Origin of the sequence: Bacteroides ovatus, assembly GCF_001314995.1 — a bacterium.
GTDB lineage: Bacteria > Bacteroidota > Bacteroidia > Bacteroidales > Bacteroidaceae > Bacteroides > Bacteroides ovatus.
Genome location: NZ_CP012938.1, coordinates 6,397,957 through 6,455,627, shown reverse-complemented (window position 1 = coordinate 6,455,627; position 57,671 = coordinate 6,397,957). Strand labels below are relative to the sequence as shown.

The following is a 57,671-nucleotide window of genomic DNA, read 5'->3' as shown; positions in this document are numbered from 1 at the left end:
ATTATCGAAGATGATATTCTTGACGGAACGTTCTTTATCAAACCCTTTCAATAGAGATGGATTCTCCCCTACTCCATTATAAATGATATTCCGAAAAATAATATCTTCAATTCCCCGGCCGGGTTGCTTATCATACTTTGAATTAAAACGAACATTAATATGAAACAATCTTCCCTCCTGGATATTCTCTACACGGATATCCTCAAATAATACTTTGCGTACCAAGTTTTTATCACCGCAATCCACTGCCATACAGCCCTGATAAAGAAGATCATCTTCATCATGTTCCAGAATATCGACATTACGGACAGTTATATTCTCAAGAATCTCTCCAACCTTATCGTCCGGGTTACCGTGTCCTCCAATGTTGATCGGATGAGCAATATCCGCCCAAAGGATTGAATTCTGTAAAGTCACGTTACGACTTCCTCCGTAATAGTTCCAGCGATGGGCATAGATGGCAATACAATCATCACTGTTCCGCATAAAAACATTGTCTATTAATACGTCACTGCAACACATCAGATCTATGCCATCACTCCATCCTTTACAACTAAAAGACTTTAAATTACTGATGGTCAACCCTGTAGACTCACCACCAAATACTGTATAGTGATCTGGATTTATAACTGTAATACCGTCAATCCATATATTTTTAGAATGAGTAACTTCTATTCCACGGATCGGATGGTCGAGAATACCACGCCCGACAATGCGTACATTTTCAGCTTTGTCAATCAATAATTTAGCTTTTACAACAGCTCCGGGAGCTAAATAAACAGTAGTATTGGAAGGAATCTGTATCTGTGTATTCGGCAAATCTTTCGGACGATGGACACCCGGTCCGAAATACATTACTTTGTCACTGCTTTCAGTATAAGTTTCTGTTTCCAAAGGATTAGCAAACAAATGAAGATTATGCAAACGATCACCGTTAAACTCAATCGACAGGCATTGAGGTCTAGTGAGTGTAAAAAAGATAGCATTGTGGTTTACCGTATGTTGTATACCTATTGCTAACGGACGGATTTTCACATCCTGAATGGTGCCATTGTTCTTTTTCACCATCACTTCTACGGGACTGCCTATATCAAACTGTACCATTGAAGCAGATTGTACCCGATCCATATCTACTTGGACTTCATATTCGAATACATCTTTCCATTCACCACCTGCTTCACGTACTTTGACTGTATAATCATCATTATGTGGCATACCAGTGTTCAATCCTTCCGGATAGGTTACTAATTGGGCATTCCCGAATGTCGAAAATGCAATAGCTATTGCTAACAAACATTTTCTTTTACCTGATAAAACTCCTACTATATTCATATCACTAAACTATGTTATATTTTAATTATTCTGTTTATTGAAGTTCTTTCTAAAACTATACTTTCTATTCCACCCAGGTTGGCAAACTGGTAACAGAAACTATAGAAAAAATAACCAATGCAAAAAATCTCCTTTATTGTCTATTACGAACAATAAAGGAGATTTACCTAGAACATTCCAGTTTTTTCTGTCTTCTTATTTTTTACTTTTTACATACGGTTCTGCATATTGAGTCGGCAGTGCTCTCGATATGTCTTTGAAACATTTAGTAAAACTAGTATACAATACACCTTCCTATTCTTTATTATAGCTTTATTCGAACGGAACTGCCAAGTACTAGAATATGAATTGAAAACGTCCCTGTACTACACTAAAGTTTGTGCTTTCGATCTCTTTGATATGCGAGCCGGGGATGAAGTAGCTATAATTCAATTTGACAGCAATGTGTTTATTGATATAGTAATTCAATCCGAAGGAGAGGTCTTTCTGTGTTCCGCCTTTTATTCCGGCATCATTCAGAGAGAGATAATTGAAACGGGCACATAGTTCGAGTGCTTTTCCTTCCGGTCTTCCGGGACAGGCTACTTCTTCGTCATATAGATAATTCTGTCCTAACAATAGCCAGGAACATTGCAGATAAGCTCCTTGTGCCGTATAGTTCTCAAAACCCTTTTCCCGTTTTACATGGGCGCGGATGTATTCACCCTGAAGAAAGAATTTATGATAGTAAATTAGCAGTTCGGTTCCTATTTTAAATTGGGATGCTGCATGATCTACATCTGCTTGTATTAATGTACGATTATCAATCGTGCTCACGCCCGGAGATTTATAAGTAAACGTATTCCTGTTCTCATCTTCGGGAAGCGTGCCGTCCGGTGTACGATGGATAGCTGCTAATCCTATATGTATCAGTTTCGCTTGCTCATAAAGTGGACGGTAAACCAAACGTCCGTCAATGGCATATCCTTGCGATGCGTTTTTCAGGTTGCTCAAATCATTATCGGTAAAGAATCCGCCACACAGATAGTAATATTGGGTACGATAGGAATAGGCTACTCCCATACGTCGGCTATTTGTCAATGCCAGCACAGCTCCCGGAGATTGGTTGAAGCGAAGATCAAATGTACTACAAATCATATCGAGACTGAATGGCTCATAGAATTGTCCTATCTGAATGGAACTATTCTTATAGGAATAGGTGGCAAAAGCATCTTTGATGGCTACTTTGTTTCCGGCATATCCCATTTCCAGTTTCATTCCCCAGTTCTGATAGGTAGCTTTTACACCGATGCGAAGGTCATTAAATTCCGTGCCGTTGCCAAAGTTATTCGGATTCTTCAGATACACTCCTCCATCCATTAATAGACGCCCAGTGATTTTATATTGTATGCCATCGGGCAGATTCTGTGCCGTTATCCGGGAAGTCGTTAGTATTAGAGATAGAAGGAAGGAGAATTTCAAATATAGTCCTATTATTTTCATCGTCCACCTTTTATCAAATTTGTGAAAAAGTAGTTGGCTCCATACCTTCTCCCGTAAATTTTATCCCGTTGCTCATTTCGGCTTCTTTCGCTTTCTTCAGTTGTTTCTCTTTTTTATAGCGCTGTATCAGGTAAATCATGGAGCAGGTGAAAGCAACCGTACAGATCAGTCCTACGTAACCGGATAATATATTATAAAATTCCAACCAGTTTATGTCTGCATGGGCAAATTCTTTGAACATCAAGACAAGTACAGTTCCCGTATATCCGATAAAATCAATGGTCACAATGAAGAAACCGACATTTCCTTTTATCTTGAAACAAGCGATGAAGCGGTCGAAAAAAATGCTTTGAAAACAGAGGTAGGCAATATACAGACAGAGACTTTGGACAAACAGCCAGGTGATTGCATCCAATTGCAGAGAATCATAATTGAAAGATATAAAACTCATGGTGGCTGTCCCAAGTACGACCAATCCCAGCAGGGCAACCAAAACTTTTATGTTACTTTTCACAAAGACCATCGCTCCGAATAACGCCAGAATTATTAATGTAACGACTGTATCTACCTGCGCAAACATCCATGAGGACTGTCCGTTCATATCAATAATCTTCACCAGGAAATCTTCCTTAATATCTCTAAGCACTACCAACATTAGGTTAGCTACAAACAATAATACAAGAAATGGCATAAAGTCGATGAACAGTTCTTTCCGTTGCTTGCCATTCAGAGTTACACGACTACTTTTTTGTTCTATATCTTGTGCCGTAGGTTGTGGCAAACGGGTTAAGCTATATCCCCAAAGAGCCAATAAAGGAAGTGCAAAAGCACCGATAAGTGCCGGCATCCAAAATTCGCTGACGTTCAATGTATTCATAACGAACAATCCGATGGATTTTGCCGTTCCCGAACTGATAACAATACTGATTCCTAAAAGACTGGCCAAAATATCCGTAGTGCGGCGACCTTCGATAAAACTGAAAATAACTCCCCACATACAGCCCAATGACAATCCATTGAAGAACATGGCAAACATATTATAAGGAGTGGGAAGTGCTCCGAACGCAACCAATGACAATTCCGCTACGGCAATGGAAACGAGTATAAACTTCAGGCGATTCTCTCTCTTCAATTCGGAAATCAACTTGATACCTATAAACTTGGCTATCAGATAACCTGCTATCTGAATGATAGTAACCAGTACTTTATAATCAAAGCCGAATGCTTCTATCCCGTCAAAAGTAGCAGCTGTGAAAGGTTTGCGCAATGTATAAACCAGTGAGTAAGAAAGAAGGGCTGCTCCACCTGCCCATAGAATAAAGAGGAAATCGGCTAATCTTCTGTTTGAACTTAGTTTCGATATTGCTTCAGTAATCGTTTTCATACGTTTTCGTTTTAATTTCTGGAGCAAAAGTAGAGGAGAATAGCAAGGGAGAAAATGAATTCTAAAGATTCATTTTATTCATTATCAGGTAGAAATGGAAGTAATATTAATGTAACGTTTATGTAACCGTAATTTCTTGGAAATGGAATACAAAAAGGGTTGCACAATCACTAATCCGGTATTGCGCAACCCTTTTTATTCGATTTCTTATTTTTCTTCTTATTGGAAAGTAGGCATCTTGAATCTGTACAATAATCCACCTACCATGGAAGCTACGCGGTCAGGTCTTCCCTGTTCGGAGCCATCGTATGTATCGGTACGGATACCGACTTTAGGTTCGGCATACAGATACAAAGAAGAAGCCACTTTCAGCTTTACCTGCACACCAGCATCCAGTCCCGGCACTGCTCGGAACTTACCGTAACGGCGTACCAGTCCGGCAGTAACTCCCACAAAAGGAACAACATCTATCACATGATCGGGGCTGTATCCTTTTGCCAATGTGGCCAGACTCATCATATAATCCATACCCAAACCGGCATAATGAAGATTCATCTTCGACGACGTTTTGGCCTTGTACATAATTGTTCCATTTACCCGCCATGCAGATAACGGAGTGTACCATTTACCTATGCTTCCTTTTGCTTCTACACCTGCATTCTTCACCAAATCTTTGTTGGCTACGAGCAAGCTACCCAATCCAAGTGCACCGGAGATGAAGTAACGCTTGTCATCCTGACCAAACACGCTACGATTGGCTGCTTTTGAATAAGGAACAAAGCGATAGTGGAAACCTGCATTGACTCCTACCATTACGTCTTTCTGCATAAACCCCAGATTACCTTCAATGAATTTATCTCCATACAAGCGAATCTGCGGTTCAATGTACAAACCGAGAAAATCATTCACATGCCATAATCCCTGTATGCCTGCATTAATACCCGGTTGGAACTTATGGTCTGATTTGGAAGTATAAGCAAGGTTGACACCTACCGAACCTATTAAATCAAAGATACGATCGGGATTATATCCACTCATGGTAGACGTTATGTTCCACAAGTAATCAAGACCGCCACTGACGCTGACATGTCTAAGTTTGCCCGCTTTAACACTTCCCGGAACTACATAGTTCGTAAAGAATCCACCCGTACCCACCAGGCGCAAACCGGAATAAGGGCTCAACCACTTACCGATAGAGACAGAAGCCTGCGGACCTAAAGATCCAAGGTTTTCAAGATTCGTCTTATTCAGGAACATCTGCACACCGATTCCCGAAGTCATAAACAGATTGTCTGCGATGTGATTGCTTGAGAATCCGTTCTTCGGACGTGCCGCACGGTCAATCGTATGATAAGTCAAACCAAAATTCAACTCTCCGAGCTGATCCGTATTGCCACCTACTCCGCAACCTCCTGCATATTTCTTATTATACACATTGAAGCGAGGTTCTATAAATAAATCCACAGAACGGTTGATACGGAAACTTCCTTGCACACCGACTCCTATTCCCGGAGCATACTTGGCGGTTTTATCCACTCCTTTCGTACCTGCCAGGTTAACTCCGGCAATACCGATCAGACTAAATATTCTGTCTTCATCATATCCCCAAAGAACATTATTGATATTCAACAGATAGTCCGCATGCAGATCGACATGTTTAAAGTAGCCGCTTGCGCTGCCCGAAGGAGTATCCGAAAGTCCAACTGTTCCGGACAAACGCAGACCGGAAGAAGGACTGAACCATTTACCGATTCCGGCAGAGAACTGGGGACCTAATCCTTTAATCGTATTCTTGATTCCCGGAACTTTCAGTGTACTGATACCACCGGATAAAGAGATAAACATATGATTCAGGAAGGAACTTTTATCGAAATCATCGAAATGAATCTTAGTTCCCATCGGAGCAGCAGGCATATAGGTCAGACCTACCAGAACCGAACCAGCCATTTTATAGTTTCTCCAACTTTCCGTATACGCAAAACCGTCATTATACCATCCGATCCGCGGTTCTACAAACAAATCCAATGTAGAAGAAAGACGTACATTTCCCTGTAAACCGAGATGAGCGCCGTAATAAAGCTGACCGCCGCCTTTCAAATCCGGATACTTTTCGGAACGATCGCTATTGTCGCCCACCTTAGAATAACCGGCTTCTATACCTGCAATCCCTACTAACTCAAAACAACGGTTTGCATTGTATCCGTATGCCAGGGAGGACATATTCAACAGATAGTCCAGGCTGCCGCCACCCTTTTTTATTTTAGAATCGTAGATACTCGACGGCAGATAACCTAAATTCACCCCTATCCGAAGTCCATGGACCGGAGTAATCCACTTTCCCATAAAGAGATGGGCGGTCATTCCCATTCCATCCTGACTATCTCCACTTGTTAACAAGCTGTATGGCCCTATTCCGGCAGAGAAAAAGAGATGTTCATTGAATTTATTGCTCTCGAACTTTTCATTTGCAGGCCGTTTCTGTAACATATATTGCAATGCACCATAATCCTGTGCCTGTAAGGTAACAGCAAGCATCAGGAAGATTGCCACTGCTACATATTTATTGTTGATTCTGAAGATATTCATCGTTTACTCTTGTTGTATATATCATTATTTAATTTTCTGCTCTTCCGGCAGCAAGTCAATAATATCACCGTCCACCTTCGCTACTTCCAATAAGGAAGGATCAAGTTCAAGGGCCTTCTCAATGCTCATAATCGCATCACCTATTTTCTCCAGGCGGTTGGCGGCAATCGCTTTTATATAATATTCGCGGGCGGTCTCTACATCTATGGTAGAAATCTTATCCCATGCTTCCTGATTCTTCTTCATTGCCAGCAGCATCACCACCTCATTGAAAGGACTGGTAGCCGCCACCTTTTCGAAAGCATCATTATAATAACCGGCCAATGCCTGAACGATGGCCTGCAAATCTTCAGAAACCGCTTCTTCGGGAACCAATGTCAAGACTGAATCCGCTTTTGTATATTTCCCTTCGTGCAGCAAGGCAATAGCCTGATTGGACAATAACTCCGCCGGTGCCGATTTACTGACAAACGGTTCGAGAATACGTGAATCCGGAGTATCTTTCTGTATCGTTGCCACTGCCAGTTCATTGGCTGCATACGTAAAGTTATCATAAAGTTCAAGAGCTTCCCTGCAATACTTTTCCCTTTCGTCGGGAGTTTTTGCTGTCGTAATCATACGGTAATATTCGAAACGGGTCAGTTGCTTCGGATTCTTTCTGTAAAGTTCTCTAATCTCGTCGTCCGTCAAAGAACGGAAGATTGAATAACCATACGTATATTGCACCTTTCTCAATTTAGGCAGATAAGTAGCCGCAAGTTCTTTGTAGAAAGGTTTCGATTTCAAGACCCCATTCAACCGGTAAGGAGTAGCTGCATATTGTTTGATTAAGTCCTCTACTTCTTTAGCCAGTTCCGGCTTGGAGTTTTTTTTCAGCAATTCAGCTACCTCCTTCCAGGAGGCAACCGATGCATCCGATTTCACCTCCAACAGTTTACGTGTTTCCGGGTCCAGTTGTGCCAGTATACGTTCCAGGGCTTTATCCGTACGCAATTTTGCCAGACGAAGATTCGTCGCGTAAGAACCGTCCGGCGAAGCCACCCCCGTAATATGAAAACTCTTCAAAGAGGCATCCGGGTTCGTCTCAATACCACGCAATTCCTGATTCAATCGGTTCAGTTCCACCTGATTTTGTGGATTCTTATCATCCAGGTCGGCTTTACCTACCAGGAAGGTTAAGTTTACCTCACCTTTCGTATCCCGCAACTGCATCACGGGTTTCGGAAGGTATTTCTCGTCCGTCAGGCTGAAAGCGGAGAATTTATACTCCAAGAAACGAAGCGGGTTGACCGTTCCGCGTGCAATGGAGAAAGAGTCACGATAAATGATATTCCGGTAATTTTCCATCGCCAGATGCACATCTGCACGGTAGTCATGTTGCAGATATTCTATATAGATAGAATCATGGTAAGCAATAATATCCCCCTTGCGTGAAGAAGTAGTTTTCACACGGATGTAATCGTGCAAAGGATCTTTATCCATATCATAATCGTACATTCGATTTTGCGTTGTATTATAAGTATCCCCGTCGAATACAACAGGACGCATCAACAGACGCTTTTTCAGTGTCACATCATAAATGGAAGGCTGCAATACCAAGCGACGATGTGAGTTAAACATCTCCTTAGGCACCGGGACACGAGTTTTCAGATGGAAATAATTACCTTTGATTTCGATGTCCGTAGGTTCCGGAATCACTTTGTCCTTCACTTTGGAAGTAATCGTTACTTCGTCCAGTTCGATGACGGCATCTTTCAATACTACATTCAGAATCTGCTTTCCTGCCACCTTCACTGTTTTGTCTTCATAACCGACACATGTAAACTTCAACGAGCCGTTTTTCTCAACCAAGACACTGTAACGACCATCCTCGTCGGACATTTCTATACGTTCGTCATTGACCGGATTCAACACATTTACATTCGGAACACTTTTCCCCTGCGGGTTTGTGATATGCCCCTGCACGCGGATCCGTTGGGCGGATACATTCATACCGACGAACATCATCGCCACGAGAAGTATACCTGTTAATCTATCACGTTTCAAATTGATTTTCATTCTCTTTTCTGACTAGCTAATGTTCGTTATCGAATAATATAAACAAAGGATACCCCCAGTTTGACAGGTGCAATGGTGGTCTTACTATCGTTGACCGCACCCGGTTTCGGAGTACCCTTATCATACTTAAACTGACGGTAGCGCAACACACCCACTCCGGCAGTTGCTTCGATGTTCCAATGATCGCCCAGCACCCATGCGTATCCATAGGTCAAACCAGCGGCGTATGCATCGCCTTTGTGATGCACATCTTTTACCATCATATCAAAATTATTCACGAAAGCGGTGATTCCAAGAAAATGACTCACCATCGGACGATTTAGCCAGTAACGAACTTCAGGCTGAAAATGCGTGAAAGTCGTTTTAAAGTTGTCTGTACTGATTGGGTTCGCAGCAATCCCCATGTTTAAGGAGACATGACTACCCAATACAAATTCTGCTTCTACATTCGGACTGGCGGTCAGCCAACCCAATGCATTTGTCTTTACAGCCACCCGTTGTGCGTGCACATGTACACCACAACATAATAACAGAAATGATAACGCAGCTATTACCCTGCGACCATTTCTCATCACATATACCATCATTTATTTCCCACTAAATATTTCCCACTAAATATTTACCCACAAAAAAAGGGCTTACTGTCCATTTTATATACTACTTGGACAGAAAGCCACAAAATTAGAAAAAATATAGTATTAAAAACGTTTAAACACGCTTTTTTTGTTTTTTATTGCAACAATTTCCATCTTAGGCCATAATATACCATACTACGGATAAGATATACAATTTTTCTTTATTACCAATGAAACATCAGATACGCAACAATATATGCTCCGACGAAGCATCGGATTTTATCTTCTTATCGCCGATAACAACCGTACAGGGAGCAGAAGAAATAATATACCATTTCCCTTCTTTCTTTTCGAGCAATACATTAGCGGCATTGTCGGTCTGAATCATTACCCCGGGTGCAACCAATTGGGTTCCATTCCCTAAAAACAACGTCCGGTTTCCTGCATATTCATTGCTGATAACAGCATAATCCGCTTTCACTTTCATTCCTTGATAAGTAGCGGTTTGTGCAGCATCAGATAGAGAGAAGATATGATCTATACGTCCGTTTTTGCTTTTCACACAGATTCCGGCAAAATCTTCCAAACCTGCTCCTTCTGCATCAAAATAAGAAACAGACTGAATAGCAGACGGTTCCTTTTTCGTACTCGGTTCATATATCGAGACAAAAGGACGATTCCAAGCTTCTCCATGCTGACGGGCAACAAATGTCAGCGTCGGCTGCTCCTTTATATTATAGGGCATATTCGGTGTACGGCTTAGCCCTTCGGTCATTGGCGCCAAAGCCGTAAAGACTTCACGATCCGGTTCGCCTTTCATCCAAAGATTCATGTATATATCATCGCCGTCCTTATCTTTCATATCTATGGTGAAAGTTGCCTTGACATCCTTATTGGTCGCAGCCACTTTCTTATCATATAAATAGGAATAAGCGTAAAGATGTGCGCCTGCAAAGGCGAGTTCTTCCGTAGGCTGGAGATTCAGGTCGCTGCCATCTGCTGCCGTCAATGTCAAAGTCTGCCCAAGGTTGTGATAGAAGTAATCGTGCATCTTATCGCCTCCTTTCTCTTTCCGGCTGCGGAATACATCGACATAATACCCCGTCTCCGCCCCAGTAGTGACAATACTCATCATACGGGTCTGATCCGCCCTGCTTTCCGGTTCACGAAAATAAAGGTTACTGTAAGTAACGGACGTAAATGCTTTGCCCGGTTCCGCTGATGCCGGGAAACAGGAAAGCAAATCAAAAGAATGGTTACTTTTCATCACCGGATAGCTCGATATTCCATCCACACAAACTGTATTATGACTGGGGAATTGAGAATAATATTCCGCATAATCCAGTCCGCTATACAGGAAAAGCCCGATACCTGCATCCGGACCCAATACGTATCCTTTTCCGTAAAGTTCCATCGAAATGCCGTTAGCGTGCATGTGATTCCCTTCACTGCCATTCAACGAAATCATCAAACTGTTGCGCGGATGCATACCGTTACGCTGTACCAGCCATGACACATTGGGAGCATAAAACAAAGGAGAAACATAATCTTCTATCTTTCCCGGCTGCACTTTGGGATTTAGCGTCAGCGGTTTATCTTCAAAGAAAGAATTGACAGATACACGCACATTCTTCTTTTCTGTTTTATCATTTCCCAAATCCGGGTTCAGGCATTTCAATAAAGCCGTGAAATAGTTTTCCTGTTCTTTCTTCCCGTTCGCCTGTGCATTCTGTATCATACGGATAAAGAAATTCGTACTCAAATATCCCGGATGCGTATCTCCAAAGCCACAAATCATACGGTTGGGAAACAGATATTGGGGAGTGGTTGCTACCGCTTTCGACAATACAGGCATTGCTTTCACCAAATCATATTGCAGATTCGTATCAAACTGATTCACGAAATTGGCATAATCATTGATTACCACACTGCTATATCCCGGACATTCTGCCCAAATTCCCGTATTTATATCGAAACCATAATCTGCCAATCGCGTCAGACTCCACTGGCGGATGCTGGAACGGTTCATCACATAGTCGATATAATATTCACGTCCTTTTCCGTCGGCATATTCTTTATTGTCTTCCAATACCAATCCGACATTCATAATAAACCGTGCCTGTAGCAAATTCCAGTTGTTATGAGGTACACCGTTCGCTATGATATTATCCGCCCATTTCTTAAAAGCTCCGGCGTAGATTTCCATTTTATCCGGGTAATTGGCCTTTAGATAATTATATAGAAAATCGTATAAAGGGACAGCGATATGGAGTGCGTCTTCATGGATGACTTCGAAAGAAGTCAATCCTACCAATGTTTGCTGATGGCCGTGATTCAGGTCGATGGGCACGTTTCTATAATAAATACCTGTCATATATGTATCAAAGACCCCTGCGGCAAGTTTAGCGAATTTCTCTTCATCCGTCATCCAATAAAGGAAAGCGGCATCACGGGCAATTCCCAGGATTTCGCAGTTCAGGCTTTCAATATTCCGGCCTGTTTTGGATGGGTGTACACTCTCCATAGGACGGTCGGGAAGTGCATTATTGCAGAAAGTGACATTCCCGTCCTCATCATCATAAGGAACGACATCCGCCAATTTGGGACGACCGTGGGTAGCAGCTGTGCCACGGGTTCCTGTGTAACGCACAGTGGGATAAGGAGCCTTTTCACCTCCGGCATGATCGTAAGTCTCACCTTTCACATATACCTCGGTTGCATGAGATTTCCAATACATAGCCAGACGGGATAACAACCATGCGGGTTGAGCATCCGTCAGATTGGTATATACTTCGGTTCGTTCCTTCAATTTATTGAATACGTCTTTCGCCCATTTCTCTTTTTTAATCAGCTCCCACGTATCCTGCTTTCCATCCGGTGTAGTCAACACTCTCGGATGTTCTTGCGACATTTTCTCCGGCAACGGAATTTCCCGTCCGTTTTCCTGTCCGGATGCATTATTCAATAAGCAAAGAAGACATAGTCCCAGTAAAATTTGTCTCATACTTTAAATTTCTTTTTTAGGTTTACTACCCATTAAATACGAAGATAGAGAATTATTTACCTAATTACTTTCATTAAGACCTGTTTTATTTGCCCGAACACTGCTTTTATTCAAACAAAGAACTATATTTGCAAAAAAACCGACTAACAATTCTGATACTTATGAAAATTTTATCTATCCATGATTTGGCAACAATCAGGAAGAGAGCAGAGCACAATCTTTCATTGCGCGAAGAAAGTAATGAAAAGGTGACTGAAAAGTGTTACGGACTGGCATCCGGTGCGCAACATCTTCAGATTCTGATCTGCGGTGGTACAGGCTGTAAGGCATCTTCCAGCCAGGGTATTACAGACAATCTTCTAAAAGCCATCAAAAAGAGCGAAATCACCGATAAAGTAGAAGTCATCACCGTAGGCTGTTTCGGCTTCTGTGAAAAAGGTCCTATCGTGAAAATTATCCCCGATAATACCTTTTACACCCAAGTCACTCCCGAAGATGCGGAAGAAATCATCAACGAGCATATCATCGGAGGACGAAGAATCGAACGGTTGCTGTATGTAGATCCCAAAACGGAACATACCGTCAGCGACTCCAAGCACATGGATTTCTACCGGAAACAACTCCGCATCGCATTGCGTAACTGTGGTTTTATCGATCCCGAAAATATTGAAGAGTATATCGCCCGTGAAGGATACTTTGCATTGGCCGATTGCCTGCTTAACAAACAGCCGACGGACGTTATTGATATTATCAAACGTTCGGGACTTCGCGGACGTGGCGGTGGCGGTTTCCCGACGGGACTGAAATGGGAATTTGCCAACAAACAACAGTCGGATGTCAAATACGTGGTTTGTAACGCCGACGAAGGAGATCCCGGTGCATTCATGGACCGTTCCATAATGGAGGGCGACCCACATTCGATTGTAGAAGCGATGTGTGTCTGCGGTTATTCCATTGGTTCCACCAAAGGATTAGTATATATCCGTGCCGAATATCCGTTAGCTATCAACCGACTGAAAACAGCTATCAATCAGGCACGCGAATACGGATTACTGGGAGATCATATCTTAGGAACAGATTTCAGTTTCGACATAGAAATACGATACGGAGCCGGAGCTTTTGTCTGCGGAGAAGAAACTGCCCTTATTCATTCGATGGAAGGAAAACGGGGAGAGCCGACTCTGAAACCTCCCTTCCCTGCCGAATCCGGTTATCTGGGAAAACCAACCAATGTAAATAATGTGGAAACGCTTGCCAATATTCCCATTATTCTAACCAAAGGAGCCGACTGGTTTGCAACGATTGGCACAGAACGTTCCAAAGGAACCAAAGTGTTTGCTCTTGCCGGAAAGATTAATAATGTCGGACTGATCGAAGTGCCGATGGGAACTACTCTTCGGGAAGTAATCTACGAAATCGGAGGAGGCATCAAAGGCGGAAAGAAGTTCAAAGCTGTACAAACAGGAGGACCGTCAGGCGGCTGTCTGACAGAAAAACATCTGGACACTCCCATTGACTTTGACAACCTTCTCTCGGCCGGTTCCATGATGGGTTCAGGAGGGATGATTGTCATGGATGAGGACGACTGCATGGTATCCGTAGCCCGCTTTTATCTGGATTTTACAGTGGAAGAGTCCTGCGGGAAATGCACACCTTGCCGCATTGGAAACAAACGTCTGTTGGAACTACTGAACAAGATTACAGAAGGAAAAGGCACAGAAAAAGACCTGGACACACTTGCCACTTTGGGACAAGTCATCAAAGATACGGCCCTCTGCGGACTGGGACAAACCTCTCCGAATCCCGTTTTATCCACATTGGATAACTTCTACAATGAATATATGGAACACGTACGGGATAAGACTTGTCGTTCCAAGCAATGTAAATCACTATTAACATATACCATCAGTCCGGAACGTTGCATTGGTTGTCATCTATGCGCCAAAAACTGTCCGGCGGATGCTATCAGCGGACTGGTGCGTAAGCCACATGTCATTGCTCCCGATAAATGTATCAAATGCGGCATGTGTATGGCACGCTGCAAATTCAACGCTATTCTTGTCTGCTAAAATCTTATTTACTATGGAAGAAAAACAAATTACTCTCCAGATAGACGGTCATTTCATCACTGTGCCCGAGGGAAGCACTATTCTTGAAGCCGCTATCAAAATCGGTATCAATATACCTACGCTGTGTCATATCGACCTGAAAGGAACCTGTATAAAAAATAATCCGGCTTCCTGCCGTATTTGTGTGGTTGAAGTGATGGGACGGCGCAATCTGGCTCCTGCCTGCGCTACCCGTTGCACAGAAGGAATGGTAGTAAAAACCAGTACGCTACGTGTGATGAACGCACGCAAAGTGGTAGCCGAACTTATCCTGTCGGATCATCCCAACGACTGTCTCACCTGCCCCAAATGTGGCAATTGTGAACTTCAGACATTAGCGCTACGCTTTAATATCCGCGAAATGCCTTTCAATGGAGGCGAGCTCTCTCCCCGCAAGCGGGAAATCACTGCCTCCATCGTGCGCAACATGGATAAATGTATTTTCTGTCGCCGCTGTGAAAGTGTCTGTAACGATGTTCAGACAGTCGGTGCGCTCGGTGCCATCCGTCGCGGATTCAACACGACGATAGCCCCTGCCTTTGACCGGATGATGACGGAAAGCGAATGTACCTATTGCGGACAATGCGTAGCTGTCTGTCCGGTAGGTGCACTGACCGAACGCGATTATACGAACCACCTGCTCGACGACTTAGCTAACCCGGATAAAGTGGTGATTGTGCAAACAGCCCCTGCCGTACGTGCTGCCCTAGGCGAAGAATTCGGTTTTCCTCCCGGCACACTGGTAACCGGAAAAATGGTTTATGCACTGCGTGAACTGGGATTCGACTATGTATTCGATACTGACTTTGCCGCCGACCTCACCATCATGGAAGAAGGATCGGAAATACTAAACCGTCTGACGCGCTATCTCAACGGAGATAAATCCGTACGATTACCTATCCTGACTTCCTGCTGTCCGGCATGGGTCAACTTCTTCGAACATCATTTCCCGGACATGCTGGACATTCCGTCCACCGCCCGCTCCCCACAACAGATGTTCGGTTCCATTGCCAAATCCTATTGGGCGGAGAAAATGGGCATACCCAGAGAAAAACTGGTTGTCGTATCTATCATGCCTTGTCTGGCTAAAAAGTACGAATGTGCACGTGATGAATTCAAAGTGAACGGTATCCCCGATGTGGATTATTCTATCTCTACCCGTGAACTGGCACGACTAATTAAACGTGCCAATATCGGGTTCCCTCTCGTACTGGACAGCCCATTCGACAACCCGATGGGTGAATCGACAGGTGCCGGTGTCATTTTCGGAACAACAGGTGGTGTAATGGAAGCCGCCCTCCGTTCTGTCTATGAAATCTATACCGGAGAACCTTTGAAAAATGTAAATTTCGAACAGGTACGCGGACTAAATGGCGTCCGTCGTGCTACCATTAACCTAAACGGATTTGAATTAAAAGTAGGCATCGCACACGGACTAGGCAACGCTCGTCATCTACTGGAAGATATACGGAACGGACATAACGAATATCATGTAATCGAAATTATGGCTTGCCCCGGAGGCTGTATCGGTGGCGGCGGGCAGCCTTTGCATCACGGCAACTCGGAAATACTCTATGCACGCGCCAACGCACTTTACCGTGAAGACGCCAACAAACCTTTGCGCAAATCGCACGAGAATCCGTATATCAAGACATTATACGAGGATTATCTCGGCAAACCGCTAGGTGAGAAATCGGAAACTCTCCTGCATACGCATTATTTCAACAAAGCGATTGATTAACTTTTAAATGAAGAGTATTATGTCAGATATCAAACTAGCCTGTGACATGGCAGAGCAAATCAAAACGATCTGCGACAAGCATGGAAACAAACCGGGCGAACTTATCAATATTTTGCATGAGGCACAGCATTTGCAAGGGTATCTACCCGAGGAAACGCAACGGATTATCGCTTCCAAACTTGGAATTCCCGTATCGAAAGTGTATGGTGTCGTCACTTTCTATACTTTCTTTACCATGACTCCCAAAGGAAAACATCCCATCTCTGTTTGCATGGGTACAGCTTGTTATGTACGTGGTTCAGAAAAACTGCTGGAAGAGTTCAAACGTGTATTAGGTATCGAAGTCGGTGACACTACCCCGGACGGAAAGTTCTCATTAGACTGTCTGCGTTGTGTAGGCGCCTGCGGACTGGCTCCGGTAGTGATGATCGGCGAGAAGGTATATGGTCGATTACAACCGGTAGATGTAAAGAAGATTATTGAAGAATTGGAATAACCGAATTCCCGAAAACAATATAAAACAAACGGCTGCCTTGATAAGTCAAAACAGCCGTTCATTAATATTAAAATGTAAAAAAATGATGCGGAGAGAACGAGATTCGAACTCGTGATACCCTTTAGGGGTATACACGCTTTCCAGGCGTGCCTCTTCAACCACTCGAGCACCTCTCCTTACAATTACCAACTAGAGAAAAAACTCTCCATAAAAACAGAAAGCAGCAAAAAGCTGCTTTCTAGCGGAGAGACAGGGATTCGAACCCCGGGTACCTCGCAGTACAACGGTTTTCAAGACCGCCGCAATCGACCACTCTGCCACCTCTCCAAAACTTCTTTATCAGAAGTGCTTTTCGTTAAAAGCGGTGCAAAGGTACGAATATATTTTAAACATACAAGAGTTTTCACAAAAAAAAATCACGAACATCATTTCCAAAGAATAGCAATATCTAGGTATTTTATGTTGAAAAGCATAAAATAGAGCATATTTATGCTGATTATATGAAAAAACGTTGTAACTTTGTGCGCTCTAAAGAAAAGGATAACTACAACCTCTAATTTTATCATTTATGGAATTAAATAAGATCTTTAAAGACGGTCTTTGGAGCACTGAAATCAATGTCAGAGATTTCGTAAGTCATAACATCACTCCGTATTACGGAGATGCTTCTTTCCTCGAAGGACCTACCGAACGCACAAAAGCTGTATGGAACCGCTGCCTCGAAGCACTGGCAGAAGAAAGAGCCAATAACGGAGTACGCTCACTGGATAATGTCACCGTCTCAACCATCACTTCTCATAAAGCCGGATATATCGACAAAGAAAACGAACTGATCGTCGGTCTGCAAACAGACGAACTTCTGAAACGTGCAATCAAACCTTTCGGAGGTATCAACGTGGTGAGCAAAGCCTGCCACGAAAACGGCGTGGAAGTGGACGACCGTGTAAAAGATATATTCACTCACTACCGCAAGACACACAATGACGGAGTATTTGACGTATATACCGAAGAAATCCGTTCGTTCCGTTCTCTGGGATTCCTCACCGGACTTCCTGACAACTATGCCCGCGGACGTATCATCGGCGACTACCGCCGTATGGCTCTCTATGGTATCGACCGACTGATTGAGGCAAAAAAAGAAGACTTGCGTAACCTTACCGGTCCGATGACCGATGCCCGCATCCGCCTGCGCGAAGAAGTGGCAGAGCAAATCAAGGCATTGAAGGACATGAAGGTAATGGGCGAATACTACGGACTCGACTTGAGCCGTCCTGCCTACACCGCACAAGAAGCAGTACAATGGGTATACATGGCTTACCTCGCTGCCGTAAAAGAACAAGACGGTGCTGCTATGTCACTAGGTAACGTCTCTTCGTTCCTCGACATTTATATGGAATATGAATTGAGCAAAGGAACCATCACAGAATCTTTCGCACAGGAGCTGATCGACCAGTTTGTCATCAAACTGCGTATGGTGCGTCACCTGCGTATGCAATCTTACAACGACATCTTTGCCGGCGACCCGACATGGGTAACCGAATCCCTGGGTGGACGCCTCAACGACGGACGCACGAAGGTGACAAAGACTTCTTTCCGCTTCCTGCAAACACTCTACAACCTCGGCCCTTCACCGGAACCGAACCTGACTGTATTGTGGAGCCCGGAACTGCCGGAAGGATTCAAAGAATTCTGCGCAAAAGTATCTATCGACACTTCTTCCATCCAATATGAAAACGACGACCTGATGCGTGAAGTGCGCCAGTCTGACGATTACGGAATCGCATGCTGCGTATCTTATCAGGAAATCGGAAAACAAATCCAATTCTTCGGCGCACGTTGCAACCTGGCAAAAGCCCTGTTGCTTGCCATCAACGGCGGACGTTGCGAAAACACCGGTACGGTAATGGTGAAAAATATCCCCGTACTAACCAGCGACACACTGAACTTCGAAGAAGTAATGAGCAACTACAAGAAGGTATTGACGGAAATCGCCCGTGTTTACAACGAAGCGATGAACATCATCCATTATATGCATGATAAGTATTACTACGAAAAAGCCCAAATGGCTCTTGTAGATACCAACCCACGCATCAACCTTGCTTATGGTGTAGCCGGACTTTCTATCGCCCTCGATTCACTGTCGGCCATCAAATATGCCAAAGTGACCGCACGCCGCAATGACATCGGTCTGACAGAAGGTTTCGATATTCAAGGCGAATTCCCTTGCTTCGGTAATGACAACGACAAGGTAGACCACCTGGGTGTTGACCTGGTCTATTTCTTCAGCGAAGAATTGAAGAAACTTCCGGTTTACAAAAATGCCCGTCCTACTTTATCTTTGCTCACCATCACTTCCAACGTGATGTATGGCAAGAAGACAGGTGCTACTCCCGACGGACGCGCCAAAGGTGTCGCTTTTGCTCCGGGAGCCAACCCTATGCACGGACGTGACAAGAACGGTGCCATCGCCTCTTTGAGTTCCGTAGCGAAATTACGTTACCGCGACTCACAGGACGGTATCAGCAACACTTTCTCCATCGTCCCCAAATCACTGGGAGCTACTGAAGAGGATCGCGTAGAAAATCTGGTGACAATGATGGATGGCTATTTCACCAAAGGCGCTCACCACCTGAACGTGAACGTACTGAACCGTGAAATGCTTTACGATGCCATGGAACATCCGGAAAAATATCCGCAACTCACCATCCGTGTTTCCGGTTATGCCGTAAACTTCGTGAAGTTGAGCCGCGAACATCAATTGGAAGTAATCAGCCGTAGCTTCCACGAACGTATGTAATCAGATCTACTCAATATGACGATAAACGTACATTCATACGAAAGTATGGGAACATTCGACGGGCCGGGCTTACGGCTCGTCGTTTTTCTTCAAGGATGCAATTTCCGCTGCCTGTATTGTGCCAACCCCGACACGATAGCCGGAAAAGGAGGCACACCTACCCCACCGGAAGAAATCGTCCGCATGGCTATGAGCCAACGTCCTTTTTTCGGGAAACGCGGAGGAGTCACTTTCTCCGGAGGAGAACCTACGTTTCAGGCCAAAGCACTAGTCCCTTTAGTGCGTGAACTGAAAGAAAAGGGAATACATGTATGCATAGACAGCAACGGCGGTATCTGGAACGAAGAAGTTGAAGAACTTTTCAAACTGACGGATCTTGTATTGCTGGATATTAAAGAGTTCAATCCGGCACGCCATCAAGCACTGACCGGAAGAAGTAACGAGCAAACCATCCGCACGGCAGCATGGCTGGAAGAAAACGAGAAACCTTTCTGGCTGCGTTATGTATTAGTGCCCGGATACAGCGATTTCGAGGAAGACATCCGCCGTTTAGGAGAAGCTCTGGGAAAATATAAGATGGTGCAACGAGTGGAAATCCTGCCTTATCATACATTAGGCGTACATAAGTATGAAGCGATGGAGCAGGAATACAAGCTGAAAGACGTAAAAGAAAATACCCCCGAACAACTTGAAAAAGCTGCGGAGGTATTTAAAGAGTATTTCACTACTGTGGTGGTCAATTAACCACCACAGTAATAAATAGGATAAAAATCACCATGTCTCTGCTTTCACCTCGAAACAGGGACACTCTTTGATCCGCTCCCAAGGGTCAACAATTCCATTATAATTGGTGTCAGGACTCAAGTCCCGATGACCGACCACCTTTGCCTCCGAATAACGCTGCAACAACTCGTTTACCAGGCGATGCATCGCCTCTTTCTGGCGGGAAGTACGCGTATCTGCTGCCTTTCCGTTCTCATCCAGCCCGCCTTCATAGCACACCCCTAAACTAATCGCATTAAAACCGCGTGCATGAGCACCCACCGTATCTTCATCCCTCATCGGTTCTATCTGTCCCGACTTGCGGATATAATAATGATACCCCCAACACGAAAAGCCCCGAAAGCGATGGGCAGTGTCCACATCCTTCGCCGTGAAGTCGCGATCGACACGGGTAGCAGAGCAGTGAATCACAATCAGACTAATCTTTCTCATCGTCCTTCTCCCTTTCCGTCGTTTTCACATTACACACTTCCTTATGGGTAGCATTGAAGCGCACCTCTCTCACAATTCTGTTCCGCTTTCTTTTTCCGAAGAAAGGCACAAGGAACATGATTACATCCAAAATCTTAGTTACAATTTCTTTCATTTGATCTAATATTAAAGTTATCATGCTGCCGGATCCGGAGCTTCTCCGCTTCCACCACCGTCTGAACCACCACCGGAACCTTTGTCATCGTCTTCTCCTTCATTGCCGCTACCGCCCGTTTGGATCACCGCACGCGTCGTTACTTGTTGGTAGCTAAGAATCTTCGTGATGTCCGCCAACGTCTTTCCGGGACGGAAAATAATATGGGCAGCCGTAATCAGCGAACTTGAAAACTCCTTGACCGACACAGCTCCTTCACTGTTCAACCCGATCTGCAAACTGCCCAAATCACCCAACCGGACTATTCTTCCCGCTTTCAACGCACGCTTCGCCTCATAAAGAATACCCGAAATGGCGGCACGCACATCTGTCTCCGTACAGGTAGACCGACTGGTGATTCCTTCGCACAACTCTTCAAAATCCAACTCTCCCGAAGCCTGTGCCTGCGCGTAATACTTTGCCGACTCATCCTTTTTGGCAGGATTCTTGCGCGGCACTACTGAATAAGTTACTGTCATTGCCATAATAAAATAATTTTAAGATTTCACACATTTCGAACGCGTTCCTTATTTGTTAACGACATAAAGATAACACATTTTCCATCCTCCGGATTCCCCAACGAAGTTTCCTGATACTCTATGAATAATAATGACGTTATTCTTTTAATAAACCATTAATTTTCAGTAACTTTATAGCATAAACCAAACATCATTCATCATGTATTATCCGGACCAGCCATTTCTTATCCGCACTTATAAAAAGTCGGAACTAGCTCATCTTTACAACCCCAACGTATGCCTCAAAGTAGCCTTACAAATACTACGTCGTTGGATTGTCTACAACCTTCCGCTCCTGCAAGAACTCGAACAAGAAGGCTATCGTGCCCGCAACCGCCTTCTCTCTCCCCGGCAGGTGGCAACGATCATACGCTATTTGGGAGAACCCTAAGAACTTAATCAAAAAAACGAAAAGTTCCATTCTATTATTTTACAAACAAATTTCTTTGCAACCGCAAATTAAAAAGAACAAACCAACATGGATCATTTTACCATCTTTCAAGACTTTTACCGCGTTATAGCCGAAATGACAGAAGAAGAAATCGTATCGGCCATCAGCAACGGCACATACCGGGAAACGGTGGAGGACGTGCGCCGAATCTTCGCGGAACAAGGCGAGAAAGCAGCCAACGAAAAGAAAATAGAACTACCGGAAATCACCTTTTCAGCCAACTACCGGGGAGGACGTTCAAACGCAACTCTCGTCAAGTATCTGGGATACATCGTGGTAGACATCGACCATCAGACACAGGAAGCATTGGCACGCATCCTCGCACTGGCAAAAAAGTGTGCCCACACCCGCATCGCTTTCATCAGCCCCAAAGGAATGGGACTGAAAATCGTGGTACGTGTATGCCGGACAGACGGGACATTGCCCGAAACAATTCAGGAAATTGAAGATTTCCATCATGCTGCTTATCACAAAATCGCTTCCTTTTATGCCCAGCTCTGCGGAGTTGAGGTCGACACTTCCGGGCAGGATGTTAGCCGCACTTGCCTGTTCTCTTACGATCCGGATATTTATTTCAATCCCGATGCCACAGCTGTCATCGTGGAACAGCCACCGATGTTCTTCAAGTCTCAAAAGAAGAAAAGGGCATCCGGCAAAAAGAAAAAGACGACAGCACCAGACAACAATCCCCTCACCGAACAAGTGGCCCTCAACTACCATTCCTCGCACGCTTCCTTAATGGTGACTCTGAACTATTATCACAATAAATCCGAAAAGTACGTCACCGGCAACCGGAACAACTACCTGCATTGCTTGGCTTGTATGTACAATCGCTACGGCGTCCCCCAGGAAGAGGCGGCAGCTTTTATCAAGAGCCAGTTCACCGATCTTCCCGCGGATGAAATGGACGCACTGATCGGGAGTGCTTACGGACACAACGAGGAATTCGACACCCGCAAGCTGAATAGTACGCAGAAGCGAATGTTACAGATTGAGCAACATATCAAAGAAAATTACGATACACGCTACAACGAAGTGCTTCATATCATGGAATATCGCAGAAGGAAAACGGACACGGAGCAACCGGAACCTTTCCATATTCTCGACGAAATGATGGAAAACAGCATTTGGATGGAGATGAACGAACTGGGCTATTCGTGCACCGTCAAGACGATTCAGAATCTGATCTACTCCGACTTCAGCATCACCTACCATCCTATTCGCGAGTATTTAGACTCGCTGCCTGAATGGGACGGAACGGATTATATCGGTATCCTTGCCAACAGCGTGCATACTAGTCACCAGAAATTTTGGGTAGAATGTCTGGAACGTTATCTGGTGGGAATGTGCGCTGCCGCCACACAAGATGATGTGGTGAACCACACTGTTTTGTTGCTTTGCAGCGAAATACAGAACATCGGAAAGACTACGTTTATCAACAACCTGCTGCCGCCCGAATTGCGCGCCTATCTTTCTACCGGTCTTATCAACCCGAGCAACAAGGATGATCTGGCTAAAATAGCGCAGGCGATGCTTATCAATCTGGATGAGTTTGAAGGGATGAGCGGACGGGAACTGAATATCTTCAAGGATTTAGTCACCCGCAAAGTAATCAGCATCCGCCTGCCATACGCGCGGCGTTCGCAGAACTTTCCTCATACGGCTTCTTTTGCCGGCACATGCAATTACCAGGAAGTGCTTCACGACACCACAGGTAACCGCCGTTTTCTCTGCTTTCATGTCGACTCGATGGAGTTTATCAAAATAAACTACGCGCAGTTGTATGCACAAATCAAGTATCTGCTCAACAAGCCGGGGTATCAGTATTGGTTCACCCAATCGGAAAACTCACGGATTGAAGAGAACAACGAGGATTTCATTTTCCACTCACCGGAAGAAGAACTGGTGTTGACACATATCCGCAAACCGGAACGTTTCGAAAAGGTGCATTATCTGACGGTCACTGAAATTGCGGAATTGATTCGCGAACGAACGGGATATCAATATTCTCACGGAACCAAAGCCCAACTGGGAAAAGTGATGTCCAAACACGGCTTCGAATTTCATAAGGGAAAAAACGGGAGAAGATACGCTGTATTCATTATTGATGCGGAACAGGTGAAATCAAACAGGCTATATGAATAAGATTTCATCTCCTTCGCACGCAAAAAGGTGAGGGTTGGTGAGGGTACTTTTGCAACTTTTCATTTTTATATTTCTTATTTCTATTCTTCTATTTTCTTCTAAAAAAAAAAATACGAATGTTAGAAATTTACCCTCACCTACCCTCACCTTTTTCCTTTTTCTTCCTCTTTCTTCCTCAAAAAAACGGTGGGAAATTTGAAAAAGACAGTTATCTTTTTCAAATTTCCCACCATGTTTTTTTTAATCTGAATCGAAGTTATACTCCTAGCACAATACTAGCATCAATATTCAGCTTTTTACTTATTTCACGAGCCACTTTCAATGTCGGCTCACATTTTCCGGAAATGTAGTCACTAAGACGCGAAGGACTAACTCCTATCAGTTGTGACAGTGATTTCTGATTGAGCCCCATTTCGTACATACGAAGCTTCAGAACATCCACAAGCGAAGGTTCTCCCAAAGAAAAGTGTTCCTCTGAATAATCGGCAACAAGATTAGAAAGAAGTTCCAACTCGATGCTGTTAGGATCATTCAAAGGAGTATCATCCTTCACTAACGGAAGAAGATCCTCCACTCTCTTTACAGCCCATTCATACTGGTTTTGGTTTTCTATCTTTGTCATATTTTCAAATATTAGCACAATCTATTTTATCATATTCTTTATGAGTACCAATAAAGCGAATATATACAAACTTTACAGTGAACTTCACCACTACTACCAAGCGATAATTATTCCCTTTAACATTGAAAACATAATGCTGGTTACCTACACTGTCGGCACTATTAAAGGTCTTCTTTATATCAGCGAAACAAGCCCATTCACTTTTCTTTACTATAGTAACCCATTCTTGCAAAGCAACTTTTGAATCGGGATGCTCCTCTGCATATTCTCTTAACGCTTGTTCTGTAAATATTCTCATTAGTTACTCACTTATCATGCAACAAAAATAAGAATATAATTCCAATTTTCAAAATTATATTCCGATATTCGCAATTATGGATAAAAAAGATTCGCTTCTTATAAAGACATCGAAAATTCGATCCTACAACCTAACGCATTCATGATGCGATAGAAAGTAGAAACCTTAGGTTCTGTCTGACCACTTTCCACTCTTGAAATATAAGAACGATCGGAACCGATACGCCGGGCTAATTCTGCTTGAGTAATCTTAGCCTTTTTCCTTGCGTCTTCGATAATTTGCCCGGTGTAGAAAGCATACGCTTTTTCTTCTGCTTCCGCACGTTCGGGAGTACCTTCTGCTCCAAATTTCGCATCAAGAACAGCGTCATAATCTACTATTTGATGATTGTTTATCTGCATAATATTCCTCCTTTATTTTTAATGCTTTATCTATTTCACTACCCGGTGTTTTTTGCGACTTCTTTTGAAAGCCATTAAACAACACTACAATATTTCCATCATCAAAAATGAAAAATACCCGGTATATATTACCATTATATTCTGTACGAAGTTCAAAAACTCCGTCCTGAACAAATTTTACAAATTTAGTGGAGAGTCTTTCTTGTGTTTTCAACAAGAGTAGTCCATACTGGATTTTATCTTGTTCCTTTTCGGTTAAAGTCTCCATGAAAGCCTCAAAGTAACCTCCGTATGTACGGATCTTACGTTTCTTTTCCATACTGCAAATATACGAATTGTTGTTCAACTATACAACAATCGTCTTTTTATTTTATATTATTTTTCCTCAAATTCTCCAGCACGCTTTTTCTTCTCATAAGACACCAGCGTCTCTACACTAAGCGTTTTCCCATTCTTAGGGCTTATCACATCTACAACGCTTGCTAACGCACGAAAAGTCTGTTCGCAATTTGCTATTCCGTCATACGTCAACCTACCCTGATTGATGGCATCGAGCACAACAGAGACATATTGCTTCGGATTTCCCCGATACTCGATGATGACAGGCGGGAGATGCGACATCTCTCGAGTCAGTTGACCGACGATTCTTTTTTTTGGTCGAGCAGATCCATTAATTTTTCACTATGCACATTGATTTGTGCGGTTACTTCACGAAGTTCATCTTTCAATGAACACAATAATTCATCATTCAATGAATTTTCCATAAAACTTTCTATTTAATTGATTATAAAAAAGCCATTCCAGAAAGATAAGCAATCATTACTTACTTCCCGGAATGGTGTCTAATACCTCGAAAACAAAGACTTATATTCTAACCTAATGTACTCACTTTAATCCACTTCTTTTGATTTTGCATTCCATACCAGCAAAGCAAACAACACCGAAAGCAAAGCAGCACCAATCCAAAACCAATTGATATAAGTAAAGTCATAAACATCAACGCCATTCTGAACCGTTTTTTGCCCTTCTATCAGAATACCGCTCATCACGTCCTGCAATCCGGCACCGATATAACTGGCAATACCGACTACTCCCAATGCAGCACCCGAAGCATTACGGGGAGCAATATCCACTGCCATCAAACCACCCAGAAAACAGATCAAAACTCCGATACCTAAACCGAAAAGAACCATTGCCAACACGTCTATCCAAAAATGAGCTCCCGGAACTAAGAGAAACAAACAAAGAGCAAACACATTCATCAATCCGAAAATTAACGCAGGAACATTGCGACGTCCACCAAATAACTTATCAGAAATAACACCTGAAAACATAGTACCAATTATACCACAGACCGGACAAATAGAAATGATAAAACTGGCATCCAAGGTGGAGTAACCCTTTTGAGCTTCCAAATAAAAAACGCCCCAACTATTGATAGCATAACGACTGATATACATAAAAGCACTCGAAAGAGCCAGTATCCAAATGGCAGGCATCAGCAATACCTGACGCTGTGCTTTATTAAAATCAGCCGTTTCTGTCTCACTCATTTCCTTTTTCTGTTTGGGAACATTCACCGAAGGGAACCCCATGCTTTCGGGAGTATCATGGAAGAACTTCCAGACTATCAACGCTCCTATCAATCCCACTATACCGGCTCCGAAGAAACCATACCGCCAGCCCAACACACTGACAATTGAGGCTATTATCAGAAAAGTCAACGCTTCGCCGATATTATGGCTCGCAGACCAAAAGCCATAGTATGAACCGCGCTCTTTGTCCGTGAACCAACGAGAAAGCCCTACTACACAAGAGGCTGCTCCCATAGATTGAAACCAGCCGCTAATCCCCCAAAGGATAGCGAACAGGATAAAAGAATTAGTAAAACCGAGACAGAGGTTAACCAAAGCAGTTATCAATAAACCGGTAGTCATAAAACGGTTGATATTACTACGGTCGGCAAGGAAACCGTTCGTGAATTTTCCGATGGCATAGGTGAAAAACAATACGGAACCTATGATGCCTAACTCTGTTTCCGAAAAAATGCCTTCATCTACAATAGGTTTCTTTACGACATTCAGGCTAAGACGGCACACATAATACATACCGTAACCAAAAGTCGCAGAAAGGAAAGTAGACCATTTCAGAAACTTCAGACGGCGAGCATCGGATGAAGACAAAGCTTCTCCGTTACAAGGTCTCGGCGAAGAGACCTTGTAAAAATTGATTAGTTGTTTCAACATGAAGAAAGTGCGTTTAGTCGTGAAGTTTCTTTTCGCGTAGATACTCTAATAATAGAGCTGGGCGGTCTGTTTGAATTAGCTTGGCTCCCTGGCCAATTATCCACCCCCAACTTTCATCCGGCTGATGAAGTTCTACTGCACGGTCGTCGTCATGCCCGCCACATAGTTCGGGCCAAAGCGAATTTATAAAAAGATTAGAGCCTGTATTACGTACTTTCTTTATCAAATTAAGAATCTCCGGACTGTCACTATCAAACACTAATTCATAAGCAGCAGGTTTCATATGTGTCTGATAACTATCAATGACAGCTTCCGCCCCGTCTTTATGAAGTTGTACAATAGGCATGAAGATTACCTTATCCAATACATCACCGTTTTCAGCCTTGACTTGTTCATAAGGAAGTCCGGCTTTAATAATACATTGCTGAACAGTTCCTGTTTCTTTCAAAACAGCATATACATCTTTGAAGTAATCATAGCCTTTATCAATATTAACAAGGATCTTACCTTTACATAATGACATTACTTCTTCCAATGTCGGTATCAAATGAGCTGTTTTATGCCCTGTACCACTTTTCAAACGGAACTGACGTAATTCTTCCAATGTATAGTCTGCCGGATAACCTTTTCCTGTTGTAGTACGATCAATTTTCTTGTCATGCATCAAAATCAGATGTCCATCCTTGGTTTTCTTCAGATCGATTTCAATTACATCTACCCCCATATCAATACAATTCTGGATAGCCTGCAGGGAGTTCTCCGGAGCATTACGCCAGTCAGCTCGATGAGAAACAACTAAAACTGAATTACTTGCAGGCTTCTGTAGATTCGCAATTATTTTATCCGAATGATTCTGTGCCTCTAACCCTCCTATTATCAGAAGGGTTAAAGCTATTAATATATTTATCTTTCTAAGCATATCTTTTTATTTTTGTAAAGCATTTCTTTTTGCATTCTGTCCGCGCTGTGCCCATGGTGAATTTGCAGGCCCTTCAATACCACAATCAATAGCTATCAATTTGCAGGCACCATTATCCTCATACGTGACATACACAATACCATAGTCAGCAATGACTGGTGACGACCAAATTTTAGAACCTAATTGTCTCTTATATTTCTCCGTACCATCAGCATTCAATATTATATAGTTACCGCCATCATCACATATGTGAATATTTCCGTCACTGTCTATAGCCGGTGTTGTTCCTATTTCAGCGACAGAGGAATAACTCCATTTTTTTGCTCCTCCTTTAGTCAGGGCAACAACTTGGGCATTCGGATTCTTTGTACCCACATAGATGGTTCCGTCAGCACCGATAGCCGGTCCTCCCTGGTCAATCTTGCCCATAGTACCACTCGCCGGATATCTCCATAGCTCATTACCCTGGTTATCATAAGCAGCAACCACTCCCTCTGAAAATGCCACATATACATTTCCTTGCGCATCAATAGCGGGATATACAGCAGCAGCCGTATTTCCTTTCCCTAGATTAGGAGACAAGTTCACACCATCTTGCGTAGTACGGGCAAATCCGTTCGCTCCCGACAAGGCTGAATGGATAACTCCATTCTGTCCAACCGATATACCACCATTAGCACCACCATTGGGAGATTTGCGTCTCCAAAGTTGTCTGCCGGAACTACGGTCAACCATATGTACAGAACCATCCGTCCCTCTATTTCCAATCAAGATATTACCATCACGAGACAAAGCAGGAGAGATATAGGGAATATTAGTACCAATACCTAGTTCGTATCTCCACTTCTGTGTCCCATCCGGATGAATAGCATACAGACTGCTGCTTATGTTTTTGTCTGTTGTACTCGCACCCATATAAATAGTTCCGTCCGCACCTACCATAGGAGACGAACCTTGATCTCCAGCTCCTCCGTCCTTACTTAAATCAAACATCCATTTTTGCTCTCCAGACGGCGAATAAGCAAAAAGGTGGAGTGCATTGGATGACACATATACATCCCCGTTGTCACCTACAGCAGGGGATATGGATCGTAAAGAAGAAGATGTCTCAAACGTCTTGTCCCAAAGAATCGTCACTCCGGATATGGAGGTGTCACGAACGTACAGAGTAGCTTGTTTTGTATTAGTAGCTCCACGATCATCAGTAGTTGTCAGCTTTACTGTTACAAATCCAGTTGTCGTGAAAGTTATTTCCGGGTCTTTTTCTTGAGAGGTCTGTCCATTGCCAAAGTCCCACTCGTAAGCAACTACTTCTCCATCCTCATCCACAGACTTATCGGTAAATTGAACTTTCTCATTCACTTTACAAATGGCAGGGCTATAGCTGAAGTCTGTAACCGGAGGCATATTCGTCGGACGAATCACAACAGTATGGGATGCAGTTGCATATCCTCCGAATTCATCTGTCACGGTTAATTTAATAACATAGGCTCCAGCTTTCTTATACAAAACGGACGCATCTTTAGTAGTAGCCCTATTCCCTTCCCCCTCAAATCCAAAATGCCAGAAGTACTCTACTATCTCTCCTTCCGTCTTTACTGATTCATCAGTCAGATAAACGATATCACCGACCGTATATTCTTCTTTATCTATAGAAAAAGAAGCCTCCGGGGAGGTTGTCTGCCGCACTTCATCGCCGTCCTTACATGCAAATAGACAAACGACTGTCACTATCAGGAATATATATTTCTTCATAATCATTCTATTCATTATTTAAGATTAAAACCAATTATCTTTTACCTCTCTGTTTCAGATAGGTATCCAGCAACTGGGGATGGTCTGTCTGTATCAGATTAATCCCCTTCGACAAAATCAAGTCCACTCCTGTATAGTTTCCTTGTGTCATCTGTGTATCATAGGTATAACCATTCATATCTAACATATTAGTCGAGACAAACAGCCCTTTTGAAGATATGGCTGTCGAGAGCCCGCCATTTAATGTTTTCGACAAAGATATCTGGGCAAACATCACTCCTGGTTGCTGTGAAAGGAAATCTGCATGCTCCTCGTTTTCACACTGCGGATAAGGTATAGGAGCCGGCGAATAATCCAAAATATTCTGCAAGACATCCCGATTATTAGATGTATAAAAGAACACACGGTCTAACATCCCACAGCTTTTCACAACATCATACAGTTCTTTAGGAGACACTTTATTCAAGAAGTCCAAATCAAAAAAGATCTTTCCCCGCCCTGCAACCAATGCGTCATACAAAGAGGGGACCGTGTGATTGGTTACTGTGCCGTCTGCCAGCTTCAGACGATAAGACTGGAGCTGCTCATAAGTCAAATCTTTCACTTTCCCCTTCCCTGTAGTTGTCCTGTCTATGGTTTCATCATGCATCAACACAATTACTCCATCCTTTGTCATGCGAGGATCTACTTCTACAATATCTACAGCTCCCCCTAATTCTATACAACTTTCAATTCCAGCTATCGAATTTTCGGGAATATTCGGGTTGGAAGAATTGCCACGATGCCCCATTATCCAAACTTTTGCAGGGTCAAAGTGTTGCAAAGCATAACGTAAACTCTTGCCGGATACTTGTAATTTCTGCAGAGCCGCCGCTACATTGCCAGTCTTATCTGTCACCCTAACCGAAATATTATAACTTCCTTCTTTCGTAAACGTATATTCCAATTCAGGTTCTTCACCCAATGTCTGCCCTTCCATCGTCCAAACCACAGATTGGATGTCTTGCCCATCATTAAGAGCTACCTTCAGAACAACTTTCTCTTCTAATGCCGGATAGGCATTACTTGCCATAACTCTAGCAGTAATCGTTCCACTCCCCTGTTCTTCAATCGTACTATCATCCCCACAAGCAAATAAAACGACTGCTAATACTGATATATAAATGATATTTGAGATTTTTCTTATCATACTATTTTATTTTTAGTTATATCCTTCATTTTGATACATTCTTGTCGGATCCAGTTTATGTTCATCATACGGGATAGGCAACAAAAAATCTTTCGCAGAGAAATTTGGATTCTTCGCTTTCATGTGCTCCAACAGTTCCTGACGAGAATAAAGACGTAACAAATCATACCAATACTGTCCTTCAAAAGCAAACTCGACTCTTCTCTCACGAAGGATCGCATCGCGCAAACTACTGCCGGAATAATCATCCAGACCAGCACGTTCGCGTACCATGTTCAAATAGCTTACCGCATCATTCTCGCTCAAATGCATTTTCACTTCTGCCAACATTAATGCGACATCGGCATAACGAAGCACAATCCAGTTATTCGCCCCATAGCCATTTATGTCATCGAGATCTGTGTACTTCTTCACATAATTAACGTTCTGTGACGTACCGCACGAGATAGCCTTACGCGTATCTCCCGATTCATAGGCACTCATCATATCAGACGTCGGTATATTATTCCCCGTCCCCGTTTTCTGCGAAGTAAGCCCCGTCTGGGAAGTGGGTTGAAATATATAGGCGTAATTTGAGGCTAAACTGGAGTTGCCTCCTTTATACATCACCTGAAAAATATTCTCTTGACAGAATGTTTGAGCTTCCTTATCAAAAACATCAGCATAAGGGATATCTTTCAGGCTTGTAAAAGGTTTCATGTTCCATGCTGCAACTAAATTTGTTTTCGCAGATTGCAGATTTGAAGTTCTTTCCGACTGAAAATCAGAATCAGCAGCCATTGTCAAGTAAACTTTGCCCAATAAAGCATACGCAGCAGCTTTTGAAGCACGGCCTACCCCATTACCCGTTTGAATATCCGGCAATTCACTATTAATAACCTGTGTCAAATCGGAAATAATCAAATTATAGACTTCGCTCTTTGGCTGGCGGGCAGTATATTTCTGAATTTCATCTTTCGTCTTTAGTTCTTTGGTTACGATAGGGACATCTCCAAACTGCATTACAAGATGAAAATAAGTCAATCCACGCAAGAAATACATTTCCGCCTTTTTCTGGTTTTTCACAACTTCATCCTTAAAAGGAATATCATCTATCTGATCCAATATTATATTAGCTCTTGTCACGCATTTATACAAATCTGCCCAATGAGTTTTCACTTGTGCATTATCTGTTGTCAATGTATAGTTATAAAATTGATAATTAACCCCATTTCCTGCTCCCGGATCCTGCAACGTGGTGTTTTCCGAACGAACATCTGTGTACAAATACATATTCTTATAATACCCGTTTCCTCTCAAAGCTGCATACGCACCATTCGCAGCCATTGCAATATCATCTTCGGTCTGATAGAAAGTACTGGCCGGAATCTTATTTGGATTGGTTTCTTCCAGAAAACTCGTACAACTACTGCAAAACAATAGCGAACTTACTGCGATAAATACTATGTATTTTTTCATAATCTGATTCTTTATTTATTTAAAAAGTTATTTTTGCTCCTATACTATAAGTACGTGCCAAAGGATAAACTCCCCAATCAAAACCGGGTAACAGGTTATTACCTTTATAATCCACTTCAGGATTATATCCTTCATAATCGGTCAATGTGAATAAATTGTCAACACTGACATATAGCCTCAACGCCTGAACGCTCACTTTCTGCATCCACTTCACCGGAAAATTATACCCCAATGTGATATTTGCACAACGGAAATAGGAAGCATCATCCACCATATAAGAACTAAGCCGCTGACTGGTATTAGGAGTGGAACTACGCGCTGCACGAAACACTCCGCCGGAACCCGGATTTTCGTCAGAATGCCAACGGTTCAAAACAGATGCCAACTGATTGCCGGAGCCTTCCATATTGTACAGATAATATTTCTGGAAGTTTATTACTTCAGCTCCTTGAGAACCGGTAAATGTCGCTCTCAAATCAAAGTTCTTATAAGAGAAATCGGTACTGATACCGTATGTAAAATCCGGGTAAGCATTGCCTAGAATTTCACGGTCGTTTTCTGTAATCAAACCATTCTTATCAACATCCCGCCATTTCACATCTCCCGGATGTATGTTATTATAATTAGGAACTGCCGGTCCTATCAACTGATATCCGTCAGGAAATTTGCCATTAACCAGATTGCTTTTATCAATCATTATATTGGTGTAATCCTTCTCGGAAATAATACCATCAGCAATGTAGCCATAGAAAGAGCCGATAGGAAGCCCGGAACGGGTCACATGGCTTACCACATTGCGCTCACTAACTAAATACAAATCATTAATACCACCCAAATCGACAACTTTATTTCGATTTACTGATATATTAGCACTTACATTCCATTTAAAATCTCCTGTCAAAATACGCCCGTCTATTTGGAAATCAACTCCGCTATTACGTACTTTTGCATTTTTCAAGTTTGTTTTTACACTGGAAGAGCCCGATATGGATGATATAGGCTGGTCGTACAACAAATCATACGAAAGACTATTATAATAGTTACCTATCAAGTTGACACGACCATTGAATAATCCCAAATCAAACCCTACATTGTATTGGGATGTTTTTTCCCATCCGATAGCCGCATCTTTGAAAGTTCCTTGCCAATAGGCTGTTTCGACAGTATTACCATATACGTAACCACCTTGAGACATAGTAGCTGTATGCTCGTAGTTACCAATATTGTTGTTTCCACTCAATCCCCAACTGGCACGAAGTTTTAAGGATGAATTATTACCTAACAAATCCTGATAAAACTTTTCATTCGATATAGTCCAACCTAAAGAAATAGAAGGAAACCAACCCCAACGGTTTTCTTTTCCAAAACGTGAAGATCCGTCAGTTCTTACTGTACCCGTCACTACATAGCGATTATCGAATGAATAGTTTACACGTGCCAGATAAGACATCATTGTCCATGCAGCCTTTCGGGTATCGCTGCTATACAAGCCTATATCGGAAGCATTCGGACCATGCGCTGTCACTTCATGAATACGGTCGTCGGGAAAACCTGTTGCTTCAACGGCTACGCGGTCATAAGTTTTTTTCTGTAAGGTGTAGCCCACTAAAGCATTCAGGCGATGTTTCCCGAATTCACCATTATAATTTAACGTAAACTCTCCCAAACGGTCAATATCACGATTTGTTATGTCACGAGCTTTCACACGTGCCTGAACAGCATCCGAATTGGGCATATCACCATCTTGTCCTACAGTACGCGGACGATAGTAATTATAACGGGAAGTATAATATTGAGTTCCCAAATTGGCTTTAAACTGAAGCTGTTTCAATATATCATAAGTGATATTAGCATTGAAATTCATTCGGCTTGACTTGTTGCGGATATCAATTTCATGAGCAAGTGCCACGGGATTCTCGACCATCTGATAGCCATCAGCTTTCATCGCAATCTGATTTCCGACTGCATAAGTTCCATCCGAATTATATACAGGGAATTGAGGAAACATTAATAGAGCACTTTGTACGACACCATCATTTATATAACGACCGTCTGCTTGAACCTGTCGTTCCGAAACATCAACAAAAGAAAAGTTTACTCCAACTTTCAAGCGTTTCGTGACTTCTGCATCTACATTGGCACGAACATTCAAACGCTTATGTCCGGAAGGAGCTATAATTCCATCCTGATCCAGATAACCCAAACTAAAACGATATTTCAAGAAATCCTGTCCTCCTGTAACAGATAGATTATGACGATGCATCGGAGCATTCCCATAGATGGCGTCCTGCCAATCTGTATTGTAAGTAGGATCGACCGGTTTTCCGGTTGTGAAATCAAAAAACAAATCAGAAATGCCCACTTCATTCAAGTTAAAACCTTTTGAAGCTCTTATTGCATTATCATCCAATGGGTTCCATGATTTTCCAGCAGCTTCTGCTTTATCACGATAAGAATTATTACGGGCTTCAATTACCAAATCCCTGTATTGATAGGCATCCAGCAACTTAATCTTACGCTCTACTTGTTGCATACTAAACTGATAGTCATAATCAATACGGGCTTTTCCCGAATTACCCCTCTTTGTGGTGATAAGTACCACGCCACTAGCACCTCGAGAACCATAAATGGCTGCCGAAGCTGCGTCTTTCAATACATCAATAGTTTCAATATCCTCGGGATTGATATATACATCTTCTGAAGCCGGATATCCATCAATCACATAGAGAGGTGTTGTACTAGCTGAAAGAGAGTTCGTTCCACGAACTTTAATCTTCACTCCTTCTCCCGGCGCACCACTTGTCTGCATCACCTGTACACCAGCGACTTTACCGACTAAAGCTTGTCCGGCGGTTGCTGCTGAAAGAGATAATTCACTAGCCTTAACACTTGCCAAAGAACCTGTGAAATCACTCTTACGCATAGGAGTATAGCCAACGACTACGACTTCTTCAATCATCTTACTATCTTCCTGCAGAACAACTTTCGCCATATTTTTATCGGTAGCACGAAGTTGAACGGGTTTATATCCGATGTAGGAAACTGTTAGTTGAGATGTTTCGGAGACATCATTGATGGAAAAATTACCATCTAAATCAGTTATTGTTCCATTAGATGTACCCTTGACCACAACACTAGCACCGATAATAGGCTCTCCATTCGAATCAACTACGGTTCCTGAAACCTTTATATTACGCTGCTTTTCTTGTGGTTTACGAATCAATACAATGACATTCTCTTGCTCTTTCTTGTAGGTTAACTCCATTTTACCCAAAAGTTGTTGCATGGTTTGTTCAATCGTTGCATCTTTCACATTTAACGAAACTTTTTGGTTTAACTCCGGAAGGCTCTCATTGTAGAAGAATTTGTAATTGCTTACTTGCTCGATTTTCTTTAAAGAGGCTCTCAAAGAGATGTCTTTCACATTCACCGTTATTTGAGAATAAGCGGTAAAAGAGACGCTTAAAAACAATAGCAGACAAATAGCCCGCAGTGTTTTCCAGTTCTTACTTCTCCCCACGTTTGTTTGAGGGAGTTTTTCAAAGGTTGTTTTGTGCTTCATATATCAAAACTTTTAAGTTGTTTGATAGGTATACAGACTGCTATACTCGCTCGTCCAACCGTCTATCAGACTTTAACTCTCGTTAACTTATTCAATTCAGAGAACAAAAAAAACCATTCCTAAGTAGAGGGCTTCGGAATGGTTCTATTCTATATTGTACTCAATAAGTAATTAAACTACTTTGTATTCACCGATATTACGTTCTTCAGCATTAAAGGAGACACCGACTTTAACCAGTTCACGCCCGTCTGTTCGATAAGGTAACAGATATCCTTTTTCATCTATTTGTTTCAGAGCTTCGTCTACTGTTCCTTCCAGCTTAAACTCAAAAACATAAATACGGTCTTTTGTTTTCACCACTGCATCGGCACGGCCTTTTGCACTGCGTACTTCCGCATCTACATATTGTCCCATCAACTTAAAGACAAGATAGAAAATAACCTGATAATGACGTTCAGTCTTTGTATTCAATTCGTAGGGAATGTCGGCAAAGAATGATTTCATACGTTCCATAAAGGAATGAACGTCGCCCAACTGAAGTTCACGGACAAACTTAACTGCATTAAAATCCGTTTCATCAGAAGAGATGGGGGTATAATAGGGTATCAGGAATTTAAGGAAACCATATTTCACCTCGTCATTCGGGAAGCCTAATGTATATAGGTTCAATGATTTATCGAAATTTTTAATTGTCAGATAACCACTTTGGTAGATCATCGGAAGGGGATTCTTTGTCTCCGCACGGTATTCTGCAAATCCGGAACTTCCTACTTCCAAGCCATCTATCAGCAAACGTAAATCATAATCACTTTGTTTCAGCAGTTCTACAAGATAGGTAGGAGTACCAGTCTGAAACCAGTAATTATCAAACATTAATCCATCAAAGACATTGAGCACACTGAAGGGATTGAATAGTCCTTCTTCGCTATATGTAAAGTGATAGCCATCGTACATTGCTGTCATTTTATCGACTGTATCTTCAAAGGACATCTCCTGCACTTCTGCCAAGTGCTCCAACTCGGGAGTAAATGTAGATACTAACTCCTTCTTAGTAATACCACAAATATTGGCATAAGGAATTTTCATACTAATATCATTCAACTGATTCAAATCACTGAATACACTTACTTGGGCAAATTTTGTGACTCCTGTCAAGAATATAAACCGAAGATAGCGATCGGAACTTTTTAGTACTCCATAAAAAGCCTTCAGAATACGACGGTATTCATCCAACAAGTTTTCATCTAAAAGGGCTTGCAGCAAAGGCTTATCATACTCATCTACTAATACCACAACTCCTTTTCCAGTTTTCAAATAGGCTTGCTCGATGATGTAACTAAAGCGTTCTTCAGGACTACGGTCTTTCTTCTCATCACCATAGACGGCTTCCCATTTCTCCAAATACTGATTTAGCATGGCAACCAAATCTGCTGCCGTCTCATATCTCTTCGCATTCAAATCAAGATGCAGAACCGGATATTGCTCCCACTTTGTCTCTAACTTTTCAATTGCCAAACCCTCAAAAAGGTCTTTACGCCCCTGAAAGTAGGCTTCAAAAGTAGAAACTAGCAGACTTTTGCCAAAACGACGGGGACGACTAAGAAAATAAGGCTTTCCCGTATTTATTATTTGCCATAAAATAGACGTCTTGTCCACATAAAGATAATTTCCTCGGCGTATATCTTCAAATGTCTGTATCCCTATCGGCAATTTACGCTCTAATGTATTCATTGCATCTTCAAATTAGTGTACCACAAATATAGACGTTATTCGATGAATAAACAAAGATACTCTATGAAAGTTCCATTTATTTCTCCTTCAAAACAATCACCGAACCGTCCATTTCATAATAGAAAGGTGAAGTAAGCATCAGAATATTCAGCGCATTCTGTATGCCGCCTCCCGGAATGGTTCCGGTGAAATATTCATTAGGTAGTTTATTGGAGTCGAAACGAATCTCTACGTCATAGATACGTGAAAGGGTTTTCATTATATTCTCCAAAGATTCTTTCTCAAAATAGATATTTCCTTTCGTCCATTCAATATAATCATTCGGATGCACTTGAGTGGCTGTTATCTTATGAGTGGCTTTATTATATTCTATTTTGTCGCCGGGCTTCATGATATGCGATATTTTCTGCGCATAGACCCCTACTTTTCCTTCCAAAAGAACGACTGTCACGTCTTTGGCATCTTCATAGGCAGATACATTAAAAGAAGTACCGAGCACTTTCACTTCCAAATCACCGATTTGCACAATGAAGGCGTGTTTCTCATCATGGGCTACTTTAAAATAGGCTTCACCATTCAGTTGCACGCGACGAACTTTTTCTCCGAAGTTATTCAGGTAACTTAATTGGGAAGCTGAATTGAGAACAACATTTGTTCCGTCCGGCAATTCAATGGTTGCTTTATCTCCTTTGCCCGCTTTCACAATAAAGGGTGTTTCTGCCGTTGGAGAAGAATCTAAAAGATAGTAAGTGAAGAAAGCGACACAGACAGGTAATAAAATAGCAGCAACCCATTTCCAAGGGATGATACGGAGGGGGCGCACTTCCTTGCCCAAAGTCTCTTCTTTGATCCGGGCAAAAAGTTTATCACGCAACACTGGGTTCATGGAGGAATCCGATCTCTCAAACTCTTGCTCCCACCAGTCATGCAACTGACGGTCATTCTTTATCCAGTCTGACAGTTCTTTTATCTCGACATCCGTGATCGTTTCTTCGAAATATTTTTCAATTAGCTCTTTATAATGTGTCTTATCCATCTTTCCACTTATTTACAAGTATACATTTTCATCCTACTTCCCATCCAAAAACAAGTATTACTATTACATTTCATTAACAAAAAAGGCCAACAAAAGGGTAATTACCTTATCATAATGCTTCATCAACTGTTCACGCATAAATTTCACAGCCAAAGATAATTGGGTAGCAACCGTACTTTCGGAAATTCCCATGATTTCGGCTATTTCTTTATTTGTGTAATTCTGCCTTTTGCTCAAAATGAATATTTTCTTCCGTTGCGCAGGCAGTTCTTCGGCAAGAGAATCGATATACTCATTCAAAAAGCGCAGATCAATATTCTCTTCTGTCTGTGAATCACGGTCTACGCTACTTTTCATGAGATATTCATTGTAAACATACTCTACGGTCTGACGCTGATACATATTCATCAATAAGTTTTTGGCAATCGTACAGAGAAAAGAGATAAACGAGGAAGCCGGGTCTACTTTTTCATGCACTTCCCATATACGAATAAAAGTGGCTTGCACCACTTCTTCGGCCATATATTGATTGCCGGAAGAGAGTCGCATAATGAAATTGTACAGTTTGCCACTATACATATTATACAATCTTTCGAATGCCTGAAAGGAACCGCCTTTTAAGTCGATTAATAAATGTTTTTCATCTGTAGAATCTACCATATCTTAGAATTTTGCAACAAAGGTATGCAGCCATAGGTCATAAACAGGTGACAATATTATTAATATTTTCTCAATTATCCGACTTTTCTGAAGAAAAAGATAGTAAATAGCAAATAGTAACGCCATCCGGTCAGGATAATGACGCTATCCAATCAGGATAGTGACGGTATCCGAACCGGATGGCGTTACTATATTTAGTGAGGTAGTTCGTACTAATAAGTCAGACGAACACCTGCTTGTATGTTGAAGTTAAACGGATTCTCTTTACGTATAGTCTGTATATCGGAGCCATCATTGAAATAATAAGCAACACCCGGTTCCACGTAAATACCCAAACGTTTCGTTGCATTGATCTGCGCACCTACACCACCGGATACCGAGAACTGCAAAGGCTTCACTGTTTCTTTTTCAGATCCTAGCTTTCCATAAACACATTTCTCAACCATACCTCCACCGGAAACATAAAGAGTGACGAGTTTCTTATCCAGGAAGTTCCAGTTGGCACGCAACGGAATACCGATATAATGCAGTTTCTGCTCTATCTGTTGTTCTTCACCTGCCAGTTTTGCATCCGAAGAAAGCAGCGTATAAGTCAGTCCTGTCTCAAGAGAGAATCCTTTAGCTAAACCTTTACGAACGGACAATCCGAAAGAAATAGGCTGATGATGTTTAATATCAACCACCTGTTTTGCCTGACGCAGGTAAGGTACTCCATCTTCGAAAACCAATGTTTGGTCATTAGGAATCGTCTCCATCAGACCGTTGGAAACTGAAAGCATACTCACACGTGACATATAAGCATGAGATCCGGCACCTACTTCTGTTGAAGCACCTCCTGAATTTCCTACCGAAAGTCCCATTGACCATGTTCCCTTTTGAGAAGATCTTTTTTCTGTCGGAATATGAAGTTTGTCTTTACCGGAAGGACGACGCGGTCTGTTATTCGATCGCTCTGTATCCTGTGACTGTCCCTGACTGACATCTGTATTTTCTGCCTGCTTCGGTTCATCTTTTACATTTTCAGTTTCTCCATTTCCTTTTACATTCTTATCTTCCTCACTCAAAGAGTCTTCTCCATTTCCTGTTGAAAGTTTATTTTCATTACCGATCCCTAATGGATCTACACCTGTTTTCTGCTCCGTATGATTCCTGTCGACTTTCGCCAAACGATCTTCGCGAGTTACCGGCCGTAAGACAGGTTCCACAGCAGTTCCCTGCATATCCGGTTGTTGCACACCCGGCAATGCATCGGGCGTGGAAGCCAATGCCGGAGTTTGTATATGACGTATTTCATCCGCAGCGGGTGTCCCTAGAAAATACAGACTTACTGACGAAACGACAGCTAATATTATAATAGCTGCAGCAGCCATCATCCATTTTCGATAAGGATATATTTTCTTCTCCACAGGAGGCATAAGTTCTTTCTCCAGTTGTTCCCAACCGGAAGCAGGCGCCGGTTCGGAATAATCCGCAAGCTTCTCCTTCAACTTATTCATCCACAATTCTTTCTCTTCCATCTCTATCTATCCATTATGCATTATCCATTCTTTTACTCTTTTTGCTAATACACTCTTCGCACGAAACAGTTGCGAAGCTGAAGATTTTTCATTGATACCTAATACCTGTGCGATTTCTTTATGCGATTTGTCTTCAAATGTATAAAGATTGAACACAGTACGATAGCCGGCGGGTAATTCTTCAATAAACTGCATCAACACATTTTGTGGTATCGCTTCTACATCGGAAGCATCCGGCTCTTCATATTCTTCGGGCAACTCTTCCAAAGGTGTCGACTGATTAATCACATCATTTTTCCGAAGATACTGTAAAACTGTGTTGACCATCACCCGTTCCATCCAGGCTCGCAAAGAGCCTTCACCCCTCCAGGTGAACTTATCGAACGAATCGAATATCTTTAAAAAACCGTCGTGAAGCAGATCCTGGGCTGTATCCCGGTCGCCGGTATAGCGTAGACAGATGCCAAGCATACGCCCCGCATACTGTTCATACAGTTCCTTGCGGGCCCGATTATTACCCAGCCTACATTGTTCCGACAACTCTATTTCTTCCATTCTCTTATACACGTGTTTACCTTATAAATGCAGCAAAGATAGAAATACTGCATAGAGAGAACAACTCTTTTATCACTTTTGTTTCTTTAACAGATCCGAATGCAATATTTTCTATCCTCTTGCATTTTCACTACAGAAAACATAAATATTATAAAATCTAAAACCTAGTAAGTATATGAAGAAATTTAAATTCATTGCCTTTATCTTTGCTATTATGACTACCATGCCGATTCTCCAGTCATGCTTGGACGACGATGATAATTCGTCCGATCTTCTGGCTATCAGCACCATCAATATGATTAGCCAGGATAGCAAGGAATTTTATTTCACTTTGGATGACGGGAAAAAGATGTATCCCAGCAACTCACAAGGATGGAACAATGAAGATTGGGTGGAGGGACAAAGAGCTTTTGTGATATTCAACGAGTTGGAAGAGCCTGTGAATGGATACGACCTTAATATTCAGGTGAAAGGTATCAATCCAATCTTAACCAAAGACATCGTCACAATGGGTGAAGATGACAACGACGAAGAGAAAATCGGAGATGATAAGATCAACACGACTTATATGTGGATCAATAAGGATAATAAATATCTGACGATTGAATTCCAATATTACGGAACACATAGTGATGATAAAAAACATTTCCTGAATCTGGTGATTAACGACAAAGAAGAGACTGCTCCCACTGCTGACGAAGGCAATGCGGAGGACGAATATATCAATCTGGAATTCCGTCATAACAGTGAAGGAGATGATCCTCAACGTTTGGGTGAAGGATATGTGTCTTTCAAACTGGATAAGATTAAAGACCGGATGGAGGGGAAAAAGGGACTAAGAATTCGTGTCAACACCATTTATGGCGGGCCGAAAACTTATGAAGTGAAATTTCCTTAGACGACTAATCTAATGTGAACATGCGAAACACACTCTTTTTTAATATAATATATTAATTACGCAAAAGAGGGCGGTAGTTGTGAAACTGCCGCCCTTTTACTTTCTTCTTTATATTCTTTCTTCTAAAAGAGTTATTTCTTATCTCCCAGATAATTCCAAACAACTGCACTCAATGCAGCTCCTACAAATGGAGCAATGATGAACAGCCACAACTGCGACAATGCTTCTCCTCCTTGGAATAATGCCGGAGCAATACTACGTGCCGGGTTTACAGAAGTCCCTGTGATAGGAATACATACAATATGTACCAATACAAGAGTCAAACCGATGGCAAGTCCTGCCAGATTGCCTGCTCCCTTCTTCGGATCGGTAGAGCCGAGCACTACCAATACAAATATGAAAGTAAATACTGCTTCCGCAATAAATGCCTGCAACATTTCTCCATCACCAAAACCATTCGAACCTGTCGCTGTAGGCCCGTCATGAGCACCGGTAGAAACTAAAGCAAAAAGAATAGCCGAACCGATAATAGCTCCGATTACCTGGAAAATCATATACATACCTGCATCTTTTCCATTCATACGACCAGTCAAAAACACTCCTAATGTAATAGCAGGATTAATGTGACATCCCGAAATACCTCCGATAGCATACGCCATCGCTACTACGGATAAACCAAAGGCTAAAGCTACGCCGATTGTTCCCACACCAGCACCTACTGTATCAGCCAAACCACCAGCAAAGACGGCGCTACCACATCCCATAAGAACGAGCACCATCGTTCCAATCATTTCTGCAATGTACTTTTTCATAGTAATTAATATTGTTTTTGTTTACTTTCCAAAAATAAGCAATTCAGACTAGAAATCAAAACATATCCGTATTATTATAACGCAACTTTGCTACATTTTTTACAGAAAGAGATTGTTCTCGATGGAAAAAGGGATTCCCTAATGTGCTATAACAAACATTGTATGGACTGTAAAGAAAGCATTTCCTTGGGAACCGCCGCCTTTATTTCCTCTTTCAGGACGCATAAGAGACTGTGGCGAATAAAATCTTTATTTGTTACCAGTACCACTTGCCGTGTAGGTCGGGGAATGGCAAACGGACGTACCAACTGCCGCTGTTCTTCCGTCAATTGCATCACTGCCAATTCGGGAATAAAAGTGATTCCTTTTCCACTTTCTACCATTCGCATAAAGGTTTCCATACTTCCCAAACGATAGGCCATCTGATTAACCTTCACGGCCTCCATCTGACAGAAACGGACGAGTTGATCGCGAAAACAGTGTCCTTCGTCCAAAAGCCAAAGATGTTCGCCTGTTATATCAGAAGTACGGATCATATCATGCTTGAAAGAGGATTCTTTTCGTGACACATAAGCGTAAAATTGCTCATAGAAAAGAGTTTCTTCTGTCAAGAACGTATCTTCCAGTTTGCTGGCAATAATTCCCGCATCCAAATCTCCGACATGCAAAGCCTGCTGAATATCCTGTGTCTTCATTTCCGTGACACGAATATCCAGTTCGGGATATTTTTCCATTAGTTGAGGAAAAAAGCGAGGAAGCAGATAGGGAGCGATAGTAGGTAATACCCCCAAGCGGAATACGCCTGACAATGACTGTTTATCTTCACTGATTATTTCTTTCACTTGAGCTGCCTGCGCCAGAATCACGCGAGCCTGGTCTATCACTTTCTGCCCGATGGGTGTCGGACAAACGGGTTGCACTGTCCTATCGAACAACTTTACTCCCAGTTCATCTTCCAGTTTCTGAATCATTGCACTCAAAGTAGGCTGCGTCACACGACAATATTCAGCTGCCCGTGCGAAATGCCTGAACTGGTCTACAGCCAGTATATACTCTAATTGTTGTATCGTCATCTATCAAATCTTATTAAGTTATAGATTTTATCTATGCAAAGATAGAAATTTTCAGTTTGACAGCAAGCATTTTACGCCTTATCTTTGCAGTACAGAAAAAAAGAGAACAAGTATAAATCATTAAAAATAGAAGAATATGAAAACTTTAGAATTTATCAAATTGAACGAATCGGGAGCAAACAACGTAGTAGCATCTTTGCAACAACTATTAGCAGACTTCCAAGTGTATTACACCAATCTTCGCGGTTTCCACTGGAATATCAAGGGACATAATTTCTTTGTACTCCACAGTCAATTCGAAAAGATGTATGATGACACGGCTGAAAAGGTGGATGAAATCGCAGAACGTATCTTGATGCTGGGTGGTACTCCTGCCAATAAATTCAGCGATTATCTAAAAGTAGCAAATGTGAATGAAGTGGATAAGGTAAGCAACGGAGACGAAGCATTGAATAATATCCTTCAGTCTATCAGCTATCTGATTGGTGAAGAACGTAAGATCTTATCTATCGCTTCTCAAGCCGGAGACGAAGTAACCGTTTCGATGATGAGCGATTATCTGAAAGAACAGGAAAAATTGGTTTGGATGTTGGTTGCTTATAGTAGCAAGTAATTGAAATAAAAGGTTTAGGTTTTAGGTGAGAAAGAGAGGATATTTCCGCAAAAGGAATATTCTCTCTTTTTTATTAAGAGAAAACGAAACAGGAAATCTCTTAATATAGATATTAATAAAAATTACTCCACTAAAATAACATTCTGCAACCTAATATCATTAGAAGCGGCACCAATCATAAGATGGAAATTTCCAGACTCTACTACTTTCTTCAAAGTATAGTTAACCAAGAAAAAGTCCTCCTCTGTCAAAACAAAAGTAACTTTTTTTTCTTCTCCTTTTTTCAAATGGAAACGTTCAAAATGTTTCAACTGTTTCATCGGCTGAACAACTGATGCATATTCATCTCTCATATAAAGTTGTGATACTTCCTCACCATCATACTTCCCTGTATTCTTTACTTTAAATGAGACTTCAAAACAACGAGCAGATTTCTGCACTACCTGCAAATCAGAATATTCAAAAGTGGTATAACTCATCCCATAACCAAAGCTATATAACGGAAAAGATGACATTTCCACATAATCATGATTTCGAGGAGCTTTCTTATTATAATAAACCGGAATCTGACCTACAGAACGCGGAACGGAGATTGGCAAACGTCCGGAAGGATTATAATCTCCAAAAAGAACATCCGCTATAGCATTTCCACCCTCCTGCCCCGGATAGTAAGCAGTCAGTAGCGCATCCGCATATTCCGAAGCCCAATTCTTTTCTAAAGGACGACCTTCAATATAAACGACAATCAAAGGCTTACCTGTCTTTTGCAAAGATTCCAATAGTTCTTGTTGTCTACCAAGTAAGGATAAACTGGCACGGTCAAATCCTTCTCCACACTCCATATCACTTACACTACCCTCTTCAGCTACAGCCGCACCTGTTTCTTTATAGCTCGTTTTAAAATCACGGGCACTGGAACCACCCACAACCACAATTACAACTTCGGAGCGACGGGCAGCTTTAATTGCCTGTTCTATCTCATTCACTGTAGTATCACGAATAGCACAGCCTCGTACATATTCCACACGAAAAGGAGATAATTTTGTTAGAATTCCATCAAGAACTGTTTTCACATTACTATCTTCCTGAGGAGCTGTATAGTCCCCTAACATATTATATCGATTGTCAGCATTAGGGCCAATTACCGCCACCTTATTTATCGTCTTGCTTAAAGGAAGAATTGAATTCTCATTTTTGAGAAGTGTTATGGAAGACTGTGCGATTTTACGTGCCAGTTCGATATGTTCTTTACGGCGTACTGTTTTAGCAGCAATTTTCGGATCCACATAAGGATGCTCAAACAAGCCCATCTCAAACTTCATCCGTAACACCCGGCAGACAGCCGTATCAATCACAGTCTTATCCATTTGTCCAGATTGAACTGCATGACAAAGGTTGGTATAAGCATCCCCACCTAAGTCAACATCAACGCCTGCCATTACAGATTGTATGGCTGCATTCTCTTTGGTTGGAGCAACAAAGTGGCTTTCGTGAATCCCTTCAATACTATATAAATCGGAAACTACAAAGCCACGAAACTTCCATTCATTACGCAAGAGTTGAGTCAGCAAATAATGGTTCGACGTACAAGGTGTCCCATCTATCGAATTGTATGAAGTCATTACAGACAATGCCCCTGCATCTATTGCCTTACGAAAAGGAGGAAGAAAATTCTGATGCAAATCACGAATACCGACTGAAGCATAATTACCATTCTGTCCACCCTCCGGCACAGCGTATGCCAGAAAATGTTTCAAGGTAGCTATGGTAGCGTATTTTTGTGATAGATTACCTCCACCTAAACCGTCAACCATAGACGCCCCTAAAATACCACTCAACACAGGATCTTCACCAAATGTTTCTTCCACGCGGGACCAACGGGGATCACGGGTCAGATCAAGTACGGGACCGTAACTAATATGCCCACCTTGGGAACGAATTTCTTTAGCGATAACTTGACCAACTTCTTTTACTAATTCCGGTGACCAGGTAGCCGCCATTCCGATACCCGTAGGAAAAACTGTAGCACCAATTGCCATGTGCCCATGAGGGGCTTCTTCTGCTAAAAACATCGGAATTCCCAAACGAGTATTCTCCATCACATATTTTTGCAATGCATTCCCTGCTTTTGCTGCCATCTCGGAATTAAGTCCATTTGCCAGAGTTTTTTTTGTCCACGGGTCTGCACGATAAGTCGCCCAAAGCATTCCGGCATTTCTTTCTTTAATCAATTGCTTGAACTTTCCGGAAGGATGAACCTCACTACCATGGATTTCATACATTTCCCAACCTAAAGGACAAAGTAACTGACCGACCTTTTCTTCTAAAGTCATGCGGGAAAGTAAATCTGAAAGTCTTATATCTATTGACAAACTGGGATCTTTGTAAGCAGGTAACGAGGGAGAGGATTGAGTAAACCCCAAAGTACATACCATCTGTACTATCACCAAAATATACAATCGTTTTATCATAATGTTATATACAGTAAAATGACTCAATTAATTTATAGTGTATTTCTTCTAATCTTTCAAATAGAGATATTCAACCCTACTTACCCATTTCCCCTTCAAATATAACTGTATGTACAGGCTGATGAGCATCATTTGTTATCAACTTGACCTTTGCATCCAATAGATGGTTTGAAGATGATACATTTAATTCAAACAGAACCTCCAGACACTCATTTTGCTTCAAAACCTTTTCACCCCGGATATTAGTAGAAACAAATTCCGGACATTCTATTTTGCGGATAATAAGAGGATTCGCCCCTTCATTAGTAACTTTAACTTTTCTCTGAATATGCTTTTTTAATGAGATATTCCCAAAATTAAAATAAGATTGTGAACACTTCATCCGGGGAGCAGTTGCCGTGCTTACTTTTCTCATATCATCAATCACTGTACCAAAGATTTGTATAGGAGAACTGTGTACGGAATTGGCACTAATAATAATCTTATCTTTAAATGTACCGTAAAAGCCTTTTAAAGGAGAAGCTGTTATTTTTATAGTCGCACAAGATCGACCTTGAAGAGATGATGGCATAGATATCGACAAACATCCACTCTTATCCAACAGCGAGTATGACAACCTGACCATTTTATCCGATCGGTTATAGATTCTAATTTCCAATTGTTTTGGCCTCCCATTATGCTGTAACAAATCATAAGATAGAGTCATTCGGTCTGCCAGAATATCTGATGATAAAGAATAAGGATATTCATCCTCTATACGATTCATTGTATTTATCGTACCTTTTACCCAAAGAGTATTGACACTTTGCCCTGAATTAGAAACAACCCTTATACTCTTAGAGAAAAAGTTTGTTCGCCCTTTAGGATCGAAAGTTACGGTAATAGTGCCTGTATGCCCTGGTTTTACAGGTTGTTTACTATAAACAGGAATGGCACACCCACAAGTTGAAATCACTTCTTCAATCACAACAGGAGAAGTATGTATATTAGTAAAATGAAAAGTATGACTCACTTTGCCTTCTACTTCCTGAATATTACCAAAATTCCAAGTAGTAGTATCAAAACGTAATACAGTTTTTCCCTGTTGTTGAGCACATACGCCAACAATAGAGCACAGTAAAACGATCAAAGCTGACATAAAACGTTTCATCATCATTTCTTTAAGTTAATATTGGGAGTTACGTAAAAACACAATAACTCCCAATATAAAATCACATTTTAATTATCTTGAGGCAAATCATTGAATTCTGCATTCCAAATGATATTTGCCGAAGCAGGGAAAGTTAAATCACGCCCATTGCCCGAACTGTCCTTCAATGTATTTCCTTCTCCTTCATCCAATTTCCAATAGCCATATAAGTCCGACGAAGATGGAGAAGCTATTGTACGCAAGTTAGCTTTTACTTCTTCCGCCGTCAGACACTTCTTCCACATACGAATATCAGAAATCAGACCATCAAAATACATACTTGAACTTGTATTACCAAACTGAATACCAGTCAACGTATATCCCACCTTGAATCTTTGAGAAGAGGATGGTCCCCAACGTTTAGTAGGTTTTGCAGAAGCAACTTCCTCACCGTTAATATATAAACGATAAGCAACCTCAGTATTCTGGCCCGTTTTTGTTCCGTCACAAGTAATAGTCAACCTAACCCATTGATTAGCCGGCAACGTTATATTTTGATTAGCCAATGTCAAGTCACATTGACGATTACCAATATTAGACGCTCCCGTTGCACCAGTTACACGTAGTTCACAACCACTAAAAACCTCATTATTATTGTTGGTATCCTTACCACGCCATGTACCTATATAATTAGTTCCACTGTGCCAATTATATGGATATACAAGCATTTCAAACGTATGTGTATTATCTTCAATCGTAACTACTTCATCATTTGCGAAACTTAACGTACGATACATATCCGTTGAATAAGAACTCATATTCAATCCCGGTATATAATCCAATTCCCCATCAATGCTAATCGTAAAATAAGAAACAGAACGAGTGTCCGTTACAAATTGTCCTACACACGTTTCATCTATTGTTGCAACAATAGGAAGCAAATATTCTTCACCTTCCACCAAACCGAACAATGATGAAAACTTAACTGATAAGGAATTGGATTCTTGCTGTCCTGCCTTCACTATCGCATTTTTAGCTTGCAACTCATAGACAAAAGCGGGCATCATCTTATAAGATGTGTTATTTGCAGCGTTATAAGCCTCTACCATACTTTCGTCCACGGCAATGTCACACAATAAAGTAGTAGCAGCAGGTTTATCCAGTTTGATAGTATAATCATAAACATAGCTTCCTGCATCCAGTATCTCCCTATAATCAATAGAAACAGGTCCTGCCTCCGACTGTGGCATCTCTATTGTCGGCAATTCAATAAAATCATTGTCATCATCCGAACAAGATGTGAATCCTACTCCTCCCAATAAAACAAGCAAAAGGAGAGTTAATCTATTTATATTGTTTTTCATTATCATACAGTCTATTCATTTATTATTACCTTATTCAAGACATTTATTCGTATCATCATAAGTCCAGTCAATCGTGATTCCATTCTTATAACTGATATCACGCTTTGACGGAGATAAATCATAGAAAGTAGTTCCTTCTCCTTCATTCATTCTCCAATAAGACACAAGCCCATTGGTAGAAGGATCTACCCCACATACATTTGCTTTAATTTCACGAGCAGACAAAGGACGAGTCCAAAGACGCATCTCACTCAATCGACCATAAAATAATTGTGAAGATTGATAGCCTTTTGAAGGCATGCCGATCTGCACTCCATAGAGCGCATATTCATACGGAGCAACTGTCATTGAGTTATCTTTCTCTCCATTAATATACAATGTCAACGTACTGCCGTCATTTACCAAGGCAACAGCATACCAGGTATTTAAAGCAAAGCGAGTATTCGATGACATTTTACCCTGTTTAGTTGTTACATGCAGCTGGTTCGGCTCATCCGTTCCTTCACCAAAACGAAGCAGGTTCTGGTCACATTTAAAGCCCCCATCATCAATTGCTCCCCCTTCTACAGACGCCTCACTACCTCCAAATGAGCAAACACGGGTAGTACCGGAAGCTCCGGAAGAACGGAATTGAGTGGCATAAATCTTCACTTCCCATGTATAAGTAGGCAAGGAAGGAATAGGATCCGGAAGCAAAAATTGATAAGCCATAGAAGCCTGTCCTACATACGGAGCATGGAAACGCAATGTTCGAGATACTTTCAGGAAAATAGTACGTCCTGCTTCTATAATATCCAAATCTCCCGTCGCACTTTTTATGGTAACTGGTATCAAATAAACACGTCCCGGAACAAATTCCGAATCATCGGCAATTGAAAGAGAGGCAGCAGAAGAAATTGCCTGTCCTGCTGAAATCGTAACCTCCGGATTTTCAAATGTATATGATTTATCCGGAATGGGATAATAATTGGTTCCCATTTCCTCATTATAAGTATCAACCAGACTTGCATCAACAGCCAGATTCACCTGAATATCCGATTCAACGCGAGAAGTTGAAGTCACAGAAACAGCATACGCAGATGGAAATCCATCAATGGCAAACTTCACCAATCTATCCGAAGATGTTCCGGTCATTAACAACCCGTCACCTTTTTGAGCGGCTTCCTGGCATCCCTGCAGCATAAAAGAAGCTATTCCTATCAAAGCAGCTCCCCATATCTTTTTTATATTATTCAATGTTTTCATACCTTGCATACAAATTTAAAATTCATCCATTTTCTTCTTCTGTTTCTTGTTTAGTAGACTGTTGTACAGGCTTTCCGGCAGGATTTTGTTCCTGAATACCACGCCGAAGACTATAATAAGGAATAGCGGCTTTCTCTTTATCACCTATAGCCTGATTAGCAGGACGAGTGGTATTGTATTCATATTCAAAATAATATCCGCCGAATCCGCCTTTTCGTCCTTGTGTAGGATTCCAGCGTGCCATACCTATTACAGAATAGATTGGATTGCCCCATGAATCTACTTTATTTCCATCAGCTTCCGTAAATGCGACTCCACCATTCTGCCAGTGCCATCCCATTTGCTCCGTAGCAACGAATTTTTCAGGAGGGCACCAGCTGCTAAGCTGGTCAAATTTAGATTGCAAAGTTTGAGCACTACCGGTGGTGTAACATTGTCGTACAAAATAATCGACATAAGGTTCTGTTTCCTTAGGAGGCAGCTGATTATAGAAGTCAACAATTAATAATTTGCCTGTACCCGATTGAGGACCGAAATAATTTCCCAATACCTTTATAAACTTTGTAAAGTTATCATTTTGCAACCAGTCGCCTTCCGGTTCGTAGTCCAAGTCCAAACCATCCAGATCATTACGCAACACACATCTCACAAGATGTAAAGCATAAGCCTCGATACCTGCGTCTGTTTTAGGAAATTCCGTACTCCCAATACGGCAAATCGTACACATCACAACGCGAGTCCCCTTTACCGTACGGATATAATTCATTTCCTCATAAGCAGTCGGCAAATAACGCTCGTTATAATAACTCGTTTCTACATAAGCCGGATTGTTGGAAGGAATACCTGACCACAGACTGACGATGTCCAGACTATCCGGCAGACCTGTGAAATGAAGTCCCTGCGAAGGAGATGCTTCTGAAGTATAACCGGCATACCAACCGAAACAAATAGCATGATCTGTTTTCTTATATTCACGCAGGTTCTGATAATATTCTTCATTATAAGTATTAGCTGCCTGTATAACTTCAGGTTCAATATCCGTATCACAACCACTCACAACAAATGTCAAGAGACAGGTGAACAAAAAATATACATAATTTCTTTTCATATTCTGCATTATTTAAGTAACCAATTATTTATTAGGCACATCCCACCACAATCTGACACCCGGGTTATCTACGCCACCTAAAAGTGTGATGCCTTTATCCAACTCTGTTCTATTCGTATTATATTCCGATTCCGGATAAGGTAATCTGCGGATTTGTATATTTGTGTCTACAGAACCTCCGGAACTTTCGTTCACAACAACCGGAAATACTTTCGGGTAACCGGTACGGCGGAACTCTGTCCATGCCTCTTGTCCCACCGGATAAAGAGCAATGTACTTTTGAGTAATGATTTGTTCCAGATTTGTTTTAAAATCTCCCGATTCATCCCAAGCGATAGAAACAGTCCCCAAAGCATCCATGGAATGAGATAATGTCACCGGATCCTCATAATTGGCAGGTACGTATCCACCCGCCGCAGTTCTTGTCAGATACACGTCAGCTCCTGATACACCATGTTCATCAAAAGACATTCTTATTCCATCTTCATAATACTTTTTAGCATCGGCATTCGTTCCCCAACGCAAAGCATATTCCGCCAACAAGAAATATGATTCGGATGAACGCATCCACACTACATTGGAAGTAGCAGTTGCCTGTGGTTCGGCAAAGATTCCTGTTATATATTTATCCTTACTTACGTCCTTTGACATTCCGGCTCTTATACCCCGATATTTTCCACCCGTACCTGCCTCGAAGTAAGCAGAAAGTCGTGGATCCTGATAACCATTCATGTATGAATCCAGCGTCGCTCCCATACAAATATCATCCCATCCTTTCAGAATATACAGAGGACTTTCATAAGTCGCTATCGGAGTAATATGCTGAAGTTCTGCTAAATCAGACTTCACATTCATCAATCCATAACTATTGCCAATAGCCAGTTGGGCTTCACTTTTTGCCTTTGTTTCATCCACATAGGCAAGATGCAATGCAAGACGCAAACGAAGTGAATTGGCAAACTTTATCCAAGATGTAACATCACCGTTGAACACACAATCCCATGATGACAAAACTTTACTTCCGGATGCAGCATAACTATCCAAGTTATTGATAGCTCCATCCAATTCTTCAAAGAATCTGTAATAAACATCCTTTTGCGAATCATAAGGCACTTCTTTTGAAACTCCAAAATTCAAATAAGGAATAGGGCCATAGGTATCTGTCACACGATGCATTGCCGCTACTTTCAGAATCTGCGCCATAGAAAACCGGGGATCTTCGTCATTGTTAATCGCTTTTCTTATTTCACGCCAGGCATTCATAGTCGTCAGGTAATTGGTAGTGAACATATCACCATACCAACTTCTTTTATCCCAATTGTAACGACCGGCAGAATTGATACTGGGAGCAGGAAAACCAAAATAGCCGACATAACCATCTCCACCCATCACTTCCACAGTCTGATATCTGTCCGAACCGATATTAAGTCCCGGTTGTGCTACTACCAGTACGTTCTGCTCCATCTGTAAAAGAAGAGAACCAGTTCTCACATTATCCCAATCCGTCATCTCATCGGTTGCTTCATTAGGATTGGTATTGTACTCCAGAAAATTCTTCGTACAACCTACATTTATCATGATTACTCCAAGGAGTAAGTAGTAGTTCCTTATTTTAAAAAACTTACGTATGTTCATCATTATTTTTTTTAAAGGTTATCCAATTAGAAAGAAATCTTTGCAGAAAATCCCATCGATCTCAAACTCGGTTGCATGAAATAGTCCATACCCTGGTTATAAGTACCTGTACTTGCAGTAGATTCCGGGTCAAATGGAGCCTTACAATATAGCATCCATAAATTACGTCCTACAAAGGACACATTCAATCCAGAAATCCATTTACACCATTTATTGATCGGAATATCATATCCCAATGTCAATTCTCCCAAACGAACATTCGTCATACTATATACATACATAGAACCTACATAACCTGTACCATTAGCTCCGATAGTCTGATACCATGTCTGGGCATCAATCATCTGGCCGTTTACTTTCACGCCACCATTATCCCGCGCTTCTGCCGATGTCTTAGACACTCCATAATAGTCCATTACAGCTTGAGTGGCAGAAACTCCGATACCACCTACACGGGCATTCAACATAAATCCGAGACTGATTCCTTTCCAATTAAATTCATTTCTCCAGCTAAGAGTATATTTCGGATTGGTATTACCGGCATAGATATAATTATTCTTATCCGTTTCCAATGCACCTGTCATTGAATTCATCCAGATATGTCCATGTTCATCAGTTCTCATTGTATTCACATAAACATCTCCCATAGAGCCCCCTACTGTTAGCCGTTGTTTGGCACCGCCTAATGAATAAACATCCATTTCGTCCAAATGTACTGTCACTCCCAACTCTTCATTTGTATATTCAGGGAGTAATTGGTCAATGCGGTTTCTGTTGAGCGACCATAGTAAAGTTGTTTTCCAATCTACAGGCCCTATATTCTGTTTAAAGCCAAGAGCTAACTCAATACCTTTATTCGTTACTTTACCTGCATTTACATATAGTTTAGAATATCCGGTTGTTGTAGAAATTTCCGGACTGAAGAGCTGATTCTCCGTATATGTCTTATAAGCTGTCACGTCCAGTGTCAGTTTATTATCAAACAGACCTAAATTAAATCCTCCTTCCCATGAATGAGTTCTCTCCGGTTTAAGGTCTTTTATCGGGAAATAAGAAGTGGTATTCAACCCTCCTAACACTGCGTAAGTAGTGATAGCCCTGAATCTTTCCGGTGCATTACCCACCTCACTATATGAAAGGCGGATCTTTGCATAAGAAAAAATGTTAGATTTCATTGTAAACATATTAGTCAGAATCGCTGAAGCACCGATAGAAGGATATAATATGGAAGAATGATTTGTTCCTGCCAAAGCAGATATCCAGTCATTACGTAACGAACCATCTACATAAACCATGCCCTTATATCCTAATGAGAATGTTCCGAATAAAGAATTGGTACGGTCGTGATAGTTCGTATTTTTATAGGTTAATTTACCGGAAACGTTCGCATTGTTAGAAGTAAACAGATTAGGAATGGTCAGTAATCCGCCGCCAAAATTAAGCTCCTTATAATCCAAATCCAATAAACTGGCACCTAAAGATGCTGTCAGATTCCATGTATCGTGATAGAAATATTTATTGATATTCAACATGGCATCCGCATATATCTGACTGGTATTCTTGTTCGATTGCACGTATGCTCCTTTATCCGAGTTTTCAGCAATCACATTCAAAGTGGAAGCATACATTTTCTTTTCCGAGTTGATAGTTTCCTTATCCAGTTTCACGCGTCCGGAAACATTCAACCAATCTGTTATCGTATATTTTAGTGAACCGCTTGCCAGAAAACGGTCTTTCTTGTTGGTATACATATTCCGGTTCGTAATCCAGTAAGGATTCTGCATGGATAATCCATTTTCTTTCAATGGCCAGAACTGTGTTTTTATGTTACGGTCTACATCATATCGTTCATAATACTGATATTTCGAGAAATCATCACCGCGCGGAAATAAATAAACGGGAACCAATGGATTGGCATACTCTCCTTGCGACAACATATTCTGTTCCTTTACATTAGAATACATAAAACTTAAATCCATCGTCAGTTTATCATTCAGCATAGAGGTCGTGTTACGAACAGAGAAATTATATCTGTCCAAGTCATTATTCTGAATGATACCCCGGGCATTCACAGCACCTACAGATACATAGGTTTGATTTTTTTGTGTCCCTGTAGTCAGACTTACAGTGTTTGCTACATTGTAACCTGTCTGAAAAAAATCTTTAACTTCATAATCGGTAGGAGATGACAATTTAGATGCCCAACTATACCACTCTCCTGTTTCCGAACCATACGTATTCTGGAATTCCGGCAATCGGAATGGTGAATAGAAAGTTGAATTATTACTGTAAGTCAATCTGGTTTTATCTACAGCCCCTTTCTTCGTTGTGATAAGTACCACACCATTGGCAGCAGCCGAACCGTATAGTGCAGCGGCGGCCGATCCGCTAAGTACTGAAATTGATTCTATATCATCAGCGTTGAAGTTAGCCAATCCGTCACCGGATTGTCCGGCACCCGTATACTGATCGTCGGGTTGTTCACCTGATATATTAGCCAAAGGAACTCCATCTACTACATATAGAGCGTTGTTATTACCGGATATAGACTTCGTACCACGCATTACCACACGGGCACCACCTCCAATACCGGATGAACTTGCATTGATATTCACACCCGCCACCTTACCGGCAAGACTGCTCATCACATTCATATCTTTCGCCTTTGCCACTTCGTCGCCGCCAATCTGCTGCACATTGTATGTCAAGGACTTGGTTTCGCGTTTAATGCCCAAAGCCGTTACAACAACCTCATTCAAGACTTTTGTATCTTCCGTCATCACAATGGAAAGCGATTTATTATCTGTAACCTTCACCTCTTGAGAAGCATATCCAATATAAGAGATCTCCAATACCGCTCCCTTTTTAGCTTGAATCTGAAAGTTTCCGTCGAAATCTGTAATAGCACCGGTAGTTGTTCCTTTTACTTTCACATTCACTCCGATCAAAGGTTCACCTTTTGTATCTTTCACTGTACCTTTTACCTGAATAGTCGGTTCTTGCTCTGTTACATTCAATTTATTGGTAGACAAGATAATCTGCTTATCAACCACTGTATAAGTAATGTTGGTTCCTTTAAACACCTCATCAAGAATATTCAGGATCTTACCTGAATTGTTTCTCACAGAAACAATACGGTTCTTCTGAATTGTTTTATCATTATAAAGGAAAACATAGTCGGACGTCTCCTCTATTTTATTCAGTACCTGTTCTACAGATACATTGTTCATTGAAATGGCAACCCGTGTTCGCTGGGCATAGCCATCTTCGGCAGAAAGTTGTAATACTA

The 57,671-nt window shown here is 41.7% G+C and carries 45 protein-coding genes and 2 tRNA genes (2 of these 47 only partly in view); 9 read left to right on the top strand and 38 right to left on the bottom strand.

Features of this window, described 5'->3' with window-relative positions; translation table 11 throughout:
• The 7 genes from Bovatus_RS24435 to Bovatus_RS24405 all read right to left on the bottom strand — a co-directional run.
• A protein-coding gene (locus tag Bovatus_RS24435) for a glycosyl hydrolase family 28 protein (protein WP_004302337.1) crosses the window boundary here: on the bottom strand, window positions 1–1,332 show its 5' portion. It extends 81 nt beyond the left edge of the window; the window shows 1,332 of its 1,413 coding nt (coding positions 1–1,332); the start codon lies at window positions 1,330–1,332; the stop codon falls past the left edge of the window.
• A gap of 336 nt (window positions 1,333–1,668) precedes the next feature.
• The gene (locus tag Bovatus_RS24430; protein ID WP_004302334.1) at window positions 1,669–2,814 is read right to left on the bottom strand and encodes an OprO/OprP family phosphate-selective porin; all 1,146 of its coding nucleotides are present in this window, start codon (window positions 2,812–2,814) and stop codon (window positions 1,669–1,671) included.
• A 13-nt stretch (window positions 2,815–2,827) separates the two neighbouring features.
• Window positions 2,828–4,198 (bottom strand): DUF5690 family protein, encoded by a 1,371-nt coding sequence (locus tag Bovatus_RS24425; RefSeq protein WP_004302332.1) that lies wholly within the window; start codon window positions 4,196–4,198, stop codon window positions 2,828–2,830.
• A gap of 219 nt (window positions 4,199–4,417) precedes the next feature.
• On the bottom strand, window positions 4,418–6,784 hold the full coding sequence (locus Bovatus_RS24420) for a hypothetical protein (protein ID WP_004302328.1): 2,367 nt from the start codon (window positions 6,782–6,784) through the stop codon (window positions 4,418–4,420).
• Between the two features lie 24 nt (window positions 6,785–6,808).
• Window positions 6,809–8,842: a tetratricopeptide repeat protein gene (locus Bovatus_RS24415; protein WP_004302326.1), complete on the bottom strand. Its 2,034-nt coding sequence runs from the start codon at window positions 8,840–8,842 to the stop codon at window positions 6,809–6,811.
• Window positions 8,843–8,868: 26 nt separating this feature from the next.
• Window positions 8,869–9,414, bottom strand: a complete 546-nt coding sequence (locus tag Bovatus_RS24410; RefSeq protein ID WP_004305849.1) for a DUF3575 domain-containing protein — start codon at window positions 9,412–9,414, stop codon at window positions 8,869–8,871.
• Between the two features lie 241 nt (window positions 9,415–9,655).
• Window positions 9,656–12,421: a heparinase II/III family protein gene (locus Bovatus_RS24405; RefSeq protein WP_004302323.1), complete on the bottom strand. Its 2,766-nt coding sequence runs from the start codon at window positions 12,419–12,421 to the stop codon at window positions 9,656–9,658.
• Between the two features lie 161 nt (window positions 12,422–12,582).
• Between Bovatus_RS24405 and nuoF the strand changes: the two genes are divergently transcribed.
• The 3 genes from nuoF to nuoE are packed head-to-tail and all read left to right on the top strand — an operon-like array spanning window position 12,583 to window position 16,766.
• On the top strand, window positions 12,583–14,490 hold the full coding sequence (gene nuoF, locus Bovatus_RS24400; RefSeq protein WP_004302321.1) for an NADH-quinone oxidoreductase subunit NuoF: 1,908 nt from the start codon (window positions 12,583–12,585) through the stop codon (window positions 14,488–14,490).
• Between the two features lie 13 nt (window positions 14,491–14,503).
• Window positions 14,504–16,270 (top strand): NADH-dependent [FeFe] hydrogenase, group A6, encoded by a 1,767-nt coding sequence (locus Bovatus_RS24395; RefSeq protein WP_004302318.1) that lies wholly within the window; start codon window positions 14,504–14,506, stop codon window positions 16,268–16,270.
• Between the two features lie 19 nt (window positions 16,271–16,289).
• Window positions 16,290–16,766, top strand: coding sequence for an NADH-quinone oxidoreductase subunit NuoE (nuoE, locus tag Bovatus_RS24390; RefSeq protein ID WP_004305841.1), 477 nt, complete (start codon window positions 16,290–16,292; stop codon window positions 16,764–16,766).
• Window positions 16,767–16,854: 88 nt separating this feature from the next.
• Here the strand turns inward: nuoE and Bovatus_RS24385 are convergent.
• Both Bovatus_RS24385 and Bovatus_RS24380 read right to left on the bottom strand, forming a co-directional pair.
• Window positions 16,855–16,942, bottom strand: a tRNA-Ser gene (locus Bovatus_RS24385).
• Between the two features lie 66 nt (window positions 16,943–17,008).
• Window positions 17,009–17,093: transfer RNA gene (locus tag Bovatus_RS24380), tRNA-Ser, on the bottom strand.
• 241 nt (window positions 17,094–17,334) lie between these two features.
• Between Bovatus_RS24380 and pflB the strand changes: the two genes are divergently transcribed.
• Both pflB and pflA read left to right on the top strand, forming a co-directional pair.
• The gene (gene pflB, locus Bovatus_RS24375; RefSeq protein WP_004302311.1) at window positions 17,335–19,563 is read left to right on the top strand and encodes a formate C-acetyltransferase; all 2,229 of its coding nucleotides are present in this window, start codon (window positions 17,335–17,337) and stop codon (window positions 19,561–19,563) included.
• Between the two features lie 15 nt (window positions 19,564–19,578).
• The gene (gene pflA, locus Bovatus_RS24370; RefSeq protein WP_004308786.1) at window positions 19,579–20,307 is read left to right on the top strand and encodes a pyruvate formate-lyase-activating protein; all 729 of its coding nucleotides are present in this window, start codon (window positions 19,579–19,581) and stop codon (window positions 20,305–20,307) included.
• 27 nt (window positions 20,308–20,334) lie between these two features.
• Here pflA and Bovatus_RS24365 read toward each other — a convergent pair whose 3' ends face one another.
• The 3 genes from Bovatus_RS24365 to Bovatus_RS24355 are packed head-to-tail and all read right to left on the bottom strand — an operon-like array spanning window position 20,335 to window position 21,456.
• Window positions 20,335–20,778, bottom strand: a complete 444-nt coding sequence (locus tag Bovatus_RS24365; RefSeq protein ID WP_004302307.1) for an N-acetylmuramoyl-L-alanine amidase — start codon at window positions 20,776–20,778, stop codon at window positions 20,335–20,337.
• Complete coding sequence (locus tag Bovatus_RS24360) at window positions 20,765–20,956, bottom strand: hypothetical protein (protein ID WP_004302306.1); 192 nt, start codon at window positions 20,954–20,956, stop codon at window positions 20,765–20,767. The genes Bovatus_RS24365 and Bovatus_RS24360 overlap by 14 nt, the downstream gene beginning before the upstream one ends.
• Complete coding sequence (locus tag Bovatus_RS24355) at window positions 20,953–21,456, bottom strand: HU family DNA-binding protein (protein WP_004302305.1); 504 nt, start codon at window positions 21,454–21,456, stop codon at window positions 20,953–20,955. Before Bovatus_RS24355 ends, Bovatus_RS24360 begins: the two co-directional genes overlap by 4 nt.
• A 193-nt stretch (window positions 21,457–21,649) precedes the next feature.
• Between Bovatus_RS24355 and Bovatus_RS24350 the strand changes: the two genes are divergently transcribed.
• Window positions 21,650–21,880, top strand: coding sequence for a DUF4248 domain-containing protein (locus tag Bovatus_RS24350; RefSeq protein ID WP_004302304.1), 231 nt, complete (start codon window positions 21,650–21,652; stop codon window positions 21,878–21,880).
• Between the two features lie 87 nt (window positions 21,881–21,967).
• Window positions 21,968–24,085 (top strand): virulence-associated E family protein, encoded by a 2,118-nt coding sequence (locus Bovatus_RS24345; RefSeq protein WP_004302302.1) that lies wholly within the window; start codon window positions 21,968–21,970, stop codon window positions 24,083–24,085.
• Window positions 24,086–24,341: 256 nt separating this feature from the next.
• Here Bovatus_RS24345 and Bovatus_RS24340 read toward each other — a convergent pair whose 3' ends face one another.
• The 17 genes from Bovatus_RS24340 to Bovatus_RS24265 all read right to left on the bottom strand — a co-directional run bounded on the left by Bovatus_RS24340 (window position 24,342) and on the right by Bovatus_RS24265 (window position 42,034).
• Window positions 24,342–24,707, bottom strand: coding sequence for a helix-turn-helix domain-containing protein (locus tag Bovatus_RS24340; RefSeq protein ID WP_004319691.1), 366 nt, complete (start codon window positions 24,705–24,707; stop codon window positions 24,342–24,344).
• A 4-nt stretch (window positions 24,708–24,711) separates the two neighbouring features.
• Window positions 24,712–25,005 carry a type II toxin-antitoxin system HigB family toxin gene (locus Bovatus_RS24335; RefSeq protein ID WP_004302298.1) on the bottom strand — a complete coding sequence of 98 codons (294 nt, stop codon included), beginning with the start codon at window positions 25,003–25,005 and terminating at the stop codon, window positions 24,712–24,714.
• Between the two features lie 98 nt (window positions 25,006–25,103).
• Complete coding sequence (locus Bovatus_RS24330; RefSeq protein ID WP_004302297.1) at window positions 25,104–25,406, bottom strand: helix-turn-helix domain-containing protein; 303 nt, start codon at window positions 25,404–25,406, stop codon at window positions 25,104–25,106.
• Complete coding sequence (locus tag Bovatus_RS24325; RefSeq protein WP_004302296.1) at window positions 25,372–25,725, bottom strand: type II toxin-antitoxin system RelE/ParE family toxin; 354 nt, start codon at window positions 25,723–25,725, stop codon at window positions 25,372–25,374. The genes Bovatus_RS24330 and Bovatus_RS24325 overlap by 35 nt, the downstream gene beginning before the upstream one ends.
• 56 nt (window positions 25,726–25,781) lie before the next feature.
• Window positions 25,782–26,027 carry a hypothetical protein gene (locus Bovatus_RS24320; RefSeq protein WP_004302295.1) on the bottom strand — a complete coding sequence of 82 codons (246 nt, stop codon included), beginning with the start codon at window positions 26,025–26,027 and terminating at the stop codon, window positions 25,782–25,784.
• Between the two features lie 8 nt (window positions 26,028–26,035).
• Window positions 26,036–26,170 carry a hypothetical protein gene (locus tag Bovatus_RS25785; RefSeq protein WP_004302294.1) on the bottom strand — a complete coding sequence of 45 codons (135 nt, stop codon included), beginning with the start codon at window positions 26,168–26,170 and terminating at the stop codon, window positions 26,036–26,038.
• A 126-nt stretch (window positions 26,171–26,296) separates the two neighbouring features.
• The gene (locus Bovatus_RS24315; protein WP_004302293.1) at window positions 26,297–27,652 is read right to left on the bottom strand and encodes an MFS transporter; all 1,356 of its coding nucleotides are present in this window, start codon (window positions 27,650–27,652) and stop codon (window positions 26,297–26,299) included.
• Window positions 27,653–27,665: 13 nt separating this feature from the next.
• A complete protein-coding gene (locus tag Bovatus_RS24310) occupies window positions 27,666–28,571 on the bottom strand; it encodes a glycerophosphodiester phosphodiesterase family protein (RefSeq protein ID WP_004302292.1) in 906 nt (301 codons plus the stop codon).
• 6 nt (window positions 28,572–28,577) lie between these two features.
• Complete coding sequence (locus Bovatus_RS24305) at window positions 28,578–30,332, bottom strand: PKD domain-containing protein (RefSeq protein WP_004319695.1); 1,755 nt, start codon at window positions 30,330–30,332, stop codon at window positions 28,578–28,580.
• Between the two features lie 28 nt (window positions 30,333–30,360).
• Window positions 30,361–31,515 carry a glycerophosphodiester phosphodiesterase family protein gene (locus Bovatus_RS24300; RefSeq protein WP_004302290.1) on the bottom strand — a complete coding sequence of 385 codons (1,155 nt, stop codon included), beginning with the start codon at window positions 31,513–31,515 and terminating at the stop codon, window positions 30,361–30,363.
• Between the two features lie 12 nt (window positions 31,516–31,527).
• A complete protein-coding gene (locus Bovatus_RS24295) occupies window positions 31,528–32,973 on the bottom strand; it encodes a RagB/SusD family nutrient uptake outer membrane protein (protein WP_004302289.1) in 1,446 nt (481 codons plus the stop codon).
• A 19-nt stretch (window positions 32,974–32,992) separates the two neighbouring features.
• Complete coding sequence (locus Bovatus_RS24290) at window positions 32,993–36,535, bottom strand: TonB-dependent receptor (protein WP_004302288.1); 3,543 nt, start codon at window positions 36,533–36,535, stop codon at window positions 32,993–32,995.
• Between the two features lie 171 nt (window positions 36,536–36,706).
• Window positions 36,707–38,266 carry an ATP-binding protein gene (locus Bovatus_RS24285; protein WP_004302287.1) on the bottom strand — a complete coding sequence of 520 codons (1,560 nt, stop codon included), beginning with the start codon at window positions 38,264–38,266 and terminating at the stop codon, window positions 36,707–36,709.
• 76 nt (window positions 38,267–38,342) lie between these two features.
• A complete protein-coding gene (locus tag Bovatus_RS24280; RefSeq protein ID WP_004302286.1) occupies window positions 38,343–39,302 on the bottom strand; it encodes a FecR family protein in 960 nt (319 codons plus the stop codon).
• A gap of 63 nt (window positions 39,303–39,365) precedes the next feature.
• Complete coding sequence (locus Bovatus_RS24275; RefSeq protein ID WP_004302285.1) at window positions 39,366–39,962, bottom strand: RNA polymerase sigma-70 factor; 597 nt, start codon at window positions 39,960–39,962, stop codon at window positions 39,366–39,368.
• Window positions 39,963–40,174: 212 nt separating this feature from the next.
• Entirely contained in the window at window positions 40,175–41,479 is a 1,305-nt protein-coding gene (locus Bovatus_RS24270; protein ID WP_004302283.1) for an outer membrane beta-barrel protein, read from the bottom strand.
• 6 nt (window positions 41,480–41,485) lie between these two features.
• Entirely contained in the window at window positions 41,486–42,034 is a 549-nt protein-coding gene (locus tag Bovatus_RS24265; protein ID WP_004302282.1) for an RNA polymerase sigma factor, read from the bottom strand.
• 175 nt (window positions 42,035–42,209) lie between these two features.
• Here Bovatus_RS24265 and Bovatus_RS24260 point away from each other — a divergent pair, with 175 nt between their 5' ends.
• Window positions 42,210–42,932, top strand: a complete 723-nt coding sequence (locus Bovatus_RS24260; RefSeq protein ID WP_004302281.1) for a NigD1/NigD2 family lipoprotein — start codon at window positions 42,210–42,212, stop codon at window positions 42,930–42,932.
• 131 nt (window positions 42,933–43,063) lie between these two features.
• Here Bovatus_RS24260 and Bovatus_RS24255 read toward each other — a convergent pair whose 3' ends face one another.
• Together Bovatus_RS24255 and Bovatus_RS24250 are read right to left on the bottom strand one after the other, a co-directional pair.
• On the bottom strand, window positions 43,064–43,744 hold the full coding sequence (locus Bovatus_RS24255; protein WP_004302280.1) for an MIP family channel protein: 681 nt from the start codon (window positions 43,742–43,744) through the stop codon (window positions 43,064–43,066).
• Window positions 43,745–43,890: 146 nt separating this feature from the next.
• Window positions 43,891–44,817 (bottom strand): hydrogen peroxide-inducible genes activator, encoded by a 927-nt coding sequence (locus tag Bovatus_RS24250; protein ID WP_004302279.1) that lies wholly within the window; start codon window positions 44,815–44,817, stop codon window positions 43,891–43,893.
• Window positions 44,818–44,953: 136 nt separating this feature from the next.
• On the opposite strand from Bovatus_RS24250, the gene Bovatus_RS24245 reads away from it, so the two are divergent.
• Window positions 44,954–45,430, top strand: a complete 477-nt coding sequence (locus Bovatus_RS24245) for a Dps family protein (RefSeq protein WP_004302278.1) — start codon at window positions 44,954–44,956, stop codon at window positions 45,428–45,430.
• A gap of 122 nt (window positions 45,431–45,552) precedes the next feature.
• Here the strand turns inward: Bovatus_RS24245 and Bovatus_RS24240 are convergent, their stop codons facing one another.
• From Bovatus_RS24240 to Bovatus_RS24210, 7 genes are all read right to left on the bottom strand, one after another.
• Window positions 45,553–47,901: a glycoside hydrolase family 3 N-terminal domain-containing protein gene (locus Bovatus_RS24240; RefSeq protein WP_052588052.1), complete on the bottom strand. Its 2,349-nt coding sequence runs from the start codon at window positions 47,899–47,901 to the stop codon at window positions 45,553–45,555.
• A gap of 76 nt (window positions 47,902–47,977) precedes the next feature.
• Window positions 47,978–49,054, bottom strand: coding sequence for a DUF1573 domain-containing protein (locus tag Bovatus_RS24235; RefSeq protein WP_004325416.1), 1,077 nt, complete (start codon window positions 49,052–49,054; stop codon window positions 47,978–47,980).
• Between the two features lie 65 nt (window positions 49,055–49,119).
• Window positions 49,120–50,394, bottom strand: coding sequence for a BT_3987 domain-containing protein (locus tag Bovatus_RS24230; RefSeq protein WP_224440802.1), 1,275 nt, complete (start codon window positions 50,392–50,394; stop codon window positions 49,120–49,122).
• Window positions 50,395–50,424: 30 nt separating this feature from the next.
• Complete coding sequence (locus Bovatus_RS24225; protein ID WP_009000808.1) at window positions 50,425–51,639, bottom strand: DUF1735 and LamG domain-containing protein; 1,215 nt, start codon at window positions 51,637–51,639, stop codon at window positions 50,425–50,427.
• A gap of 22 nt (window positions 51,640–51,661) precedes the next feature.
• A complete protein-coding gene (locus Bovatus_RS24220) occupies window positions 51,662–52,747 on the bottom strand; it encodes an endo-beta-N-acetylglucosaminidase family protein (RefSeq protein ID WP_052588051.1) in 1,086 nt (361 codons plus the stop codon).
• Window positions 52,748–52,771: 24 nt separating this feature from the next.
• Window positions 52,772–54,385, bottom strand: coding sequence for a SusD/RagB family nutrient-binding outer membrane lipoprotein (locus tag Bovatus_RS24215; protein ID WP_004302272.1), 1,614 nt, complete (start codon window positions 54,383–54,385; stop codon window positions 52,772–52,774).
• 23 nt (window positions 54,386–54,408) lie between these two features.
• A protein-coding gene (locus Bovatus_RS24210) for a SusC/RagA family TonB-linked outer membrane protein (RefSeq protein ID WP_052588029.1) crosses the window boundary here: on the bottom strand, window positions 54,409–57,671 show its 3' portion. Its footprint extends 31 nt past the window's final position; 3,263 of the gene's 3,294 nt are visible here — the last part of the coding sequence; its start codon lies beyond the right edge, outside the window; it ends in the stop codon at window positions 54,409–54,411.

What these genes read in the sequence shown, in the direction of transcription:
- Bovatus_RS24430 (WP_004302334.1), bottom strand. Translation starts at nt 2,814, where the DNA reads ATGAAAATAATAGGACTATATTTGAAATTCTCCTTCCTTCTATCTCTA.
- Bovatus_RS24425 (WP_004302332.1), bottom strand. Translation starts at nt 4,198, where the DNA reads ATGAAAACGATTACTGAAGCAATATCGAAACTAAGTTCAAACAGAAGA.
- Bovatus_RS24420 (WP_004302328.1), bottom strand. Translation starts at nt 6,784, where the DNA reads ATGAATATCTTCAGAATCAACAATAAATATGTAGCAGTGGCAATCTTC.
- Bovatus_RS24415 (WP_004302326.1), bottom strand. Translation starts at nt 8,842, where the DNA reads ATGAAAATCAATTTGAAACGTGATAGATTAACAGGTATACTTCTCGTG.
- Bovatus_RS24410 (WP_004305849.1), bottom strand. Translation starts at nt 9,414, where the DNA reads ATGAGAAATGGTCGCAGGGTAATAGCTGCGTTATCATTTCTGTTATTA.
- Bovatus_RS24405 (WP_004302323.1), bottom strand. Translation starts at nt 12,421, where the DNA reads ATGAGACAAATTTTACTGGGACTATGTCTTCTTTGCTTATTGAATAAT.
- nuoF (WP_004302321.1), top strand. Translation starts at nt 12,583, where the DNA reads ATGAAAATTTTATCTATCCATGATTTGGCAACAATCAGGAAGAGAGCA.
- Bovatus_RS24395 (WP_004302318.1), top strand. Translation starts at nt 14,504, where the DNA reads ATGGAAGAAAAACAAATTACTCTCCAGATAGACGGTCATTTCATCACT.
- nuoE (WP_004305841.1), top strand. Translation starts at nt 16,290, where the DNA reads ATGTCAGATATCAAACTAGCCTGTGACATGGCAGAGCAAATCAAAACG.
- pflB (WP_004302311.1), top strand. Translation starts at nt 17,335, where the DNA reads ATGGAATTAAATAAGATCTTTAAAGACGGTCTTTGGAGCACTGAAATC.
- pflA (WP_004308786.1), top strand. Translation starts at nt 19,579, where the DNA reads ATGACGATAAACGTACATTCATACGAAAGTATGGGAACATTCGACGGG.
- Bovatus_RS24365 (WP_004302307.1), bottom strand. Translation starts at nt 20,778, where the DNA reads ATGAGAAAGATTAGTCTGATTGTGATTCACTGCTCTGCTACCCGTGTC.
- Bovatus_RS24360 (WP_004302306.1), bottom strand. Translation starts at nt 20,956, where the DNA reads ATGATAACTTTAATATTAGATCAAATGAAAGAAATTGTAACTAAGATT.
- Bovatus_RS24355 (WP_004302305.1), bottom strand. Translation starts at nt 21,456, where the DNA reads ATGGCAATGACAGTAACTTATTCAGTAGTGCCGCGCAAGAATCCTGCC.
- Bovatus_RS24350 (WP_004302304.1), top strand. Translation starts at nt 21,650, where the DNA reads ATGTATTATCCGGACCAGCCATTTCTTATCCGCACTTATAAAAAGTCG.
- Bovatus_RS24345 (WP_004302302.1), top strand. Translation starts at nt 21,968, where the DNA reads ATGGATCATTTTACCATCTTTCAAGACTTTTACCGCGTTATAGCCGAA.
- Bovatus_RS24340 (WP_004319691.1), bottom strand. Translation starts at nt 24,707, where the DNA reads ATGACAAAGATAGAAAACCAAAACCAGTATGAATGGGCTGTAAAGAGA.
- Bovatus_RS24335 (WP_004302298.1), bottom strand. Translation starts at nt 25,005, where the DNA reads ATGAGAATATTTACAGAACAAGCGTTAAGAGAATATGCAGAGGAGCAT.
- Bovatus_RS24330 (WP_004302297.1), bottom strand. Translation starts at nt 25,406, where the DNA reads ATGCAGATAAACAATCATCAAATAGTAGATTATGACGCTGTTCTTGAT.
- Bovatus_RS24325 (WP_004302296.1), bottom strand. Translation starts at nt 25,725, where the DNA reads ATGGAAAAGAAACGTAAGATCCGTACATACGGAGGTTACTTTGAGGCT.
- Bovatus_RS24320 (WP_004302295.1), bottom strand. Translation starts at nt 26,027, where the DNA reads ATGTCGCATCTCCCGCCTGTCATCATCGAGTATCGGGGAAATCCGAAG.
- Bovatus_RS25785 (WP_004302294.1), bottom strand. Translation starts at nt 26,170, where the DNA reads ATGGAAAATTCATTGAATGATGAATTATTGTGTTCATTGAAAGATGAA.
- Bovatus_RS24315 (WP_004302293.1), bottom strand. Translation starts at nt 27,652, where the DNA reads ATGTTGAAACAACTAATCAATTTTTACAAGGTCTCTTCGCCGAGACCT.
- Bovatus_RS24310 (WP_004302292.1), bottom strand. Translation starts at nt 28,571, where the DNA reads ATGCTTAGAAAGATAAATATATTAATAGCTTTAACCCTTCTGATAATA.
- Bovatus_RS24305 (WP_004319695.1), bottom strand. Translation starts at nt 30,332, where the DNA reads ATGATTATGAAGAAATATATATTCCTGATAGTGACAGTCGTTTGTCTA.
- Bovatus_RS24300 (WP_004302290.1), bottom strand. Translation starts at nt 31,515, where the DNA reads ATGATAAGAAAAATCTCAAATATCATTTATATATCAGTATTAGCAGTC.
- Bovatus_RS24295 (WP_004302289.1), bottom strand. Translation starts at nt 32,973, where the DNA reads ATGAAAAAATACATAGTATTTATCGCAGTAAGTTCGCTATTGTTTTGC.
- Bovatus_RS24290 (WP_004302288.1), bottom strand. Translation starts at nt 36,535, where the DNA reads ATGAAGCACAAAACAACCTTTGAAAAACTCCCTCAAACAAACGTGGGG.
- Bovatus_RS24285 (WP_004302287.1), bottom strand. Translation starts at nt 38,266, where the DNA reads ATGAATACATTAGAGCGTAAATTGCCGATAGGGATACAGACATTTGAA.
- Bovatus_RS24280 (WP_004302286.1), bottom strand. Translation starts at nt 39,302, where the DNA reads ATGGATAAGACACATTATAAAGAGCTAATTGAAAAATATTTCGAAGAA.
- Bovatus_RS24275 (WP_004302285.1), bottom strand. Translation starts at nt 39,962, where the DNA reads ATGGTAGATTCTACAGATGAAAAACATTTATTAATCGACTTAAAAGGC.
- Bovatus_RS24270 (WP_004302283.1), bottom strand. Translation starts at nt 41,479, where the DNA reads ATGGAAGAGAAAGAATTGTGGATGAATAAGTTGAAGGAGAAGCTTGCG.
- Bovatus_RS24265 (WP_004302282.1), bottom strand. Translation starts at nt 42,034, where the DNA reads ATGGAAGAAATAGAGTTGTCGGAACAATGTAGGCTGGGTAATAATCGG.
- Bovatus_RS24260 (WP_004302281.1), top strand. Translation starts at nt 42,210, where the DNA reads ATGAAGAAATTTAAATTCATTGCCTTTATCTTTGCTATTATGACTACC.
- Bovatus_RS24255 (WP_004302280.1), bottom strand. Translation starts at nt 43,744, where the DNA reads ATGAAAAAGTACATTGCAGAAATGATTGGAACGATGGTGCTCGTTCTT.
- Bovatus_RS24250 (WP_004302279.1), bottom strand. Translation starts at nt 44,817, where the DNA reads ATGACGATACAACAATTAGAGTATATACTGGCTGTAGACCAGTTCAGG.
- Bovatus_RS24245 (WP_004302278.1), top strand. Translation starts at nt 44,954, where the DNA reads ATGAAAACTTTAGAATTTATCAAATTGAACGAATCGGGAGCAAACAAC.
- Bovatus_RS24240 (WP_052588052.1), bottom strand. Translation starts at nt 47,901, where the DNA reads ATGATAAAACGATTGTATATTTTGGTGATAGTACAGATGGTATGTACT.
- Bovatus_RS24235 (WP_004325416.1), bottom strand. Translation starts at nt 49,054, where the DNA reads ATGATGAAACGTTTTATGTCAGCTTTGATCGTTTTACTGTGCTCTATT.
- Bovatus_RS24230 (WP_224440802.1), bottom strand. Translation starts at nt 50,394, where the DNA reads ATGAAAAACAATATAAATAGATTAACTCTCCTTTTGCTTGTTTTATTG.
- Bovatus_RS24225 (WP_009000808.1), bottom strand. Translation starts at nt 51,639, where the DNA reads ATGAAAACATTGAATAATATAAAAAAGATATGGGGAGCTGCTTTGATA.
- Bovatus_RS24220 (WP_052588051.1), bottom strand. Translation starts at nt 52,747, where the DNA reads ATGAAAAGAAATTATGTATATTTTTTGTTCACCTGTCTCTTGACATTT.
- Bovatus_RS24215 (WP_004302272.1), bottom strand. Translation starts at nt 54,385, where the DNA reads ATGATGAACATACGTAAGTTTTTTAAAATAAGGAACTACTACTTACTC.